Source organism: Oscillospiraceae bacterium, assembly GCA_031265355.1.
Taxonomy (GTDB): Bacteria; Bacillota; Clostridia; order Oscillospirales; family UBA929; genus JAIRTA01.
This window is the reverse complement of sequence record JAISCT010000016.1, coordinates 1-47,193: the sequence shown is the minus strand read 5'-3', so window position 1 is coordinate 47,193 and position 47,193 is coordinate 1. Positions and strand designations below refer to the sequence as shown.

Here is a 47,193-nt window from a genome sequence, read left to right as displayed (position 1 = left end):
AATCTTTGAAGCGTATCGTTCGGTCAAGTTCAACATGTTCCCTCATCCTCACTTATCCACTTTTCCCTTGCTACTGACAGTATATCACATCTTTTTGGTTCCGGCTACGCCGGGTTAGGAGAATAGAAAAATATGTCTAAAAAAACATTTTCAACCGTAGAAGAAATTGTTAAATTCGTGAAACCCTTGGTTGAAGACTATCGACACTTTGATTCTCATAAGAATATAAATGCCGCTAAACTAAGACCTCTTTTTGAAATTGATGCAGAACCCTGGAAAAGAGTTGTTGACAGTGGCAAATTCAAAATAACTTTTTCGAAGGCACTTGGTAAAAAGAGTATGAAGGCATTGAAGAAGTTGCTTTATGTGGTAGATGAAGAACATTACCAAACCATCAAATTTGTTGATGACGATGACGAAAAATAGGTGGGGTTATGTCAAATACGAATGAGATTTTAGTTTCGCCGCGATATGCCCAGGATACGTCTGCTCCACACGACGCACAACCAGATGGCTCGATGGGTCGCAGCAATCGTGGCGGCATTCTGGCGCCCTTGATGCTTTGGTATTTTGCTTTGATTTTGTCGGTTGCGCAGCTGATTGTTGTTCCTATTGTGAAAATTCGTTCTGGCATTCAATCTGAAGGCATTGTAGTAGAATTTTTGGGGGATACTGAAATCATTGTTGTTTGTGTCACGGTCATTATAGCAGCGGCTTTTGAGCTTTTTTCTGCCGAGAAAAAGAATAATGCATCCACAGTTTTGGGGCCTTTTCTTATTGTGCTTGCCGTCATCGGAGCGTTGCTTTATTGTGCGTTGTCTATCCCTGCAATCGAACATCCGGAACTCAGCCGTCCGCAGGACAATCTTGTGTTCGATTGTTGCGCATTAGGTGTTGCTGTTGTGATGGGTACTCTTGCATTTTTAATAAGGAAACTTAATAAGGAAACTTAATAAGGAAACGGAGAAGTCGTTGTGAATGAATTTTCAATAGTCTTGTTGGTTGCGCTGATTGCAGTCTCATTGGCCGCCGTAGTGGTTTTTGCTGTATACTCAAAGAAAAATTTTGGCAGCCTCAAAGGCCGAAAAGTGATTCCTTCTGATATGCCACATGAAATTGAGAAGAAAATTGATACCAAGTTGTTATCTTTTCGTAGCCATAAAGACTGTTTTCGCGGAGAGGATTATGTCGATTTGATTGATCTGGGCTATTTTTCGACTTTGAAAACGGGCAATCACGGTGAAGAATTTGATGACAGACGGCAATTACAAACTTCAAGAGATTTTTCGACGCCCTCGATTGTTGCTGCTTTAAAAAAAGTAGGTGAAACATTTGAAAGATATTACATTTGATTATGTCAAATGCGGCGATTTGATTGAGGAGTTCGGCAGAGATAAAATTATCACAAGAGGCGAGACTTTATATGAAGAAATGACAAAATTTATTGCCGATAGTGGATTGCTTGATGTTGCTGTAGTCAATAAATTTTTGTTGTCGGATGCACTAATAGACTATTTTCAAGATATTAAGCGTCTCAAAGATTTTCATCGGATTAACAAGGTGAATAGTCAAAAGATTATTGCTTATACAGCGTATTGGTTGTTGCATCGCAAACCAATCCAAATTTGCGGCGGCGAAGAGAAACAAGGCAAAGAGTTGACGACGCTAAATGAACGTTTTGTATTGCAGTATATTTTGGACTATTTAAGTGTGCGAATCCGCAAGACGCACATACTGGAGAGAGAAAATAAGGGGTTGAATTCTTTTGCAAACTGCCTACTATATTATCTCGTGTATCGTTCCCATGACAGACAAAGCCTGGAGATGATTATTACAGCTTTTCTTGCGGGACAAATATACGAAAGAATTGATGAAGATATTAGCAATGAACTGCACCCTTTTGATCACAAAAGGTGATTATAACCGTATAAAACCGATGCCGGAGATCTGAACCGCCAGACCTCCGGCATCGGTTTTATATCCGCTTACCGCGGCTTGGCAAGACAGATACAAAGAACCCTCAATAGCGGTTGTCAAAGATACGGGTGGATTTCTTCTCGCTGCGGGGGAGTTCGCCCAGGCCGACGGCTTTGGCCTTGGGGACGATGCCGATCACCTTCTTAAAGTCGGTCTCCACGGCCTTTTCCAGCGCCTTGCGGGCGTCCCGGTTTTCCAGCGGGGTCTCGAAAAACAGCGTTAAGATGTCCTTGCCGTTCAAATGGTCGATCATGATCTGGTACTCGCTGCTGACGCCGTCTACCTGGGCCAGCAGCATGTCCACCGTACTGGGGTAGATCAGCGCGCCCTTCACTTTGACCATGTCGTCCGAGCGCCCGATCAGCGTGTCGATCCGCGGAAAATCGAGACCGCAGGCGCACGGGCCGGGCAGATCCCGGGTCAGGTCGTGGGTGCGGTAACGGATCAGCGGCGCGCCCTCTTTTTGGAGCGTCGTGATCACGATCTCCCCAATCTCACCATCCGGCACCGTCAGACCGGTCTTCGGGTCGATGATCTCGTAGTACAAGAAGTCGGTCCACATGTGCATACCGCATTCGTGCCGGCAGCTCATCCCGATGCCGGGCCCATAGATTTCGGTGAGGCCGTAGATGTCGTAGAGTTCGACGCCCAGCTCGCTCGCGATGCGCCGGCGCATCTTTTCGCCCCAGCGTTCCGATCCGATGACGCCTTTTTTCAAATGGATCCGATCCCGCACGCCGCGCCGCTCGATCTCTTCGGCGATCAGCAGCGCATAGGAGGATGTCGCGCCAAGCACGGTGGATTTCAGATCCATCATCATCTGGATCTGCTTGTCCGTGTTGCCGGGGCCCATCGGAATCGTCATCGCGCCCAGCAGTTCCGCGCCGAGCTGGAAGCCGATGCCAGCGGTCCACAGCCCGTACCCCGGGGTGATGTGGATGCGGTCTCTGTTTGTGATGCCCGCGGTCTCATAACAGCGCCGGAACATGACGGCCCAGTCGTCCACGTCCTTTTGCGTGTAAGGGATGATGACGGGCGTGCCCGTGGTGCCGGAGGAGGAGTGGATGCGGACAATCTCCTCCTCCGGCACCGCCAGCAGGCCAAGCGGATAGGCCGCCCGCAGATCCTCCTTCTCCGTGAACGGGAGCTTCTCAAAGTCCGCCCGGGTGCGGATGTCCTCCGGGGCGATGTCTCGGAAGCGGGTCTGGTAAAAGTCCCCCTCCAGAGCGTGCGCGAGTGAGGCGCGGATCCTGGCCAGCATCTCCGGCGTCATGTCCATTGGTACTTCCCCCTCTTGTCAGTCTTTCTCTCATCGTATGGATCTCTCGTGATAGGTCTCTCGCCTTATGGAGCGTTTGCGCCTGTGTGTCCTCGCTGTGCCTCGGCCGCCAGCGCCGCGCCAAAGTCCAGAGCGCGGAGATTCATCGCGAGCAGCCGCGCCGGAATCCGCGCCCGAAGCGCCTGCTCGGCGTCTGCGAGGTCAAATGGGAGCAGGCCGCCGGCCGCCGCCACGCCGAGCAGCGCCACATTGATTGCCTTCGCGCCGCCGCACGCCGCCAGCGCACGGTCGCCGTCCACAACCGTCAGCCGCTTCACCCGCGCGCGCAGGTGTGTGTGCATGGCCGCCGTGTCGTAGAGGCCGCCGCCCAGCGCAGCGGTCACGGCGTTCACCGGCCGGTCGAAGACCACCATCGCGCCGTCCGCCGCCAGGAACGGAAGCGTGCGCATCGCCTCTCCCGGCTCGAAAGCGATGATGAGTCCGGCGCCCTTCGGGGGGATCAGCGGCGCATGGATGTCCGTGCCGATGCGAACATGACTCACCACGCTGCCACCGCGCTGCGCCATGCCGATGGTCTCGCTGCCGCGGATGTCGAAGCCCTTGTCCAGGGCCGCCTGCCCGATCAGCCTGGACAGCAACACGGTCCCCTGGCCGCCCACGCCTGTGATGATGAGGTTCAGCACGGGCGGTCACCCCCTCCGATCGCGGACGCCGGACAGAGCGACGCGCAGAGGCGGCACCCGGTGCAAAGGACAGGATCGATCCGCGCCCGGCGCCCCTCCGGCGCCCAAGCCAGTGCTGGGCAGCCGAGCTGCCGCAGGCAGCGTCCGCAGCCTGTGCAGGCGCCGTCGTCTACCGCGCAGGGCGCACCGCCCCGGTCCACGGCGATGCACGGACCCTCGAAGAGGAGAACGCGCACGCCCCGCGTGTCCAGCATCTCTGTCACCGCCCGCTTGGCGGCGGCCAGATCAAAGGCGTCCACGCGCGTGAGCGCCGAGACGCCGAGGGCGGAGACCAGGGCGTGGATGTCGATCTTCGGCGCCGCCGCGCCCGAGGCCGTCCGGCCAATGCCCGGATGGGGCTGGTGGCCGGTCATCGCGGTCGTGCCGTTGTCGAGGATACAGAGGATCACATCCGCCCCGTTGTAAACGGCGTTCACGAGACCCGGCAGGCCAGTATGGAAAAATGTGGAATCTCCGATGAACGCAAAGTGCAGGGTGTCCGGCTCCACACGGCCCAGGCCCTGGGCCATCGTGAGCCCCGCCCCCATGCACAGGCAGGTGTCCACCATGTCGAGCGGCGGGGCGTTGCCGAGGGTGTAGCAGCCGATGTCTCCGGAATAGACGGCCTTCCGGCGCCCGACCGCCTCCTTCACCGCGAAGAAGGCGCCCCGGTGCGGACAGCCCGCGCAGAGCACCGGCGGGCGGGCGGCGATGGCGTCTCTCCGTCCGCCTCCTCCGTCCCGTCGTCCCCGGGGGCGGGGAGATTCAAAAAGCGCCGCACGGCGAGACGCACACCGGCGACGGTGTTTTCTCCGGCGTTTGGCATGTCGCCGGTGCCCTTGCCGTGGATCGCCGCGCGCAGGCCGTGCCGTCCGCAGAGATGCAAAAGCGCGTCTTCGATGACGGGGTCCAGTTCCTCCGCCACCAGCACCTCGTCGAGGCCCTTGAGAAACGACAGCCCCAGTGTCTCCGGGAAGGGGACGGTGGAGACCTTCAGCAATTTGCAGTCGGCCTCTATGTCCGCCAGCGCCTCGCGGACATAGAGATAGCTGACGCCCCCCGCCGCGATGCCCAGACGGCCGCGGCCCGTGAGGAGGTTGTGCGGATAGGCGGAGAATGTGTCGCGCAGGGCGCGCAGCTCCGATTCGATTTTGAGATGGTTCTGGTACGAGAGGCGAGGAAAGATCACCCACCGGCCGCCGTCCTTATGAAACCCCGCCGGCGCGCGGCGGGGCAATTCGTCCAGCAGCGTCACGGAGGCGTAGCTGTGGCAGACGCGCGTGGTCGGACGTAGCAGCACCGGCCGGCCCTGGGCCTCGGAGCAGGCGAATGCGTCCGCCGCCATCAGATAGGCTTCCTCCGGTGTGGAAGGGTCAAACACCGCGAGTTTGGCAAAGAGGCCGAAGTGCCGGGTGTCCTGCTCCGTCTGCGACGAAATCGGCCCCGGGTCGTCCGCGACGACAACGACGAGAGCCCCCCGGACCCCCACGTAGTTCAGGCTCATGAGCGGATCGGCGGCGACGTTCAAGCCCACCTGCTTCATCGTGACCATCGCCCGCGCGCCCGCGCAGGCGGCGCCCGCGGCCACCTCCAAAGCGGACTTCTCGTTGACAGACCACTCCACATAAATCCGCTCGTCCTTCTGTCGCGCCACAGTCTCCAAAATCTCGGTGGAGGGCGTGCCCGGATAACCCGTCACACAGGCGACCCCCGCGCGCACGGCCCCCAGAGCAATCGCCTCATTGCCCATCAGCAGTCGTCTTTCCATCGGTTCCTCTCCCATCGCGGCCATATGCGCGCCCGCACCGGCGGGCAGCAAAAGCGCCCGCCCTCAACGGTCTCGTTAAGGGCGGGCGGTCGAACCCCCGTGGCGCCACCGTAAAGAACTGTCAAACAATCACTTGCGGATACGCCTTAGTACCTTGTTGCCGCGAAGCGGCAACAAAAAAGAAGAATTTGGGTTGTGGGTTGCAGGTGCAACCCACGCTATAGTATAATACGGGGCTGTTTCTTTGTCAAGAGCCCCTGCCTCTGTGTGAAAGCTCGTTTTGGGAGCGGGAGAATTTTTCACAAAATAAACTCGGAATTTTTTGGAGAAGCCTTGACAAACGGTCGGTTTTCATATAAGGGTATAGTATCTGGCCGCGGGTACGGCCGGAGAGGGCCGTCAGAGCGGCCGTCCGCGCCCCGAAGGCATTGGGGCGCACCGAGGGCGCGGAAGAGAGTATAAAGAAGAAGATACAAAAAATCGTTGTCAGGAGGAAGGGTTATGCGTATTTCCACACGGGGACGCTACGGCTTGCGCTTCATGTTGGTGCTGGCCGCGGAGTACGAACAGGGTGTTATCTCCCTGCGGGAAGTGGCGGAGCGGGAGTCTCTGCCGGAAAAATATCTGGAACAGATCGTCTCCTGTTTCATCAAGGCTGGATTGGTGGACAGCCTGCGGGGCGTGCGGGGCGGGTACCGTCTGGCCCGGCACCCCGGCGGCATCACGGTGGGTGACGTGCTGCGGCTGACGGAGAAGGTGTTCCCGACGGCGGCCTGCGGCCGGGCGGACGCCCACTGCGGTCATCTGGAGAGCTGCGTGCTCGTCGGGGTCGTTGAGGACATCCGCGACGCCGTCGACCGTGTGATGGACCGCCTCACGCTGGAGGCGCTCCTCGGGCGGTTCCAGCAGTGCTCTGCCTCCCTCGCGGTGTAAAAGCGGTGTGAAAAGATCCCGATGCGGGCTGTGTCGCGCCGCAGAGCGGGATCGCGTTTTTCAAGCGCCTCCCCCGTCTGCGTGCGGTCTGCCGCCCCCGGGCTGCTCCGCGCCGTCGCCGCGGAGCAGCCGGAGGATGCGCCGCATGTCCGCCTGGCTCTCCGGGATCGGCGACACATAGGGCCACACATGGATCATATCTTCATGGTATCGGTAGTCGTGCGCGAGACCCTCCGCCAGGAGGCGGCGGTGCAGCCGCTCTGTGTCGGGGTAGAGGATGTCCCGTCCGCCGATGAAGATCGTGAGACGCGCGCCGGAGCGCCGGAGATTTTCGTAGGAGAAAAGCAGGGGGCTGACGTCGTCGAGCTTCACCGGAAGCAGCATCCGCTGCGCCGTGGCCTTCATCTCATCCCACGGCAGGAGAGGGTCCAGGTCGCGCCGCGCCTCGGCGTCCGGGTTTGTAAACGAGAGGTCCGCGCAGGGCGACAGGGCGATGAAATGTGCCGGCTGGACGTCGGGCGCAAGGCGGGCGGCGAGGGCGAGGACCAAGGTCGCGCCGGCGCTGTCGCCCAGAGCGGCCCACAGCCGGCCGCCGAAATCCCGGCGCGCCGCCTCAAAAGCGGCCGTCACATGGTCGTAGATCTGCGCGAGGCCGGCCGTGGGGAACAAAGGGTAGCGCACGAAGTAGACGGCGGCGCCCGTGCGCCGCGCCACGGTTCTGGCGGCGCGCCAGTGCAGCAGGAGCGGGGGCATGATGAACCCGCCGCCGTGGATGAAAAAGACGGCTTTGTCCGCTCCCGCCGTCCCGGCGGACAGGCGGTAGAGTGGAAAACCGTTCACGTCCAGACGCACGGCGCGCAGGCCGTGCATCTTGGTGGAGGTGGGCCTCAAACCTGCCCCTGCGGAGCTTGCCCCCGCGGCGGCCGGCCGCGCGGTCTTCTCGTAGAACCGCGCCTGTCTGGAGATCCAATATTTAACATTTATCGCGCGCATCAGGAAAAAGACGGCCAGAGCGCGTCGGCTCGTCCGGGGTTGTGAGTCCATGGGGCAGCATCTCCTTCAAAACGGTGCAAAGAACGGTTCATAGGACGCTTTCCATTATAACAATGCCTGTGCGCAGCCGTCAAGGTTTGCTCGGTCGAGTCGAAATGAGCGAGACCTGGCGGTAAAAATGACAAAGGGAGAGGCCCTTTACAGCATTTTGACCTAAAAATACCATTCGTATTTAGATATGATATATTTTTTTGGCATTTAATCGATCCAACACTGGACAAAGGGGATGACTTGTGGTAATATTACACTAAGGATTGGTGGCGTAAGAGGCGCCCCGTCAGACGGGGCCGGGCGACCGCCGGAATTGTTTGGGAGATATCGTTTGGCAGAGATATCCTCCTGGGTGGGAAGGACGAGAAAAATGAATGCGAGAAGGATCGCATGGGCGCTCTGCGTGCTCATGGCATTGGCCCTGTGCCTTCCTGTGGGTGCGGGCGCATATGATCTCCCCGAACCGAGAGAACAGTACGCACCTACAGATCTGAACCAGATGGGCAGCCAGGCGCCGCTCATCGACATGAGGGCGGAGGAGTATACCGACGCCACCCTGGGGGACATCATGGTCTTCCAGGCGATCGACGCCAGCAAAAATACTCTGCGGCTGGACGACATCCAGCCGGGTGAATCTTTTGTGGTCACATTCCGTTACGAAAACACGGCGCAGGTGGCGGGCCAGCCGGTGATCCTGACGCCGTACCTCTCCGCCTCGTCCCCAGACGAGGGAGACCGCCGCGGGGTGGACAAGTTCACCTTCCGGGTCTATACCCAGCTGTTTGACAAGGCCTACCTAGATACGCCGGGGAACGCGGAGGCCGATTACTTCCGGACAAGTGAGGGCGCCGCCAAAAGGGTGCGGGAGCTTGAGACCGCGCTGCCGGCCGGCGTGCCGCCGATCCAGCGGCGGCAGACGGAGCTCGATTGGGTGAGCAGTCTGTCGCGGGACCGCACCGTGTCGCTGAACACGGTGCAGCCGGGGGACGTGCTCTACGTCCACTATTGGTTCTACTGGGACGGTTCCCTCAACGCGATCGCGCCCGCCCAGCCGGGCGGCGATCCGATTCAAAACGTCAACATCAATCCGATCACCGGCCGGCATCCAAACAACTGCGACTTTCAGGACTGCACGCACGACAACCACTACATGGGGCTCACGTGCCGGCTTGAGTGGCGGCTCTACGCAACGAGGCAGACGGTTCCGCCGCCTCCGCCGTCCCCGGTGGGGTACACGCTGAAGTATCAGACGGAGAATGGCGAGCAGCTGAAAGAGGACGATATCGTGCTGACGGCGGCCTCGACACTGAAAGTGGGAGACACCTGGACGGTGCAGACCCCCATAGCGGACATCACGAAAGATTCAGATCGCTACGAGTATGTGGGGTACAAAAAAGAGGAGTCATCTTCTACACCGCTCACGGACACGCCCACCCGTACGCTGGTCGCCAATGAGGCAGACAATGTCTTGATATTGGTCTATCGGCTGGTTGATGACTCCTCGTCGTCGACAACGCCGACAAGGGCGCCGTCGACCGTTACGACCGTCGCGCCCGTCATCCGCTATCAGGACGAATCGGGTCGTACCATCAGGCCGGACAGAACGCTGGCAGCCCGTAGTGTGGGCGCTTGGTTTGAATATGCCTTCGATGCGGCTGTCGACGCCGTCGACGGGTATGCTTTCATCGAATACAGGCCATACCCGCCGCGCATCCGGCTGCAAAGTGGCGGCGCCAACATCATTACGCTGGTCTACCGCGTGGTGCCGGAGCAGCCGGGTGACGACGTGCCCGACGATGTGCCGCCGCTGGAACCGCCGAGCGTGCCCGACGGCGGATCCGGCGAGGACGTCCCCGATACGTCGCCGCCGTTGGGGCCGCCGGCCAAGCCGGATGTGCCCTACACGGGAGGCTTTGACCTCACCGATCTGTTCTTTGTCGGCGTGTTCCTGCTGGTGTTGGGGCTCCTCTATTACCGGGGAGAGAAAAAGCGGAGACAGTCCGAGACCCCCGCGCCGTGAGGTTTGCGCGCCCTGGCCCCGCGTCTTATGATCGATTACATGCTTTTGCGGCATCTCGTTTTGTGTATGGAAGAAAGAAGAAAGAGACAAAAAACCACGACGGGTTCCGCCGTGGTTTTTTGTGAGGAAGAGGGATCCTGTGGAGTGGCTGTCGGTGGAAGTCGATACGGCGCACGAGGGTGTGGACACAGTGTGCGCCAGGCTGTCCGTGCTGGGGGTCGAGACCCTCGCGATTCAGGACGAAGCTGAATTTCGCGCTTTTTTGGAGTCGGACCGCCGATCGTGGGAACTGGTGGATGACGCACTGTGCCGCCGCCTGGCGGGCGTCTGCCGCATCGAATTCTACCTGCCGGCGGACGGGGCGGGGCGACGTGCGCTGGCGCGCGTGCGCGCGGGTCTGGAGGCGCTGCGGGCGGACGCGCCCGGGGCGGTCTTGGGCACCTTGGCGGTACGGGTGGAAACCGTGTGCGACGACGACTGGGCCGAGAGCTGGAAACAATTTTATAAACCCGTGCCCGTCGGCCGCCGCCTGCTGATCCAGCCGGCGTGGGAGCCCGTCAGCCGCCCGGAGGGCCGAGCGGTGTTCCTCAATAACCCCGGCATGAGCTTCGGCACGGGCGAACACGAGACCACGTTTTTGTGTCTGGAGGCGTTGGAGCGGCGGGTGCGGGGCGGCGAGCGTCTGTTGGATCTCGGCTGCGGCAGCGGCATTTTGGCCATTTGCGCGCTTCTGCTGGGGGCCGCGCAGGCCGACGCGATTGACATCGACCCCCACGCGGTGCAGACAGCGCGCGAAAACGCCGCGCGCAACGGCTTAGCGGAGCCCCGGTTTCGGGCCGCGACCGGCGACCCGCTGGCGGGGACGGCGCCGCTCGCGCCGCCCTATGACTTGGTGACGGCCAACATCGTGGCGGATGTGGTGAAAGCGCTGTGCCCCCTTGCGTCCGCGTGGCTCCGCGTCGGCGGCCTGTTTGTGGTTTCGGGGGTCGTCGGAGCGCGGCTGGCGGAGGTGCGCGCGGCGATCCAAAACGCCGGCTTTGTCTCGGAGGAGGCGCACGCACTGCGCGACTGGCACTGCCTGACTGTCCGCAAACCCTGACCCGCGCCGCAAGCAGAGGCCGCGAGAGCACGATTATACATGATTCAGGTGTCAGCAGACGCGCTTCTGACACTTGAATCATACATAGAATTTGGAGGAAGAAAGACCATGACGGTGGAAAGAGCGAAGAAGATATATATGCCGATGACGGAGACGATGTACTACATCTTGCTGTCTCTGATCGAACCGCAGCACGGCTATGGAATCATGCGGCATGTAGAGCGCATCACAAACGGGCGTATCCGTTTGGGAGCCGGTACGGTGTACAACAGCCTGAGTAAGCTCCAGGCCGACGACCTGATTGAATTGATCGCCGAGTCGGACCGGCGGAAGATCTATCTCATCACCGAGGCGGGGCAGGGGCTGATTGAGGCCGAATTGAAGCGCCTCGAGGAACTGAGCGCCAACGGCCGGCAGGCGATGTAACGGCGCCCTCGCCGCCCGATTGATTTTATCCGCAGTCTGTGCCATAATACAAACAGAGGCGCGGCGCGAGCGGACCGGCGCCGATCTTGAGTGCCTTGTTGCCGCGAAGCGGCAACAAAAAACAAGAATTTGGGTTGTGGGTTGCAGGTGCAACCCACGTTAGAAAGGGGGATGGGACAGCTATGGCGGAATTTCCTCTGTCCACATTGCGGCACAGCGCATCTCATATTTTGGCGCAGGCGGTGCTCCGCCTGCACCCGGACGCGAAACTTGCCATTGGCCCCTCCATCGAACAGGGGTTTTATTACGATTTTGATGTGGAAAAGCCTTTTACCGCCGAGGAGTTGGAGGCGCTGGAGAAAGAGATGAAGCGTATCGTCCGCGAGCGGTACCGCATCGAGAGCTTCACGCTGCCGCGCGCCGAGGCCTTAGCGTGCATGGCAAGCCAGCCCTACAAACAGGAGATGATCCGTGAGCTGCCGCCGGAGGAGCCCATTCGCTTTTATAAACAGGGAGAATTCACCGACCTGTGCGCCGGCCCCCATGTCGACCACACCGGGCGGGTGAAGGCCTTCAAACTCCTCTCCGCGACCGGAGCCTACTGGCGGGGCGACAGCAGCCGGAAGATGCTCTGCCGCATCTACGGCACGGCCTTTGACGACAAGGAGAAACTGGAGCGCCATCTGACGGCGCTGGAGGAGGCCAAAAAGCGGGACCACAACCGTCTTGGGCGCGAGCTTGAGTTCTTTACCACTGTCGATTACATCGGGCAGGGTCTGCCGATTCTTATGCCGAAGGGGGCGCGCGTCATCCAGTTGCTGCAGCGTTTTGTCGAGGATGAAGAGCAGCGGCGCGGTTATCTGCTGACCAAGACGCCCCTGCTCGCGAAACGTGAGCTCTATAAGATCTCCGGCCACTGGGACCACTACCGGGACGGTATGTTCGTCATCGGTCCGGAGGACGACGAGGAGGCCGAGGTCTTTGCGCTGCGGCCGATGACCTGTCCGTTTCAGTTCATGGTCTATCTCTCCCGCACGCGATCGTACCGCGATTTGCCGATGCGTCTGAACGAGACCTCGACGTTGTTTCGCAACGAGGCCTCCGGTGAGATGCACGGGCTTATCCGGGTGCGGCAGTTCACGATCTCGGAGGGCCACATCGCCTGTACGCCGGAACAGCTCGAGGGGGAGTTCAAAGATTGTCTCGACCTCGCCGCCTTCATGCTGAAAGCCGTGGGGCTGGACGACGACGTCTCCTACCGCTTCTCCAAGTGGGACGAGAACAACCGGGAGAAGTACATCGGTTCGTCCGAGCAGTGGAACGATGTGCAGGACCGCATGCGCGGCATCTTAAACCACATGGGGCTCGTCTACGAGGAGGTCGACGGTGAGGCGGCGTTTTACGGCCCGAAGCTGGACATCCAGATCCGCAACGTTCACGGCAAGGAGGACACGCTGATCACCGTCCAGATAGACTTTCAGCTCGCGGAGCGTTTCGGCATGGAGTATATCGACCGAGACGGCGTGAAGCGGCATCCCTATGTGCTGCACCGCACCTCCATCGGCTGCTACGAGCGGACGCTGGCGCTGTTGATTGAAAAGTACGCGGGGGCGCTGCCGCTGTGGATCGCGCCGACGCAGGTGGCCATCCTGCCCATCACCGAGCGGCAGCATGAGTACGCGCGCGGGCTGTATGACAGGTTCCGCGCAGTCGGATACCGCGCGGAACTGGACGAGCGCAACGAGAAGATCGGCTTTAAGATTCGCGAGGCGCAGGTGCAGAAAGTACCCTATATGCTGATTGTGGGCGACAAAGAGGTCGAGGCCGGGCAGGTGTCGGTGCGCGACCGCCGCCAGGGCGACCTCGGCGCCATGACGCCGGACGACTTCGAGGCGCGGCTGGCCGACGAGGTGGCCCGCCGGGTACTGTGATGCCCGCCCCCCAAAAGAAGCGGCCGCCCGAAAGGGCGGCCAAGTGGGTTATGGGATAAAGACAGGCGGCCATGCAACCGCCGGGGCCGAACGTCACCAGACAGGACGCCCTGCACCGGCTATTCACAGTGTATCATAATTTCCTAAATTTGTAAATTGGAAGTTTTGTCGTTTCCTGCAAAGGGGCGGGCCAAGACATCACAAGGAGTGAGAGGCGCGTGAGAGATCTGATCATTGTGGGCGGCGGCCCGGCGGGGCTGACCGCCGCCATCTATGCCGCGCGCGCCGGCCTGTCCGTCGCCGTGGTGGAGCGGGGTTTTGCGGGCGGGCAGATGACCGCCACGGCCGACATTGTCAACTACCCCGGCTTCGAGACGATCGACGGCGCAGAGCTTGCCCGGCGCATGGAGGTCCATGCGTGCGGGTTGGGCGCCGAGGTGCTGACGGGAGAGGTGCGGGCGTTGTGGCTGAAGCCGGGCGCGCTGACTGTGGTGACAGAGTCGGAGCTCCCGGCCCGCGCGCTGCTCCTTGCAATGGGTACGCGGCGGCGCAAGCTGGCGATTCCCGGGGAGGAGCGGCTGACCGGGCGGGGCGTCTCCTACTGCGCGGTCTGCGACGGCGCCTTCTTCAAGGACCGGGATGTGGCGGTGGTTGGCGGCGGCGACACGGCGCTGGAGGACGCCGCCTATCTGGCCGGCGTCTGCCGGCGGGTGACGCTGGTGCATCGGCGCGACGCCTTCCGCGGCGGCCGGCACCTCGAAGAGGTGCTGCGCCGGCTGCCGAATGTGACGCTCCGGCTTGAGCACGTGGCCGAGGAGATTTTGGGGGACAAGGCCGTGCAAGCGCTCCGGATACGGGATCTGAAGACACAGGCGGCGGCGGCGCTGCCGGTGTCGGCCGTCTTTGTCGCGGTGGGCGTCGTGCCGGACACCGCGCTGCTGCGCGGCTCGCTGCCGTTGGACGCGGAGGGGCGGGTGGAGGCGCCCGAGGACGGGCACACGCAGATCCCCGGCGTATTTGTGGCCGGCGACCTGCGCCAAAAACCCATCTACCAAATCGTAACCGCCTGTGCCGACGGCGCCATGGCCGCCACTGCGGCGGCGCGGTTTTTGCAGGGATAGGGAGGATTTTTAATAGCGGGCTTCGCCCGCCATGCTGTAGCGGCGCCATGGCCGCCACCGCGGCGGCGCGGTATTTGCAGAGATAGGAAGGATTTTCAATAGCGGGCTTCGCCCGCCATGCCGCGGCGGCGTCATGGCCGCCACCGCGGCGGTGCGGTTTTTGCGAGATTGTTATGGGGACGTGTGAGAGATGCTGATTTACAATGCCGAGCTGCATACGATGGACGGCGCTGTTTTGGCGGGGGGATGGGTGCGCACGGAGGGCGCGCGTATCCATTCGGCGGGCCCCCCGGAGACGTGCCCAGCGGCGGGGCCGGACGACGTGGACGCCGCCGGCGCGGCGGTGACGCCCGGTCTCATCGACGCCCACTGTCACATCGGTGTCTTCGAGGACGCCGTGGGCGAGATGGGCGAAGATGGAAACGAGGCTTCCGACCCCGTCACGCCGCATATGCGGGGACTCGACGCCGTCAACCCGCAGGACCGCTGTTTTGCCGACGCGCGCCGCGCCGGTGTCACCACCGTGGTCACCGGGCCGGGCAGCGCCAACCCGGTGGGCGGACAGATGGCGGCGCTGAGGACGGACGGCCGCCGTGTGGACGACATGGTCCTGCGCGCGCCCGCGGCCATGAAGTTTGCGATGGGGGAGAACCCGAAGCGCGTGTACGCCGGTCGGAAGGCCGCCCCCTTCACGCGTATGGGGACGGCGGCGCTCATCCGTGAGGCGCTGTTTCAGGCCCGTGCCTACGGGGCGCGCAAAGAGAGAGCGGCGCGCCACGGCGGCGACCTGCCGGACTACGATATGAAATGGGAGAGCCTGCTGCCCGTGCTCGCGGGCGCGATGCCGGCCCATATCCACGCCCACCGCGCCGACGACATCTTCACGGCCCTGCGCATCGCGCGGGAGTTTACGTTAGACGCCGTCATCATCCACGGCACGGACGCGGCCTCGGTGGCTGACCTGCTGGCGGCGGAGCGTGTGCCCGTCGTCGCCGGGCCGCTGCTCACCGACCGTTCGAAGCCGGAGCTCAGGAGTCTGTCGTTTGCGCTGCCGGCCGCGCTGCACCGGGCCGGCGTCCCGGCCGCGCTGTGTACCGACGCGCCGGTCGTGCCCCCGGAGTACCTCCCGCTGTGCGCGGGCCTCGCGGCCAAGGCGGGGCTGCCGGCGGAGGAGGCGCTGCGCGCCGTCACCGCCGCCGCCGCCGACATCACCCGGCTCGATCGCCGCGTGGGCCGGCTGCGCCCAGGTTTAGATGCGGACATTGTCGTCTGGCGCGGTCCTTTGCTGTCGCTGGAGACCGCCCCCGCGGCTGTGTTCCTTCTGGGCCGGCGGGCACAGTGACGAAAAGGGTGGCGAAACCCCGCCGCATGTGGTATACTGGGGGTGGAAAAACCGAGCTGGGCGCCGGTGATCCCCCGGGTCCGCGGCGTATCCCGGTTGGAAGGAGATGTTCGAATTGAAAGTGCAATTTACCGACAAAAAAGTGGAAGTGTCCGATGCGCTGCGTGAGTACGCCGAGAAGAAGCTGACCAAGCTGGACCGCTACTTCAAGCACGATGCCGAGGCGCGTGTGGTGTTTGCTGTGGAACGGAGCCGCCACCAGGTGGAGATCACCGTCTCCCACAGCGGGACGGTGTACAGAGCCTCCGAGTGCACAAACGATATGTACGCGTCCATCGACAGCGCCGTGGCCTACATCGAGCGGCAGATCCACAAGTTCAAGACAAAACTTGAAAAGCGGCTGCGTCAAGGCGCGTTTGAGCGCGAAGTGCCCACCGCCATGGCCGACCCGGTGGTGGACGAGGAGCAGGAGTTCAACATCATCCGCGTGAAGAAATTCGCGCTCAAGCCGATGACGCCGGAGGAGGCGATCCTCCAGATGAATCTCTTAAACCACGAGTTTTTCGCGTTTCGCAACTTCGAAAACGGGGGCGTTTTCGCCGTGGTATACAGGCGCAACGACGGCGGCTACGGCCTGATCGAGGAACACTGACGGGAGTACACAGCACGGGGCGCCGGCCGGTTTGGCCGCGCCCTGTTTTTTGTAAATCATAATATTGCAGGCCATTTTATAAGATAATGTGGTGAATTCGCCCATGATGAATGTTATAATATGTACAAGCAACCTCCGAACCCCTCCTGCCGGATGGTAGTATCGAGAGGTTTTTTGGCAGATGGAACAAAAAATGCGGCGAATGTCGGGTGCACTCACGGGGATTTTTGTGAAATATGCCAAGAGAAGATCCGGCGCCATGCCGAACGCGGCGTTTTCGGAGGTTGACTACAATGGTTAGCATCGAGAGGAGAAAGGAAGTGCGGTACTCATGATTACCAAAAGACGGGCACTGTCATTGTTTGTCACCCTTGTCATGGCGCTGGGGATTTTACCGTCGTTGCCTGTGGCGGCTGTCGGACCTCTTGCAGAAAACAACAATACACACTGGTTGTTGTATTCTCCGAAAGCCCAGTCGTATGTGCAGCATCTCACAGCCGCCGGGTATGGCGCCAATCCCGGTGGGATCGTCGCTACGCAGGACGATCCGACTGCCCCGGCCGCCCAATGGACGCTTACCAATTACAACTCCGGTTCGATCCCGACCGCCGCCGGCATGTTCCGTATGACAACCGCGGAAACCGCCAACGGACACAACGCCGGCTTGGCGTTTAAAATGTATGACGGCGCCGTCTATGTCGAAGGCGGAACAAACGGCGATGCCGACGGATTCTATCCGATTCCCGGCTCCGCAGCCGATACGGTCATCATTCGCGGCGGAGGCAACGGAGGTATCGTGTACCCGATGAACGCCAACGCGCAAGGATTGACTGTGAACGACGCGAACATTCTTCGCCGCTCGGCCAGCAATCCCGACGCCTTCATCATCATTCCGCCGCAGGGATACGTTCCGGTTCCGCCGGTTCCGTCGTCCCTTACCACACCGGACGGCAACTCCGTTACGGTCGTGTGGCCGAATCCCACCACATATTCATCGAAGCTGATTCTTCAGCGGGCCACCGACGCGGCGTTTTCGGACGCGGTCGCCGTGGATCTCAGCGGCGCGGCGCAGCAAACCGGATATGTTACGCAGCTTGTTGATCCGTCGTCAAAAATATATGGAACTACCTATTACTACAGGTTTATCGCCGAGGATTACTGGCACAAAGGTGAAAACGGCGTAGTCGGCGCGAGCGGAAGCATCACGATGCCTTCGACCTTGCCGCCGACAGTTCAGACGACGGCACTGACATTTTTCAAATACCCCGCCCCGAAAGATCAAATCATCGGCTTTGACCCTGGCTTCGGCACGCCGGAAGGCGCGACGGGTGTCGCGTCCGTCAGTCTTGACGAGGGAGAGAGTCTCGCCGCTGGCAGCGATTACACGGTGGATTGGGCCGGCAAGACGGTCACTGTCAAAGCGGCCGCGTTGAGCCGTTTGACGCAGGGCGAGCACGCAATTCATGTCAGATTTGACCGGGAAGCCGGCACGGCGTCGTTTGCTGTCAGTCTCAGTGTGTTTGACAAGATTGTACACCCGTCTAACTGGCTGATTCTCTCGCCGGACGCGGGGGCGCTTGTCGGCGTCAGGCAAAACAATCCCTGGCAGGCGAATCCGCAAGGCGCGCTGTCGGTGACGTATATTTCGGCTGATAGCGTGAACGCGCAATGGTCTATCGACCGTAACGTGGCGGCCGCCTATACCAATACGTATCCGTTCCGCATCCAATCTATGCTGACTACGCCCACGCCGGCGCAGAGAAATATGTCTATGTACGGGGACTCTTGGGGCGCCTGGGAACAGGCCGGAACGATCAACCAAGCCACCGCCATGGCGATCGTTCCGCAAGGCGACGGTACGGCCAAGATTCACGGCGCGTGGAGTAACCCGGGCTGGGCGGCGGTAAACGCCGACGGCACGACGCGCACTTTGGCGCAAGCCGCCTCGTCGAATTTCATTGTCATTCCGCCGGACAGCTATACGCCTGGCGACGCCGTCGGCGGGGCGGTCATCAGTGAAACCGCCGCGGACGTCACTTTCACGTGGCAAGCCCCAACAGGGCCTGCGCCGAACTATTTCGCGGGATTCCGCGTGTTCAGACAGGACGGCGAACAGTGGATTGAGCTGACGGACGACGGCAATCTTGTCATCAGAGAAAACGGCGGCGTATACGCGTTTACCGACGACGCGCCTGTGGACAACGTCAGCGTGTACAAAATCGTGACGGACACCGCCAACAATGATTCGGACGGACTTTTGATTGCCGCCAACATCCCCGGAGGGGAACCCCCGAGTGTGGGTACGTCCATCGCGACGTTCAACAAAAAGATCCCGGAGAGCGTGAGTTTCGGCGTTAAGCTGGGCTTCGGTTCGCTCAGGGCATCCGATATTGCCTCTCTGCTTCTCGACGGCGGCCCTGTCGCCTATACGCTGAGCGGCGGCAAGTCGCCCGCCGTCACCATTGACGCCGCCGCGCTCTCCGCTTTGGCTTTGGCGAACGGCGACGCGCACAGCATCGCGGTTGCGTTCAACGACGCTGCGCAAACGGTAAAAACCGTGACACTCAACGTCATTAACGCCGAGAGCGCTTTGCCCGCCCCCGCGAACGTCAAAGTAACGGGCGACGGCAACGGCGCGGCTATCTCATGGGACGCCGTGCCGAACGCAACCGGCTACAAGATCTACCGCGGACTCGGCAGGTACGCGCCCGCCACATTCACGACGCTCGTTTACGCCACCGACGCGACGCAGTACAGTCTCGGAACCGACCATGTATGGGATTGGTACAAGGTAATCGCATACAACGGCAACGGCGATTATATCGACAGCCCGCCGTCGGACGTGGCCTCGCTCGAAATTACGGCGTTCCCGAATACCGAGATCTTCACCGAGAATGACGCTCAGAATACAGTGTCAACAGTCGCCGACAGCTATTCCAGAGCGTTCTTCTGGGGGGGAGGTATCGGTGCGAATTCCCCGGCCGGCGCGGATGCCAACAACCAATTCACCGACGACCGTGTTGCGCTCCTGTTCAGGCCCGCCAAGGGTCATACGGCTGACTTCACGTATTTGGGGATGTATCTTAACTTCTACATGCATATTGCCGGGCTGGGCAAATTGCCGACGGACGTGCAGGCGCAATCGGTTCAGGTATTCTCTTGGGAGGGCGGCAGTTACAATGGCGGCGGCAACGTCACGCAGAATTTCTGGCGCACGTTTGAGAACATGGAGACCGCAGCCGGAGGAAACGTATTTGCCGTTTCACAGGCATCCCCTGTTCGCAGAATTAAGACGGTGGGTTCGCTCACGTTCCAGCTCGGCGGTTCGGCAAGCGGCGGTTACCTTGCCGACAGTTATATAGGCGGCTGGCAATCCTATCAGGGACAGCAGCAGTTCTATACCCGCAACAACGCGATGGCGGGTACGGACGGCCTTATCTGGAACGGTGTCATGCAAGGGAACACGACCCTGGACGGAACCCAGTGGAACCAGTCCTATTCATGGATTGTCGTTGATGTGGAGCATACACCGCTCATAGCGGAGAAACCCTTCCTCTACTTTGACGTAGACGCAAACGGCGGCACCGGCGACTATAAGGTGTTTGTACCCGGGTACCGCAAAGACGCTGTCGGCCCCTCATGGGGCGCCGGTAAGGAAAATGGAGGAATGGGCGCAGGCGAAAGCAGGTCGCTGAGCGACTTCTTCGTAGCGAACGAAGCTATGGACGCCGATCAAATTATCGCCGGTATGCAAACGAAGAACGGCAATATTTTCTTCACCCCCGGCGTATATAAACTCGACAAAGAAATCCGCGTTACCGAGCCAAACGCCGTGCTGCTCGGGATTGGCGAGGCTTCGCTCCGTCCGCTGAGCGGAAATGTCTGCGTAAAAGTCGCGGACGTGCCCGGCGTACGTGTTGCCGGCCTTCTGTTCGATGCCGGTCCCGCTTCCGGGAATGACTTCGCCAATGCCAGCGAGGCGCTGCTTGTAGTCGGTGAAGGCGGCTTCACATCCACGCCGGAGATGGAAGCGAGCCCAATTGTGCTTTCCGACGCCATCGTGCGCATTGGCGGTCTTCCGACAAACGTACCTTACAAGGCAAAGAACGGCATCGTCATCAACGCCGACTACACGATTCTCGATCACGCTTGGATATGGCGCGCCGACCACGGCGACCAGGTCGGATGGACGCTTAATCAGACGGACAACGGTCTTGTCGTGAACGGCGATCATGTGATTACTTACGGGTTGCACTCTGAACATTTCCAGAAATATGACGTCCTCTGGAACGGCGACGACGGGCGGTGCTTCTATCTGCAAAATGAGCGCCCGTATGACACGCCGGAAACCGACGACGTACCCGGCGCCTGGCGCGATACGTCGCTTGCGGATTCCAAGTATGATTACATCGGACCGCTGGCCGACAGACAGCAAGGGTATGCCGCGTTCCGCATTGGCGACGATGTGAAGAACTTCGAGGGTTGGGGTCTTGTGTCTTATGACGTGTTCGTACAGAATATGGGGGTCCAATTCCGTACGATTTGGACAGGATTCATAGCGCCGGAAGAGAACACCAACATCAAGATTCATCAAGTCGGGACACTCTCAATCTCGCAAAACAGAGGCGAGATCGCCCACATCATCAATGGCGAGGGTCCAAGCAATCGTGGCCCCGTTGGGCCGACAAAGTTTCTTGAGGCAAACGAGTTCCACCCTGACAATGAATACTGGTCGAAACTGCTGCCTTCCGCCGATGCGCTTGTTATCGGAGACGCTGACGTCTATGGCGATACCATTGGCCTGCGTGTGCTTAATTTGCGTGAGGCCGAGCAGAAGGCGAATGCCATTCTCGGCGGATACGAAACCGGCGGAAGGCTGACCGAGGCAAAGGTCGATCAGATAACCGTCAAGGGTTCGGTCCTTGTCGGCGGCGGCATTGGCGGCAATTCGGAGATTGTCGGCGGAGAAGACCGTGGCCCACAGCCCTTTGTACCCAAAAGCACCACTGTCGGTTCGTGGCTGTCTAACGCGAAGTATGTTTTGCGCAAGCCCGACAGCGGAAGTAAAGTCGTCGCGTATGTCTGGGACAGTGAGACCGATGCGCCACTTGCGGAGAGCTTCACCATTTTGTCTGATTAACGAGAAATAACATTTCGTAAAACTGCGATAAACGCCGCCGCCGGGTTAGCTGGCGGCGGCGTTTATCGCTGCCAGGCTCTTCTCAGCTTGTGTTTGGCAGGGGAGTGACGCCGCCAAAGGCGTTGCGGCGTTTAATCCGCAAAGAAACCCGGGTCATTCTTCTGGGGGTCGAACCATCTGAAAATTTCCATAAAATACCATACTTTAAATCCAGATCTTGTCGAACCCTACTGAGATTAGGCGATTGTTTTACATGGTGCTATATTTTTTCTTCTGCGGTGTCATGAAATTTGGGGAGAATTATGTGGTGCGTGTAGAATTGACCACTTTTTTCAAAAATAGTATGATGTAATTGTCTGAAAATCGTACTATAATAGACAAAGATGGATCTTCCGCGCAGTTGTTATCATTCATAATTGTGGAAAGGGGCATTGTTGATGAAAAAGGTTCTTGTTTCATTATTGGCAGCCGTCATGGTTTTCGGAGTGACGGCGTGTTCGCCGAACGGTCAGCAGACGAACGGCGGCAAGACTGTTATCAAGGTGTTCAGCAATTTGCCAGACAGAACAACGGGGCAGGGGCTTGTGGAGCAGAAGATTTTTGACCAGTATGTGGCCGAAAATCAGAACATCGAAATTCAGGTGGAGGCGCTGGACGACGAAGCGTACAAAATCAAAATGAAGGCATATGCCTCGGGGACGAGTTTGCCTGACCTTATCAGCGTTTGGGGGCAGCCGTCTTTCTTAGACGGGTATATTGACGCCGGACTGATTGCTGAGCTGAATCCCGACGATTATAGCGGATATGGCTTTGTCGAGGGCTCGCTCGCCGGATTCTCCAAAGACGGCAAGTTGTACGGCCTGCCAAGAAACACAGATATGATAGCGTTCTATTACAATCAAAAGTTGTTTAACGACAACAACTGGTTGGTTCCGGCCACGTATGATGAACTGCTCGCGCTGGCCCCAAAAATCGCGGCGACCGGAATATCACCCGTCGCGATGGACGGCAATGACAAGTGGCCCATTTCTATATTTATAACAGATTTGCTTGTTAAAATCGCGGGGACGTCCTATCAGGCGGAAACTCTGAAAGCCATATCCAGCGGCGACTTTTCGAATCCGGCGTACGCCGAAGCGGCTCGCCTCCTGCAGGACGCTTTCGATGCCGGTCTGTTCCAGCCCGGGTTCGAACAGCAGGATTATGGCACGGCGCAGAATCTGTTCATCAACGGCCAAGCCGCCATGTTTTACATGGGCAGCTGGGAGATGAGCATGGCCAACAATCAGGAAATCGCTCCGGAGATCCGTGACAATATTCGTGCCTTTACGATGCCTGTCGTATCCGGCGGTGTCGGTGTTTCTACGGATATCGCGGCTTGGAACGGCGGCGGTCATTCTGTGATAGCGAAAAGCCCCGTGAAAGACGAAGCCGTGAAACTTCTTAATTATATCTACAAACCGGAAAATTGGACGAAAATTGCCTGGGAGAACAATGTCTGCATGTCAGCGCAGGATTTCTCTCAGTACAAAACCGGCAGCGAAACCCCTGTCCAGCTTCAGCTGATTGACATTTTCTCTCGCGCTACGTCCATCAGCGGCACGACAATCAACGATCTCGGCTCGTCCGATTTCAAGACGAAATTTGAGGATTTATCGCAACAAATCTCTATTAAATCTATCACCCCGGAAGATGCGGTCAGTGCTTTGGCGAATTAACCGTACAAAGGGAGGGCGGGTGCCGGGGAATCTCGGCACCCGCCGGTTTATAACGCGGCTTGCAGCCCGCCGATAGGGGTGAGTGATGTGGAAAAGATGCTTAGGGATAAACGCGTCATAGCTATTCTTATCGCGCCGAGTTTGACCGCTTTCCTTTTTGCTGTACTCGCGCCGATTGTCCTCAGCTTTATTTATAGCTTCACCAATAGTTCCGGTATTGGCCGCTTCACATTTGTGGGATTTGAGAACTACTCTGCCCTGATAAAGGACGGAGCGTTTTGGAACGCTTTGCTCAATTCGGTGCTGCTTGCGGCGGGCTTTGTTCTTATTCAGCACCCGATAGCAATTTTAACGGCATGGTTGTTGGATCGGATTGGCGGCCGCCTAGAGACATTTTTTAAGACCGCTTATTTCATCCCCAATATTATATCCTCAGCCGTGATTGCCACTTTGTGGAAATATATCTACAATACAAATTCTGGACTTTTTAATGTTATCGCGCGATTTTTCGGCGGAGAGGGCGTCAATTGGCTCGGCACAGGGAAGGCCATCTGGTCGGTTCTTATTGTACTTGTATGGCATGGATTTGGTTGGGGTATGCTTATATATTACACAGGCATAAAGAATATCGATCCCGTTTTGTATGAAGCCGCCGCTATCGACGGGTGCGACGACAAAAAGATGTTCTTTGCGATCACCTTGCCGCTCATGCGTCCTGTGATTCAAGTGAACGTGACGCTTGCCCTTATTTCGGCCCTGAAACAGATGGAAACAGTGTATCTCCTGACAAAAGGCGGGCCTGGAAACGAAACGCAATTTGTGGCGACATATTTGTATAAGCAGGCTTTCCAGTCGGGCAATTACGGTTACGGCAATACAATAAGTGTCGTATTTATCGTTATCTGTCTTATCACGACAGTATTCCTCAACCGACTCTTTCGCGAAAGGGGTATTTGAGCCATGGCAGATAAGATAAAAACAAGAGTTTCCTTAGGCAGAGGCATCATTTTAGGCGTGCTTATATTGTTCTCGGCGATTCAGCTTTTCCCGCTGATATGGCTTATTGATTTCTCTTTTGCCAGCAACACTGAGTTCTTTACATCGAGTCTGCTTATCATTCCTCGGGAAATTCAATGGGGAAACTACCCAAGGGCTTTCATTGACGGGCATTTTCTGCTATACTTAAAAAACAGTGTGCTTGTGAATACACTCGCGGTCGTTATAGTGCTGGTGCTCTCAATCTGTTCGGCATACGCAGTCACAAGAATGCGCTGGCGGTTTTCGCAAACCGCCAAAAGCATTATACTGCTTGGTATGATGATTCCGATTCACGCGACGCTTATCCCCAATTACATGATATATGACTTTCTCGGAATCCGCGATACGCTGTGGTCGCTTCTTCTGCCTTATGTGGCGTTTTCGCTGCCGCAGGGACTTTTCCTCGCGGCGAGTTACATGGAATCCGTGTCAAAAGAAATAGAAGAAGCCGCCATAATCGACGGGTGCGGAACTTTTCGCCTTCTTGGCAGTGTTATCACACCGATGATGAAATCGTCGCTTATAACTGTCATTATCATGACTTATTTGAACAACTGGAACGAATTTATGATGGCCAGTACATATCTGAGCACATCGAGATGGAAAACATTGCCTTTTTCCATCTTGGAGTTCACGGGGCAGTACCGTGCGAATGCGGCGGTACAATTTGCCGTTATGACGCTCACCGCCGCGCCGGCTATCGTAATCTATATTATATTAAGCAAACATATAACAAAAGGCGTGGCCATGGGCGCCGTAAAGGGATAAATGATATCAGTCGGGGCGGTTTTCTATGTGCGGCATGAAGAGGAACAACCATTCAGGGATGCGGATTGGGCATAAGATAGTCTTGAGTATCTATGCCGTTCTTCTGCCGGCGTTTCTTATCGTGGAAAGCATTATTTACTGGAACAGCCATTCCACTGTCATAAGTGAGCGCACGCGGCAGTATAAGCGCGCCGTTTTGTCAATCGACGAAAATATTGGATATCTGGAGCAAGATATGTTGGAAATAGCGACCTATCTCTCCATCAATTATGAAATACAGCGGGTTTTGATGTCCGACCCGGCAGAGACCGCCGAAGATCCCCTCTTTTGGTCAAACAAAACGCCGATTAACGTCATAAAAGACATATTGGCGGTTAAAACGAAAATTGTGACAGCTGCGCTCTACCCGGAGAACGGACTCAGGCCGTTCTCAGTGAGCCGCGACAGGAGCGTTTTTGCTCCAGACATTGCCGATCTTCGGGCGCTGGACATTTACAAACGGGCCGCAGCGGGGAACGGTGTTATCGTTTGGAGCCGAGTAAACGATGATGATATTGGGCTTTTTATCAACAATCGTTCGGACAAAATTGTCGCCTGCAGCGAACTGTACGATTTGTCCAAGAGACGCAAGCTGGGTTTCCTGTCACTCGGCATTAATTTAGACGGATACGAAAGCATATGCGCAAATGCCATGCCCCAGAATAACGAGGGTGTCCTTATTTTTGACGCCGATGGCAACGAAATGTTCCGATACGGCGACGTGCCGGACGAAACTGCTGAATGGCTTAGGGAGAATGATCCAAAAGCCGCGGATGAGCCGCTGGAATATGAAAAATATTACATCTTTTCTCAGCGCCGCGAAACGTCGGGTCAAACGATATTTTATCTGTCCAAGAAAAGCGATTGGGATGCGTGGAAAAGGAGCGGTTTTCTTATCACGTGCCTGTCGGCACTCGCCCTTTTGGCAAGTGTTTGGCCCTTGTCCTTGTTCGCCTCGCGAATTGTTACCCGGCCGATTATGCTGCTCTATGCCTCCATGAATAAGTTTAAGAACGGTGATTTCAATCAGCAGGTGCGCATCGAGGGGAATGATGAGATTTCCGAGCTGGCCGAAACCTTCAACACGATGGTGAGCGATATCCGCGAGCAGATTGATAAAAATTATGTCTTGGCTTTGAGAGAAAAGCAGAGCGAACTGAATGCGCTCCAGGCCCAGATGAACCCACATTTCCTCTACAATGCGCTGGATGCCCTTTACTGGCAAGCGACGGAATGTTGCCAAGAACGGCTTGCGGATGATATATTGGCGATGTCGGAATTGTTTCGTATGCTGCTGTCCAACGGCAACAGCGAGGTCACAGTGGAACAGGAGCTGAAAATCGTACGCCATTATCTGCAAATTCAAAAGCTGCGCTTTGATAAAAAATTGGACTACAGCATTGAAGTGGAAGACGAACTGCTTTTATATCAAATTCCAAAGTTGATCATCCAGCCCTTTGTAGAGAACGCCATTGTCCACGGAATGGAAAAAAACGGAACGTGGGGCCGTGTCCGGATAACCGGCCGCATAGACCGCGATTTCCTTTTGTTCACCATCGAGGACAGCGGCATTGGCATGCCCAGTGAGAAAGTTCAAGAGATTTTACATTCGAAGGACGACAGCCGGTACGCGTACCAGAGGGTGGGGCATTACGCCGTCAGGAATGTGAAAGAGCGCATGAATTTGCGTTACGGCGCTGCAGCCGAGCTTGCGATTGAGAGTGAGCCGAATATCGGCACTAAAGTTCATATCAAATTACCATTGATAGGGCGAAATGAGGCGGGGCTATGAGTGATTCAGGAATAAGCCTGCTGATTGCCGAGGACGAGGAGCGGGTGCGAGGGAGTCTGAAGTCCTTCATCAGCAAAAATGCTGATTATGTTTCTGAGATTTTCTGCGCGGCCAACGGGCAGGAGGCTATCGACATCATTATTCAGCACAATCCCGATGTTATGCTGCTGGACATCAAAATGCCGGTTAAGAGCGGCATCGATGTAATGAAAGAGGCGTCCGCGATTGGCATACTGCCCAAAACCATTGTTATATCAAGTTACGACGAATTTGAATATGCGCAGCTGGCGCTGCGCTACGGCGCGGTGGATTATTTACTTAAACCTACGGGGACATCCGACATTCTTCGTGCCATTTGGACGGCTTGCAAAAAAGAGCCGTTTCGCAGCAATAAGCAAAAAGAATCGGCTGCATTGAACAGTTTTATCAGCAATGCTCTCGATTATATGAACCGCCATTACCCCGATGAACTGACGCTGACGATTGTCGCGGAATATGTCGGGATAACGCCAAATTATTTTTCGACGCTGTTCAAACGCACTGTCGGATGCGGATTTATAGATTATCTTAACCAAATCCGGGTAGAACGCGCCTGTGACTACTTTGTGGACAACAAGATGAAAACTTACGAAGTGGCGTACAAGGTCGGTTATCGCGATGAAAAATATTTTTCCAGCATCTTCAAGAAAATAAAAGGCATGAGCCCGTCCGAGTACCGCAAAAATCATGAGAGGTGACAAATTATGGAGAACACGGCGACATTCACTCCGGCGACATTTACGCCAAGGACGCTGCATCTGTTTACCACGGCTTTCGACGGCGGCCAAAAGACTGAAATAGCATCTGTCCATGTTTTTTCCGACGACAACGGTATTGAGAACAGTGTCGTCAACATTCACCCCGAAGTGGAATACCAGACATTCGAGGGATTCGGAGGGGCTTTCACGGACTCGGCGGGTTACGTTTTTTCACTGATGCCGAAAAAAGAGCGTAAACGTCTGCTCAAGGCGTATTTTGGTGAAAACGGCGCGGGCTATACGGCGGGGAGAATTCATTTAGACAGCTGCGATTTTTCCGTTGGGCATTACGAGGCCATTGAGCCAAACGATGAAAAGCTTGCCACGTTCAGCCTTGGTAGGGCTGTAAAATATATAGGGCCGCTTCTGGACGCGGCGCAGGACGAATATGGGAAACAAATACCGCTTATGGCGTCTTTGTGGAGTCCGCCTGCCTTTATGAAATCGAACGGCGCGCGCAACGGCGGCGGCAAACTGCTCAAGAAGCGCTATCCGCTGTTTGCGGAATATATATGCCGGTACCTGGAGGAACTAAAAAAAATCGGCTTTCACATAGTCCGGCTCACCGCACAAAACGAGCCGAAAGCTGTTCAAACATGGGATTCGTGTGTATATACGGCAGAAGAGGAACGGGATTTTCTTGTCAACTATCTTCGGCCCGCTCTTGATAAGAACGGCCACGGCGATGTAAAACTGCTTTTTTGGGATCATAACAAGGAGCGATTGTACGAACGCGCCGCCAAGGTGGCGGACTCGCAGACGTCAGGCGTCTTTGAGGGCGTCGCGTTCCATTGGTACAGCGGCGACCATTTTGAGGCTGTTGATCTTGTCCGTGATCGCTTCCCCCATCTCAAATTGGTGCAATCCGAGGCAAGCGTGGAGTTTCTCAAGTTTGACAGAAATGATATCGGTGCGGCGGCTAAATATGCCCATGAACTGATAGGGAATATCAACGCCGGTATGCATGCCTTTTATGACTGGAATGTTGTTCTTGACCAGGACGGCGGCCCAAATCACGTCAAAAATTTCTGTGACGCTCCCTTCTTGTTCAACGTCGACACATCAGAATTGGAAGAGCGCCCTGTGTATTCGTATATTTCCCACTTCTCTAAGCATATCAAACCAGGCGCTCTCAGGGTCGCTTTCTCCCGCTACACGACAGATCTGGGCGTAACCGCGCTGAAAAATCCGGATGGCGCAGTCGTCTCCGTCATTCTCAACCGCAACGCGGACGAAAAAAACGTTGTCCTGCGCATCGGCGGTAAAACTGTGGAAATTCATACACCCGGCATGTCGGTATCTACTGCGGTTATTGATTCTTAGCCGTTTGGGGGGAAGGAGGCACATAATGGCGGGTATTACTTTCAAGAATGTGAGCAAAACCTATAAAAACAATGTAACAGTCGTGCCATGTTTAAACTTTGAGATCAAAGACAAGGAATTTATTGTACTCGTGGGCCCTTCCGGATGCGGCAAATCGACCACGCTTCGTATGATTGCGGGCTTGGAAGCGGTGACTTCCGGCGAAATTCTCATAGGGGAAAGAGCGGTGAACGATGTAGCGCCGAAAGACAGGGACATTGCGATGGTCTTTCAGAACTATGCGCTTTACCCTCATATGACGGTATATAAGAACATGGCTTTTGCCCTAAAAATACGTAAAACACCGAAGGATGTCATCGACAAAAAGGTGCGCGAAACGGCCGCTATACTCGATATATCTGAATATTTAAACCGAAAACCGAAAGAGCTGTCGGGCGGACAGCGTCAACGTGTGGCGCTTGGACGGGCGATGGTGCGCGACCCCGCCGTATTCTTGCTCGACGAGCCGCTCTCCAATTTAGACGCGAAATTGCGAACCGAGATGCGCGGCCAGATTATTGAACTTCAGCGCAAACTGGGGACGACGTTCGTTTATGTCACGCATGACCAGACAGAAGCTATGACAATGGCCGACCGCATAGTTGTCATGAAAAGCGGTGAGATTCAACAGATCGATACGCCGCAGATGCTGTATGATGCCCCGGACAATAAATTTGTGGCAGGATTTATTGGTTCGCCAGAGATGAATTTTTTGGATGCCTCCGTTGCTGTCGAAGGCGTCGACGTATTCTTGCAATTCTGCGGAGTGCGTATGCGCTTACCGGAAAAACGCATGGCCGCATTGGAAGGGTATTTGGGCAAAACTGTCATTGTTGGCATAAGACCGGAAGATATTCATTGGTGCGACAGCGAAAAAGTCGACGGCGTTTTCTCATCTAACGTGGCCATTGTCGAGATGATGGGGTCCGAATTGTTCCTCTATCTTGACTTCAACGGCCATCGTGTCCGCGCGCGGGTTCCGGCGAGATCTGGGATTCGTTCGGGGGATGAAATCAATCTATATTTCGACATGAATAAATTTCATATATTCGACGGACAAACAGAGAAGGTGGTTAAGTAAAGAACTGTTAAGCTGTCCCTAAAGGTTGCGGCCCAATGATTTTGCGTAGAGAAAATGCTGCGTCCGGAAGCGGAGCGGCTGCCTTCGTGTGCAGGGGAGGCGGCGGCTGAGAGGGCTGTTTGTGCAGACGGTCTTTGCCTAGGGGTTCTTGCCCGCCATGGGCGCAACAGACTGTGGCCGGGCCTCTTGTTGTCTCACAAAGGAAAGGGATGATGACTGATAAACGTGAGAGGCGTATTGGCATAGAGAACACAAAACGGTCACGGTTTTGCACCGAATTTTAAACATAGGAGGCGATGCCCACATGTTTTTGCAAACATCAAAGTTCTCTGTAAGGGGAGCGGGCCGCGTTGTTGCCGCGATGTTGGTCGTCTCACTCTGCTTGTCGGCCCCCGCCGTCACTGCGTACGGGGCCGGTTCCTCAGTGGATGTCTATTATATGGGCGCGACAGGCAATCCGGTCGGATCCTATTTTGACGGCTCTCTTACGAACGGCGCGTACGTTGCGACGTTCTATGGCGCGGCTGACACGCCGTTAGACGGAGTCACATTGGTCAATAAAATGCCAATGCCAGACGTCTATATGACAAACCAATTGCCCGGGGTCGAGTATGGGTACGCATTTGACGCCGATACCGTCGACGCGTATTATACCGGCGCCTCCGACGCCCCGGTTGGTTCGTACCTCCCCGGCCCGCAAATGAGCGGGGCGTTTGTGGGGACATATGTCAGCGCGACGGGGTGGACCCGATTGGGCATTGATGGCAGGATTGTCATACCGGCTCTGGTGGAAGGGGTCAACCCAATCGAGCGCAAACTGACCGTAGCGACTTTAGAAAACGGCTTCGCGGCAGAGGTTTACACGCATACATTCAGATGGGGCTTCATACTTGACGCCGCTTTCGACGATTCGGCTTTTGTGTTGATAGCCAACAACGCAGGAAACGCGCTTGGAGGTGCTGCCATACTGGCAGCATATAACAGCAATGGCACCCTTGCTTATATAGAACGAAAGCCGGTGGAGATCGATGCCAACACAGCCTTTGCATTGACGTTTGACGTCGATCTGGCTGAATATCCGATGGGTGAATTCAGCTATGCTGTGTTCTGCTGGGGCAGCGATCATACGCCCATTTTCCCCGCCGTTAAGAATTGACGCGCAGCGACTCGCTGATTGAATTTTGTGTTGTTTTTGGAGGTTAAAATGTATGAAAAGACAGTTCCGCAGGGTATTTTCCCTGATGATGGCGGCCATGATCGTTTTGTCTACGGTGGTGTTGTCGCCAATGGTGGTTTTGGCTGAGACGTACCCTGAGCAGGAGAGCGTCGATCCTGCGTTGTCGGCCGCCGCGTTGGCCGTGACGGGCTACCCCACACCCGACGCGATGTACATCGTTTCGGCGCTCAACGGGAAAGTTCTCCAGTCCCCGGGCTTGCAGGCGAACGGTACGGCCGCGGGCGACACAAAAGTTTACGCGACAGCCGACGCCCCGACCGGCATGGTGCCCGTCGCGTCAAGCTTTCAGTTCCAATATTCGGGCCGGGCCCAGAACAAGACCTCGGCTATCCGCATACTCAGCGCCGTAAAATCGGCGACCGTTGCGGCGCTTCAGTCGTCGGGCGGCAACGCCTCCAACAGCAGCCTGAATTTCGGCGCGACCTCAAACGGTTCCGCTACGCCCGCTACGGACGCCGCCATGGACTCCGGCGCGTCTTCGGTCTTCCTCGTCAGGCCGAATGGCGACGGCACCGTCTCCATCATCGTATGCATGGGCGGCGGCATCACTTACACCGGGATAGACGCGGAAGATGGTAATATTTGGAAGACAACGACGGTTGGCGACGCCAGTGAGCGTCCGCCGACAGACGCTGAGAAATTCATCGTCGTGCCCGCCGGAACACTCCTCGCGCCAACGAACCTTGAGGCCACGCAGCAGCGCCCGGCCGGCGTCTCGCTCAGATGGGGGGGCGGCGTGGACGCGGCGGGCGTTTACACCTATAACGCCGGTTATGTCGTATACAGAGACGGCCTCGCGCTAAACAGCGAAGTTACCCCCGTCGTCGCCAAAGACGACAGCGGATACTTTACCTATCTCGACACCGCCGCCATGCCGGGCCAGACATATACCTACACGGTACGAGCCCTTGGCGCGGCCGGCAGCTCCCCGGACAGCAATGCCGTCACGGCGGTACTTCCGGCAGCCGCAGGGCCGTCCGTCAACACGGCCGGTGTGTATTACACTCCCCTTGTTGCGGGCGGGGCGGTCATAGAGACTTACTTCGGTTATGGGGCGGACGCCGCGGCTGGCGTCGCTGCGGTCAAGGTCGGCGATGCGGTGCTCGACGCCGGTCAATTTGCCGTGGACACGGCGGCGGGAACGGTTACGATTCTGCCCTCGGCTTTGAATTCTCTCGCCGACGGAGCGTATGACATTGAGATTGCGTTCAACGACGGCGCCAATACGATAGGCGCCTCGCAGATTACAGTCGCAGCGCTGCCGACAGTTGGCAGCGCCTGGTTTCTCATATCGAGGGACAACGGCAAGCTCGTTAAATTGCCGAACGCCGACCCGTCCGGATACCCGCTGACGGCTTCCGGCGCGGATCCGCTGAACACCGCGGCGCAGTGGCGGCTCGACGTAAATAGGAGCAACACCGCCGCCTACATTTCGTGCGTCGGCCTTACGAACCTTGGCAACAACGCCATGCTCACCGTCGAAGGCGGGTCTGAGGCCGGAGCCGTAGATGCGGCCCGTGCAAGGACGCTCCCGACGACGACGTTCGACGGCTACGACTATGAAGATCTGCAGTACGCCCTCGCGGGAGACGGATATGTCACGATAAACCGCTACGGGCGCGGCACTGTGGTGAGGTACCTGACGCTTTCCGGAAGCAGCGTTTACACAACGACCGTGAAAGCCGACGCGAGCCAGTTCTTGATCGTGCCGCCGGCCGTCCCCGCAAACGCCGCGACGATCACAAGGACGCTTTCGGCGACCTCGGCGCTTATATCGTGGACGCTGCCCACAAGGACATTCTATACAACGGTTCAGCTTTCCGTCGCCCACAGGGGTGAAACCTCGCTGATTGACGTGACAGACCGCGTCATCGCGGGCGCTAACAACTATACGTACCAGGGCCTCGTAGACGGCGACGCTTATTCGTTCCAGCTTCTGCTGACGAACGCGCGCGGCTCAAGACCCTCGAACACGTTGAGCCTCAGCGGCGGCGACGTCGATCCGCCGCTCGCGCCGCTTAACCTCAGTTACCAGCTCAACGCCGACGGCACAGGAACCCTCACCTGGTCCCCGAACACCGACGACGCCGACATTACCGGGTACAAGATCCGCTGCGCCGACGGCGCGTACGCCTCTGTGTGGAACGACATCCCGGTTACCTTGCCGAGGGGTACAAATACGTATACCGTCCCGGCGGGCGTAAGCGGCAACAAATGGGGTTATTACCAAGTGTTCGCCTATAACAAGGGTGGCGAAACGCCGGCCGCGAAGGCGGTTGGGCGCGAGAGCGCCGTCTTTGGCGCGAACACGTATATTTTCAACGCCGCGGCTGACGACATCACGAAAGTCAACGGCGCGATCGGAGGCGCCACAGGTGCGGGCGAATTCGCGACAAACCGCTATGCGCTGTTCTTCAAGCCCGGGACGTACGATTCCACAATCAGCATCGGGTTCTACGATCACGTGGCTGGCCTTGGGTATCTGCCGACAGACGTTGTGGTCAACAAGGTTGAGAAGGTTACGCCGGCCAACGCGACCACTACCTTCTGGCGCGCGACTGAAAACCTGACGATGTCGGCGGCCGGCGTTATACAGTACGCCGTCTCCCAGGCCGCGCCGATTCGTAGGGTCAACCTCCCGAACGCGTCTGAATTCAGGTTCGACGGCGCCGCCAACGAGAGCAACAGCAACAGCGCCTGGGCTTCCGGCGGATACCTTTCAGACAGCTACATCCCGAATGGGCGCGTCGGGTCTTTCACCCAGCAGCAGTGGTATTTCCGCAACAACGACGCCACCAGTTATTTCTTCAATGCCCGCTGCCACTCGACTTTCTACCAGGGTGTCACGGGCGATATGACAGACGTAAATTCCCATGAGAAGACGGTGATTGAGAATACGCCCATCATCGCCGAGAAGCCCTACCTTTATTTCAAGGACGACGAGTACTATGTGTTTGTGCCGGGTTTGCGGTACGACGCCGTCGGCCGTTCATGGACGGACACGTCGCCCGGAGTCGGGACGAGTGTACCGTTCGAGGACAACTTCTTCGTGGCTCGCGCGAACGAGACGACCGTAACGCAGATAAACGACGCGATCGCTTCCGGCAAGGACATATTCTTCACGCCCGGCATATACAATTACGACCAAGCGATCATCGTCAACCGTCCCAATACCATCATGCTCGGCTACGGACTGGTTACGATAATGCCTACGGCCGGCAACAACGTGATTAACGTCGGCGATGTCGCGGGCGTCCGCTTGGCCGGTTTGATGCTTGAAGCGGGCGGCGGCTTCAACCCCGACACCAATTACAACGGTTCTTATGCGCTGCTCCAAGTCGGTGAGAACGGCACCGACTTTGACGCCGGGGACAACCCCGTCATACTTCAGGACGTCTTCGCGCGCATCGGCGGGCCGAGCGGTTCGTCCGCGCCGAAGGTTGACAACGCGTTCGTCATCAACACCGCCCATACCATTATCGACCACACCTGGTTGTGGCGCGCCGACCATGGGAGCAACCAAGGCTGGTATGTGAACGAAGTCGACAACGGGCTTGTCGTGAGCGGTGATTACGTCACGTCTTACGGCGCGATGTCGGAGCACTTCAACAAATACGACGTGCTTTGGAAAGGCGATTACGGCAGGCTGTACTTCCTTCAGAATGAATTGGTGTACAGACCCGTTTCTCAGGCCAACTACCAAGGTCCTGAGGAGGACAAGCGCGGCGAAAACTGCACAACGAACGGCTGGGCCGCCCTGCGCGTGGCCGACGATGTGCTCTACTTTGACGGGTATGGCCTCGGATGCTATGACGTGTATCAGGTGAGCAACACGTCGATTTCGCTCGCAAACGCGGTCGTCACGCCGCTTTACGGCCACATTAACATTGTCCACTTCGTCGAGCTTTACCTCTCGATGCAGGCGGGCGGCGGGACTGGCAGCGGTTTCGAGCACATGGTGAACGGCATCGGAAAAGGCGCGCAGGTCGGCGACTCCAGCTTCACAAGCGGCGCGAGCTTCCTGTTGCCGCCCAATCCATATGACAACGGCAACCCGAACGAATGGCATTCGCTCCCTGCCGACGACGGCAAGATCATCTACTTTGAGCCTGTCGAGGTGACGACGCCCATCAACACCGCGCCTGTTCTTCCGGTGACGGCGCGGGTACGCTACGGCAGCGGCGAGTGGGGAACGGTCAGCGTCTCCTGGCCGGAAATCGACCCGGCCGATTATGACAAGGCCGGCGAGTATCACAAATATACGGGTACGATTCAGGGCGGCCAGATTCAAGACGGCTCGCTTGGTCCGGCGACCTCAGCCGCCCTTACGCTCAAGGTGGAGGGCGACGCGATTCACATTACCGCCGTTCCAACGCTCGTTCAGGGATACAATTACAGACTGCCCGTCAGCGTTTCCATAGACGGTTTGTTGGATTCCGTCAGCAACCCAAATCCAAGCAAGAACGTCGACTATTACCTTTACAACGCTGACACCAGGGCGACGCTCGGCAGCAAAACGAACTTCGACCCGTCGAATGACCCGCAGTTTCCGATCACTTACACGAACCAACAGTTCAACCAGAGCGCGGACAGCATCCCGCGGATGTACATTCTGGTCAGGTGGTACGGCGACACGGAGTACAGAGCTTCTTACGCCATCGACGTTGTTCCTGGCGACCTCTGGAACATAGACGCAGAGAAGGCCGACGGCCGGCTAACACTGACGTTTAAGCAGCCGCTCGGCAGCATCGGGGCCGTCGCCGTCGCGGGCGCCGCGTATGCGGCTTCGATCAGCGAGGCGGATCCGGCCAAGGTCATCGTGCAAGGTGTCGTGCCAAAAACGGGAGACCTTATCGTCGTCAACCAGGTTAAGTTCCGCGATGTTTTCCAGAGCTATGACTTTAAGTTCACCAAAGTCTATTGACCTATAACGCCAATTTCACATCCCAATGGTTTAGACGACCCAGCGCGGGACGCGGCCGGTTTGGCCGCGTCCCAATTTTTTGCTTGACAAGCGCGGAGAGATGTGTTTTAATGATACATATCATTCATATATATTTAATATGTAATTGGCCGACTGCGAGAACAGAGGCGTACGCAAACAAGGGAACGTTAGTACCTTGTTGCCGCGAAGCGGCAACAAAAAACAAGGATTTGGGTTGTGGGTTGCAGGTGCAACTCACGTTAGAGAAGCGAGGGAACGCATATGCCGAGGATCGCGCGCAAACTCACCGACCTGATCGGCAACACGCCGCTGCTGAGGCTGGAAAATTACAGCGCCTCGGTGGGGCTGGGGAGCGCCATCGTGGCCAAGCTGGAGTATTTCAACCCCGGCGGCAGCGTGAAGGACCGCATCGGCTTCGCGATGATCAAGGACGCGGAGGACCGCGGGCTCATCGACGGCAGCACCGTCATCATCGAGCCGACGAGCGGTAACACCGGCATTGCGCTGGCCTATGTGGCGGCGGCCAAGCGGTATCGCATCATCCTCATCATGCCGGACACGATGAGCCGCGAGCGGCAGAACCTGCTCAGCGCGCTCGGCGCGGAGCTCGTGCTGACGCCGGGGGCCGAGGGCATGCGGGGCGCGATCCTGAAGGCCGAGGCGCTGGCCCGTGAGATTCCGAATTCGTTCATCCCCCAGCAGTTCAAAAATCCCGCCAACCCGCGCATCCACCGGGAGACGACCGCCGTGGAGATCTGGAACGACACGGCCGGCACCGTGGACATCGTGGTTGGCGGCGTGGGCACGGGGGGCACCGTCAGCGGCGTGGGAGAGGCGCTGAAGGCGCGCAAATCCTCGTTGTACGTGGTGGCGGTGGAGCCGGACGCGTCCCCGGTGCTCTCCGGCGGCCGGGCCGGGCCGCACCAGATCCAGGGCATCGGCGCGGGCTTTGCGCCCGACACCTACAACAGCGCGGTCGTCGACGAGGTGTTCCGTGTCAAAAACGAGGAGGCCTTCTCTGTGGCCCGCCTGCTCGCGCGTACCGAGGGGCTGCTGGTCGGCATTTCCTCCGGCGCGGCGGCCTGTGCGGCGGCGGCAGTGGCGCGGCGGCCTGAAAATGCGGGCAAATTGGTGGTGGCGGTGTTCCCCGACACCGGGGAACGCTATCTGTCGACCGCGCTGTACACAGACCCGGCGCGTGAGGCGCCGGACGCTGGCGACGCGGGGAGGGATACGGCATGACGGAGAAACTGTCCGCGGCCATGGCGCCGGCGTCCGGCCGGTCGGCGTGGACCGAGGAGACCGCCGAGACGGCCAGTCGGGGCGGCAAGATCGTTTTACAGTCGTTACGGCAGGTCTACTACATCCGCAATGAAAAGAAAAAACTGGAAGAATTCGTTGCGCTGGAGGACTTCAGCCTCTCGATTGGCGAGGGGGAGCTCGTCTCGATCGTCGGGCCCTCCGGCTGTGGGAAATCCACGCTGCTGGACATCTTGGCGGGGCTTGCCCAGCCCCAGTCGGGCGAGGTCCACATCGACGGCAAACAGGTCGGCGGCCCGGCGCTCGACAGGGGTTTCATCATGCAGGGGTACGCCCTGCTCCCGTGGCGCACCGTGGCCCAGAACGTGGCGTATGGTCTGGAGGTCAAGCGCGTGCCGCGGCGGCAACGCGCCGAGATCTGCCGGAAATACATCGACCTCGTGGGGCTCGGCGGGTTTGAGGACCGCTACCCGAACGAGCTCTCGGGCGGGATGCGTCAGCGGGTGGCCATCGCCCGATCTCTCGCCTACGATCCGGAGGTGCTGCTGATGGATGAACCTTTCGCCGCCGTGGACGCGCAAACCCGGGAGACTCTCCAAGACGAGCTGCTGCGGATCTGGGAGAAAACCCGCAAGACCATCGTCTTTGTCACCCACAGCATCGAGGAGGCAGTGCTGCTCGCCGACCGCGTGGTCGTGATGACCAGCCGGCCCGGCCGGATCAAACGGGTCCTGAAGATTGACCTGCCGCGCCCGCGCACCGCGGCGGGCATGCGCGTCTCGGCGGACTACAGTTGGCTCAACCACCGCGTGTGGGAGCTGCTGCAAAATGGCGACGGCCCGTCCGGCCGTGCGGAAGCCGTGCCCGCCGGGCGCAGCGTCGCCGACGAGATTGCCCCGTCCACGCTGCTGTAAATGCAAACACACGACACAACAAGAAAGGAGTGGCATTGTATGGCTTTCAAACTTGACGCCACCACCATCGGCACCCGGGAGGAGCGCCTGGGGTCCGTCGTCGGCTATGTGGGCACGATCAAAGATTTGGCCGAACGCTCGCGCTGCGGGAACCTGAAAAACAGAGGCCGCTGTTTTTCACAGTCCAGCTCGTGCGACGCCGGCTGCGTACTCGGGTATCTGTCTCATATACGGGACATTGCGATCATCAACCACGCGCCCTCCGGCTGCACGGCCGCGGCGTCGCCGACCCTGACGACGCAGACGCAGCTGGCCGCCAAACGCAACCTGTCGTACGACACGGTGATCCTTGGCACCGACATGAAGGAGCCGGACACGATCTTCGGCGCCGCGGCGGGGCTGCGTGAAACGATTTTTGAGACATACCGGCGCTATACGCCGGCGGCGATCTTTGTCGCCACATCCTGCGTCTCCGGCATCATCGGGGAGGATGTGGACGCCACCGTCGCCGAGGCGCGGGAGACGCTGCCCATCCCCGTCGTGCCCATCCACTGCGAGGGGTTTCGGTCTCAGGTTTGGGCCACGGGCTTCGACGCGGTGGACCACGCGATCCTCACGGGCGTCGTGAAGCCGCCGCGCGAGAAGCGGAATTTCGTCGTCTTCAAAAACTTCAACGAGAGCGCGCGGGACGACATTGTCGAGATGTTCGCCGCCATCGGCGTCGACACGATGATGGTCTACTCCAACACGACGCTGGAGGAACTGTCCCACGTGTCGGAGGCGCTGGCCACGGTCTCCATTTGCGGGACACTGGCGTCCTACCTCGGCAACGGGTTGGAACAGACGTACGGCGTGCCCTACATCAAGACGATCAACCCGCTCGGCGTCGCCGGGTTCGAGGTTTGGTTCCGCGAAGTCGGCCGGGTGATCGGCCGGGAGGCCGAGGTGGAGGCGTACATCGAGCGCGAGCGCGCCGTCTACATCCCGCAGATCGAGGCGATCAAAGAGAAGCTGAAGGGGTTGCGGGTCGTGCTGGGCATGGGGTCCAGCTTCGCGTTCCAGGTGGCGCGCGTCGTCCAGGAGCTCGGCATGACGGTCGCCTATGTGGCGTCATGGCATTATGACTCGCGTTACGACGACGGCAGCCCGCCGCCGCATGTGCAGCATCTCGCGGAGAACACGCCGGAGGATTTCCGCGTGAGCGTTGCGGACCAGCAAAATTTCGAGCTGCTCAACATCTTAAACACCTACAAGCCGGATCTATACCTCGCGCGGCACGGCGGGACCAGCGTGTGGGCCATCAAGCAGGGCGTCCCGGCCATCTTCATGGCCGACGAGTTTTTGACGTTCGGCTACAAGCGCACGCTGAGCTTCGCACAGCTCATCCTCGACAGGATCACAAACCGCAGCTTCGAGAAGAACCTCTCCGCCCGCATCAAACTGCCGTACACCGACTGGTGGTACAAGCAGGAAAACACCCTCCTCTACAAGGCGGAGTGAACGCCGTTTGAGAGGCGCAGATAAGCGACAGGAGTGGATTGCCCATGGCAAGAACCTTGGACCAGGTGCGATACAAGTGCGCGCTGGGCGCGCTGCAGACCGTGCAGGCCATCGAGCGGGTGCTGCCCGTCCTCCACGCGGGGCCGGGCTGCGCGGACAAATTGACGGCCGGAAACGGCACCTCCGGCCATTTTGCCCCGCGAATCTTTCCGTGTACGAACATCGCGGAGACAGAGATCGTCTTCGGCGGCGAACAGCGCCTGCGGGAGGTGGTCGAAAACGCCCTCCGCGTCATCGACGCGGACCTCTACGTCGTGCTCACCGGCTGCTCCTCCGAGATCATCGGGGACGACGCCGGAGAGGTCGTGCGCGGATTTCGCACGGCGGGCCAGCCGGTGATCCACGCTTCCACGGCGGGGTTCAAGGGGAGCAACTACCAGGGGTACGAGTGGGTGCTGGAGGCGCTGTTTACGCAGTATTTGAGCGAGGCGGCGGCCGGCGAGACGGAGAAGGGGCTTGTCAACGTGTTCGCGAGCCTCCCGTTCCACGACCCCTTCTGGGAGGGCAACCTCACGGCGCTGGAGGGGCTGCTCGCCGACGTCGGGCTCACGGCCAACATCATCTTCGGGTACGGCCGCGGGCTGAAACATGTGGACCGCATCCCCCGCGCGCAGTGCAATCTCGTCGTAAATCCCTGGCTGGGGCTCTCGAGTGCGCAGCTGCTTGAGGAGAGATTCGGCACGCCGTACTTACACTACCCAAATCTGCCCGTCGGCGCCTGCGAGACGAGCAAATTCCTGCGCGCGGTGGGTGCCTTCGCGGGGCTCCCGAGCGGCGCGGTCGAGCGCGTCGTCGCGGAGAAGGAGAACCAGTATTACCACTACATCGAGCGCTACGCCGACATCTTCCTCGAAAACCGCATCATGTCCAAGCGCTTCACCGTCGCCGCGGACACCCAATACGCCCTCGCGCTGACCCGTTTCCTCGTCAACGACATGGGGCTGTTCCCGCAGCGGCAGTACGCGATGGAGGACGTGCCGGAGAAGTATCGAGCGGACATCGAGGGGTATTTTCGCGACATGAATTACGACATCAAGGCGGAGGTGTCCTTCGAGACGGACGGCTACCTCGTACAAAACGAGATCCGCGAAGCCGACTACCACGGCTACCCGTTGATCATCGGCAGCGCGTGGGAGAAGAAGGTGGCGCGCGACACAAACGCGCACTTTTTATCCATCGCCTGGCCGCTGAACGAGCGGCTCGTCATCAACAGCTCCTATGTGGGCTACGAGGGCGGCCTCAAGTTCTTAGAAGACGTCTACTCCGTGGTGCTCACCCGGTTCACGTGAGCCGCGGCGCGGGCTGTTGTGTTTAAACGGCAGAAAATTTTTGGCCTATGCCCGAAAGAACAAAAATATGGAAAAGCAGAAAATACAGGGGGCAAACAAAATGAAGCGGCGTATGACGAGCCTTTTCCTGGCGTTTTCCGTACTATTCGTGACCACCGTGGCCGCCGTAGCGGCGCTGCTTCCGGCGCAGGCGCAGGACGCGCAAGTACAATGGGAGGCAGACAGCCCCTTCAGATACATGGTAGATGAACAACGACTGGAAAGCCCACAGCCGTCACAGGAAATACCCGGTACACCGGGCAGTTTCCGGGTAGCGGGTTTTTTTGCGTCCGAACTGACGACGCCCGTTTTGTCTCCAGAGACCGATCTGCGGGAGATGCTGGCGCGGCGGCCTCAGGAAGTCGCTGTGCCGGAGGACCGCTACATCGTCAAGTACAAAGAAGGACGGGAGGCGGACTTCAAGGAGGCCGTCACACCGCTTGCGTTGGAATCGGACGCCGTGGCGCGGAAAACGCTGCCCGCGGAACTGCGGGCCGTACCGAATCTCTCCGCGGCACTGCCCGCGGGCGACTTTGCGGAGCTGGACCGGCTGGAGACGCTGACACTGGCGGAGCCTATTTTGCCGAGCGAACTGGCGGAACAACTGGCGGAGCTGGGCGTGGCGGAGTATGTCGAATACATTTGCCCGGACTACAAACTGTCGCTGGACAGCCTATCGTTGGAACTGACGGAGGGCAATACGGAGGGTACAGAGGCGTTGTCGGATACAGGGACAACGGAAACGGGAGCTTCGTCCACGAGTACAGAGACGGAGACAGAGACGACGTCGGAGACTACGTCCAACGTAACCACTCCCCCGCCGTCGACCGGCGGTCCGCTGGCGCAGGCGGTGCCCGTGTTGGTGGCGGTGCTGGATACCGGCGTGGATGTAGGGCACACGTCGTTGGCCGGCTATTTGACGGAGGGCTTCAACGTGATCACCGGTGGGAATGATGTATACGACGAGACCCGACCGTTGGCACATGCACACAACACGCACGTGACGGGGCTCATCGTCGGCGCGGCGGCGGAGACAGGCGCGGCGGTGGAGATCCTCCCAATACAGGTGTTTGAGAACGGATATGCGCGAACCAGTGATGTATTGGCAGGAATTGCAATAGCGAAGGAGCAGGGAGCCGCAATTGTGAACTGCAGCTTTGGGACGACGGCGGAGAACCCGGCGCTGTACGAGGCGATACAAAACAGCAGCATGCTGTTCGTCTGTGCGGCGGGCAACAACCGACGCGACATGGCGGAAACACCGTCATACCCGGCGGCCTACGACCTGCCCAATGTGCTGAGTGTGACATCTGTGAACGACGACGGCGGGTTCAGCTATTTTTCAAACTACGGCGAAACGGTCATAGACATCGCCGCGCCGGGGCGGTCCGTTGTGTCAACATTGCCCGAAAATCGTACGGGCCCGATGACGGGGACGTCCATGGCGGCGGGCGTGGTGACAGGTGCGGCGGCGGCGGTGCTGTCGCTAACCGCGCCGGACAGCGGTGCGGACTACGACGCGGAGACGTTGCGCCGGCAGTTGCTGGCGACGGCGGACCGGCTGGAGAATCTGCAAAACAAGGTGAAAGAAGGCCGGCGGCTCAATCTGGAACAGGCCCTGCAGGGAGAGACCAACGACGAGATCCTGATGTTGAATCCGGAGGACGACTTCGACGTACACGGATACCAACCGACACCCTCCGAACAGTTCGAATTGTACACGGGCGCCGGCGCCGTTGTACAGGCCTCAGCTGGAACAGGGCACACGCTTATATTGAAGGAAAATGGGACCGTGTGGGCCTGGGGGGACAACACGTATGGGCAGCTTGGGGACGGAACAACGACAGACCGACTGACACCGGTACAGGTAGTAGGGCTGACAAACATCGCGGCCATCTCCGCAGGGGATTACCATAATTTGGTAGCCGATCTCGGTGGGAGTGTATGGGCGTGGGGGCGTAACGACCACGGGCAGTTGGGAGACGACAGTATTGTGGGTGGAAGTGTTGTCGTACAAGTCATGGGGGTTTACGCCGACATCATCGCGGCAGGCGGTGCTCACAGTCTGGCGCTCACATGGGACAGCGATTTATACGGATGGGGTTCGAACATGTACGCTCAGGTAGGGACGGAAGACTCATTTAGAATAGGATGGGGCCAAGAGGACATCCCTTATCCAAGCTGGATTTATGACATGAATGTCGGTATTATTGCTGCGGATCACTGGCAGAGTGCCGGGACCCAAAGCGACTGTCTGTATCTTTGGGGATATGACGAAAATGCTTACGATGGCGTGGGGGAACTGCGTGAGGTGACCTATCTATCGAACGCGCAAGCCATAGAGATGGGAGAGGGTGGACATTTGGTGTTGTCAAGCGACGGCCTAGTCACAGTGTTTGACGACAACGGCAGTGAAGAGATAGATGATCTGGACAATGTGACAGCCATCGCCAAAGGGGACGAGTTTGGAATGGCGTTGAAATCAGACGGAACGGTGTGGTCATGGGGTATAAATGACGCCGGCCAGCTGGGACACGGAAACACAACGGACACAGACACACCGACACAGATCACCGGACTGACAGGGGTAGTGGCCATCGCGGCGGGCGACGCGCACAGCGTATTTGTCCTATCAGACGGCACGGTGAAAACGTGCGGGAATAATACATACGGGCAATTGGGTGACGACACGACGACGACCAGACTGTCGCCGGTTTCGGTGACAGTTCCGGACGGCGCACCCGATGAACCCGTTGCCCTCGCGGTGACACTTACCCCAAGCAGCGTGACAGTCCCGGCGAGCGGAACCGTCACATCCACAGCGACGGCAACGGTATGGGACGGCGACGGTAATATTCTCACCGGGCAGACAGTGACGTATTCGTTACTGATGTCGAGAACGGGTGTGAGCATCGACAGCAGTACTGGTGTGGTGACAGTGTCGTCCACGGCAACAGCTGGGACAGTGACGGTACGGGGAACCCATGGGAACGTGACAGGCACGGCGACACTGACGTTGACAACCTCAACCTTCACTATGACATTGCAGGCAACGGCAAATGAGGTTTACAACATTTCCGTCAAAGGGAACAACATAGGCTCGTTTGGCGGCGTAACCTATACGGTCACCTATGATCCGTCCAAACTGGAACTGCAGGACTTTGCCGCGCAGGCAAAGCGAGCAATAACAACACCGGGTACGGTGGCAGGCACGGGGCTGACGATTGTGTCGCACAGCAACGGCGTGCTCACCTTTACGGTGCAGAAAACAATTCCAAGCGGACGCAAGTGGTCTGGTGTATTGACAGTGTTAAAATTCAGAGCCCTGTCAACTGGCAGCAGCAGTTTGCAGATTTCTTGACAAAAAATCACTTGACAAACTACTAAAAACTAAAAACTATAGCCACTATCAACTATAGAGGAGGCCGTCTGTCATGTTGCGGAATCGAAAGGGTAAAGTAGTTGTTTCTCTGAGTCTCAGCATCATCACTGTGTTGTCCTTGCTTGTGCCCATGGCGCAGGCATTGCAAGCCAATACAGCCCTAGAGACAACCATACAGGGGAAGTGGCAGGCGATCTTGGATGCGGATCTGACTGTGGGAGATGCGACGGAGCAGGCAGATGATCTGCTGTCGGAAGAAACCGTCACAGACATTTCTCCGGGCCCTGATCTCAAAGCGGAGCTGCCAGAAGAGGAGGACCTTGCGGGAGCCCGCTACATTGTCGTCTACAAAACGGTGGCAGAGAAACAGAACGTGCTGGGGAAACTGGCCCATTCCAGCAAACAGGACAAGGTTCTCAAGCGCCTGGACAATCAGAAGGTCGATCTGCTTGTGTACAATAGGGATGTGGAAAAGCAGCAAGTGGTGGAGGATCTGCAAGAGGACGGCGTCGTGGTGGATTATGTGCAACTGGACTACGAGGTGTTCATGTCCTCCTGGCAGGACGGCGGAGATGGAACGGAAGAGACGCCCCAGGACGACGACTGGACGGCTTTCTACGGGAACCTGGCAGAGGCGCACGAGGAGATCACAGGCGCCAGTGTCACGGTGGCACTGCTGGACGGCGGAATCGAGACCACACACAGCGCGCTGACGGGTGCCTTCTACACCAACACGGCTGAAATCGCCGGCAACGGCGTGGACGACGACGGAAACGGATACATAGACGACGTATCCGGCTGGGACTTTGTAAACAAGGATAATACGGTCAATGACGCGGCCTGGGCATATGAGCAGGGGCACAGCACACACCTCGCCGGCATTCTGGCGGGGCAGGGAGACGTGCCAGGGATCGCCCCGGCGGCAGGTGTGCTGCCGCTGAAGGTTTTCCAAAACGGCGTGGCGTATACCAGCGACATCCTCGAAGCAATTTCCTATGCGGAGGCCATGGGCGCGCAGATTGCGAACTGCAGCTGGGGCGGCGGCTATTACAACCGCGCGCTGTACGAGGCCATGGAGAACAGTGAGATGCTGTTCGTTACGGCAGCGGGCAACAGCGTGCAGAATCTGAACACCTACCCGGTGTACCCGGCGTGCTTCGACCTGCCGAATGTACTGACGGTGAGCTCCGTCGGTTCAGATGAGAAGCACAGTTATTTTTCAAACTATGGCAATCAGGTCGTCGACGTGGCTGCGCCTGGCTATGAGATAGAGGGCGCTTGGACGCAGGACCGGGTGGTCAAGACCAGCGGGACGTCGCAGGCGGCGGCCGTGGTGTCCGGTCAGGCGGCGCTGGTGCTGTCACAGGGCGGAAACTTGAGCGCTGAACAGGTAAAAGAACACATCGTCTCCACGGCGGATGAGGTAACGGGACTTGGGAACAAGGTGCGTGACGGAAAGCGCGTTAACATCGCGTTTTCTCTGTCGGGGCAGGCAGTGAATGCGAATGTCATCGATGTGCCGGACGACACGGAGCTGCCGGATTTTGCGCCGGGGATGATTCCGGAACCGGAGGAGGACGGATACGAACAATACGGGGCGGAAGACCACGTGTCTATAAGGGCGAACATGGAGACCGCGCGTCATGGTTTGGGCGTGGCGGCGGTGGACGGCCTGATCTACGCCATCGGGGGCCGGGGCGGCGACTCTGACGACCTGTTTTTCAACACTGTAGAGGTCTACAATCCGAAGACAGATATGTGGACGACCAAGCAAGGCACAATGAGTGTAGCACGCGCCTATTTCGGCACAGCGGTGGCGGGCGGGAAGATCTATGTGTTCGGCGGGCAGACGTCGTCCAGCGGAACGGCTACGAACACTGTAGAGATGTATAACCCGGGGACGGACACATGGACAACCAGAACCTCACTGGGGACGGCGTTGATTTCCCCGACGGCGACGGAGTGCAATGGAAACATCTATGTGATTGGCGGGAACAATGGGAATTCGGTGCAGATAGCGATACACAGATACAATCCGACCAACAATTCATGGTCGTCTGGCTACGGTGCGCTCAATCAGGGAAAGACAGATCATGTGGCGTTTGCGTTTGAGGGGAAAATCTACATAGAAGGCGGGCGGTCTTCTACCGCCGCGAATACATTTATCAACTACACGGAAGAAGTATTCGACATATCGACGGGCGTTTCTACACCGACGGGATCTGCTTCCGTATCCGGAATGAACGCCGCCTGTGTCGTGGATGGGGCCAGAGTGTTTTCCGCCGGCGGCAGTTTGTATAAAGAGCACAGCTTTGTGGACTTTATCGAACAGCGCATGCCTCCGGGACTTGGGAAGTGGAAATCCGGGATCATGGCTCAGGCGCGCGGCGGACTCGGGGGCGCGGTTGTGGACGGAGTTCTTTACATGATCGGTGGCATCAATCGGGATAAAAATAGTATTTTCAAGACGGTGGAGGCGCTGGAGGCCGGGTATGCTTCCAAGGCGCCTCTCCCCAAA

General features: G+C 58.1%; 31 protein-coding genes and 1 pseudogene. 28 read left to right on the top strand and 4 right to left on the bottom strand.

The annotated features are described in order from the left end of the window. Positions 1 to 132 precede the first annotated feature (132 nt). The 4 genes from LBK75_02165 to LBK75_02150 are packed head-to-tail and all read left to right on the top strand — an operon-like array spanning position 133 to position 1,917. On the top strand, positions 133 to 426 hold the full coding sequence (locus LBK75_02165) for a hypothetical protein (GenBank protein MDR1157101.1): 294 nt from the start codon (positions 133 to 135) through the stop codon (positions 424 to 426). Between the two features lie 8 nt (positions 427 to 434). Next, positions 435 to 953, top strand: a complete 519-nt coding sequence (locus LBK75_02160) for a hypothetical protein (GenBank protein ID MDR1157100.1) — start codon at positions 435 to 437, stop codon at positions 951 to 953. A gap of 21 nt (positions 954 to 974) precedes the next feature. Continuing rightward, positions 975 to 1,352 carry a hypothetical protein gene (locus tag LBK75_02155; GenBank protein ID MDR1157099.1) on the top strand — a complete coding sequence of 126 codons (378 nt, stop codon included), beginning with the start codon at positions 975 to 977 and terminating at the stop codon, positions 1,350 to 1,352. After that, entirely contained in the window at positions 1,333 to 1,917 is a 585-nt protein-coding gene (locus LBK75_02150) for a hypothetical protein (protein MDR1157098.1), read from the top strand. Before LBK75_02155 ends, LBK75_02150 begins: the two co-directional genes overlap by 20 nt. Positions 1,918 to 2,020: 103 nt before the next feature. Here the strand turns inward: LBK75_02150 and LBK75_02145 are convergent, their stop codons facing one another. The 3 genes and pseudogenes from LBK75_02145 to iorA all read right to left on the bottom strand — a co-directional run bounded on the left by LBK75_02145 (position 2,021) and on the right by iorA (position 5,746). Beyond that, positions 2,021 to 3,250 carry a phenylacetate--CoA ligase gene (locus LBK75_02145; protein ID MDR1157097.1) on the bottom strand — a complete coding sequence of 410 codons (1,230 nt, stop codon included), beginning with the start codon at positions 3,248 to 3,250 and terminating at the stop codon, positions 2,021 to 2,023. Between the two features lie 71 nt (positions 3,251 to 3,321). Then, positions 3,322 to 3,936 carry an indolepyruvate oxidoreductase subunit beta gene (locus LBK75_02140; GenBank protein ID MDR1157096.1) on the bottom strand — a complete coding sequence of 205 codons (615 nt, stop codon included), beginning with the start codon at positions 3,934 to 3,936 and terminating at the stop codon, positions 3,322 to 3,324. Then, a pseudogene (gene iorA, locus LBK75_02135) lies at positions 3,933 to 5,746 on the bottom strand (indolepyruvate ferredoxin oxidoreductase subunit alpha). The gene LBK75_02140 and the pseudogene iorA overlap by 4 nt, the downstream one beginning before the upstream one ends. Before the next feature lie 501 nt (positions 5,747 to 6,247). On the opposite strand from iorA, the gene LBK75_02130 reads away from it, so the two are divergent. Then, positions 6,248 to 6,679, top strand: coding sequence for an Rrf2 family transcriptional regulator (locus tag LBK75_02130; protein ID MDR1157095.1), 432 nt, complete (start codon positions 6,248 to 6,250; stop codon positions 6,677 to 6,679). 60 nt (positions 6,680 to 6,739) lie between these two features. Here LBK75_02130 and LBK75_02125 read toward each other — a convergent pair whose 3' ends face one another. After that, on the bottom strand, positions 6,740 to 7,723 hold the full coding sequence (locus tag LBK75_02125; GenBank protein MDR1157094.1) for an alpha/beta hydrolase: 984 nt from the start codon (positions 7,721 to 7,723) through the stop codon (positions 6,740 to 6,742). 370 nt (positions 7,724 to 8,093) lie between these two features. Here LBK75_02125 and LBK75_02120 point away from each other — a divergent pair, with 370 nt between their 5' ends. The 23 genes from LBK75_02120 to LBK75_02010 all read left to right on the top strand — a co-directional run. After that, entirely contained in the window at positions 8,094 to 9,743 is a 1,650-nt protein-coding gene (locus tag LBK75_02120; protein ID MDR1157093.1) for a MucBP domain-containing protein, read from the top strand. 139 nt (positions 9,744 to 9,882) lie between these two features. Beyond that, positions 9,883 to 10,842 (top strand): 50S ribosomal protein L11 methyltransferase, encoded by a 960-nt coding sequence (gene prmA / locus LBK75_02115; GenBank protein ID MDR1157092.1) that lies wholly within the window; start codon positions 9,883 to 9,885, stop codon positions 10,840 to 10,842. A gap of 108 nt (positions 10,843 to 10,950) precedes the next feature. After that, entirely contained in the window at positions 10,951 to 11,268 is a 318-nt protein-coding gene (locus LBK75_02110; GenBank protein ID MDR1157091.1) for a PadR family transcriptional regulator, read from the top strand. A gap of 182 nt (positions 11,269 to 11,450) precedes the next feature. Then, on the top strand, positions 11,451 to 13,199 hold the full coding sequence (thrS, locus tag LBK75_02105; protein ID MDR1157090.1) for a threonine--tRNA ligase: 1,749 nt from the start codon (positions 11,451 to 11,453) through the stop codon (positions 13,197 to 13,199). Positions 13,200 to 13,417: 218 nt separating this feature from the next. Beyond that, a complete protein-coding gene (locus tag LBK75_02100) occupies positions 13,418 to 14,320 on the top strand; it encodes an FAD-dependent oxidoreductase (protein ID MDR1157089.1) in 903 nt (300 codons plus the stop codon). Between the two features lie 190 nt (positions 14,321 to 14,510). After that, the gene (locus tag LBK75_02095) at positions 14,511 to 15,662 is read left to right on the top strand and encodes an amidohydrolase family protein (protein ID MDR1157088.1); all 1,152 of its coding nucleotides are present in this window, start codon (positions 14,511 to 14,513) and stop codon (positions 15,660 to 15,662) included. 115 nt (positions 15,663 to 15,777) lie between these two features. Further along, positions 15,778 to 16,314 (top strand): ribosome-associated translation inhibitor RaiA, encoded by a 537-nt coding sequence (gene raiA / locus LBK75_02090; GenBank protein MDR1157087.1) that lies wholly within the window; start codon positions 15,778 to 15,780, stop codon positions 16,312 to 16,314. A 331-nt stretch (positions 16,315 to 16,645) separates the two neighbouring features. After that, the gene (locus LBK75_02085; GenBank protein ID MDR1157086.1) at positions 16,646 to 21,454 is read left to right on the top strand and encodes a hypothetical protein; all 4,809 of its coding nucleotides are present in this window, start codon (positions 16,646 to 16,648) and stop codon (positions 21,452 to 21,454) included. 437 nt (positions 21,455 to 21,891) lie between these two features. Further along, the gene (locus LBK75_02080) at positions 21,892 to 23,172 is read left to right on the top strand and encodes an extracellular solute-binding protein (protein ID MDR1157085.1); all 1,281 of its coding nucleotides are present in this window, start codon (positions 21,892 to 21,894) and stop codon (positions 23,170 to 23,172) included. Between the two features lie 87 nt (positions 23,173 to 23,259). Then, positions 23,260 to 24,129 (top strand): sugar ABC transporter permease, encoded by an 870-nt coding sequence (locus tag LBK75_02075; protein ID MDR1157084.1) that lies wholly within the window; start codon positions 23,260 to 23,262, stop codon positions 24,127 to 24,129. A gap of 3 nt (positions 24,130 to 24,132) precedes the next feature. Continuing rightward, a complete protein-coding gene (locus LBK75_02070; GenBank protein ID MDR1157083.1) occupies positions 24,133 to 24,978 on the top strand; it encodes a carbohydrate ABC transporter permease in 846 nt (281 codons plus the stop codon). Between the two features lie 25 nt (positions 24,979 to 25,003). Further along, a complete protein-coding gene (locus LBK75_02065) occupies positions 25,004 to 26,809 on the top strand; it encodes a sensor histidine kinase (protein ID MDR1157082.1) in 1,806 nt (601 codons plus the stop codon). Beyond that, positions 26,806 to 27,546, top strand: coding sequence for a response regulator (locus tag LBK75_02060; protein ID MDR1157081.1), 741 nt, complete (start codon positions 26,806 to 26,808; stop codon positions 27,544 to 27,546). Before LBK75_02065 ends, LBK75_02060 begins: the two co-directional genes overlap by 4 nt. Positions 27,547 to 27,552: 6 nt before the next feature. After that, a complete protein-coding gene (locus tag LBK75_02055; GenBank protein ID MDR1157080.1) occupies positions 27,553 to 28,929 on the top strand; it encodes a glucosylceramidase in 1,377 nt (458 codons plus the stop codon). Positions 28,930 to 28,954: 25 nt separating this feature from the next. Next, positions 28,955 to 30,049, top strand: coding sequence for a sn-glycerol-3-phosphate ABC transporter ATP-binding protein UgpC (gene ugpC / locus LBK75_02050; GenBank protein MDR1157079.1), 1,095 nt, complete (start codon positions 28,955 to 28,957; stop codon positions 30,047 to 30,049). A gap of 304 nt (positions 30,050 to 30,353) precedes the next feature. After that, entirely contained in the window at positions 30,354 to 31,205 is an 852-nt protein-coding gene (locus LBK75_02045; GenBank protein MDR1157078.1) for a hypothetical protein, read from the top strand. A 52-nt stretch (positions 31,206 to 31,257) separates the two neighbouring features. Further along, entirely contained in the window at positions 31,258 to 36,210 is a 4,953-nt protein-coding gene (locus tag LBK75_02040; protein ID MDR1157077.1) for an Ig-like domain-containing protein, read from the top strand. Positions 36,211 to 36,492: 282 nt separating this feature from the next. Next, positions 36,493 to 37,473, top strand: a complete 981-nt coding sequence (cysK, locus tag LBK75_02035; GenBank protein MDR1157076.1) for a cysteine synthase A — start codon at positions 36,493 to 36,495, stop codon at positions 37,471 to 37,473. After that, positions 37,470 to 38,405: an ABC transporter ATP-binding protein gene (locus LBK75_02030; GenBank protein MDR1157075.1), complete on the top strand. Its 936-nt coding sequence runs from the start codon at positions 37,470 to 37,472 to the stop codon at positions 38,403 to 38,405. Before cysK ends, LBK75_02030 begins: the two co-directional genes overlap by 4 nt. A 39-nt stretch (positions 38,406 to 38,444) precedes the next feature. Further along, the gene (locus tag LBK75_02025) at positions 38,445 to 39,905 is read left to right on the top strand and encodes a nitrogenase (GenBank protein MDR1157074.1); all 1,461 of its coding nucleotides are present in this window, start codon (positions 38,445 to 38,447) and stop codon (positions 39,903 to 39,905) included. 44 nt (positions 39,906 to 39,949) lie between these two features. Further along, positions 39,950 to 41,254, top strand: coding sequence for a hydrogenase (locus LBK75_02020; GenBank protein ID MDR1157073.1), 1,305 nt, complete (start codon positions 39,950 to 39,952; stop codon positions 41,252 to 41,254). 100 nt (positions 41,255 to 41,354) lie between these two features. Further along, positions 41,355 to 44,654 (top strand): S8 family serine peptidase, encoded by a 3,300-nt coding sequence (locus LBK75_02015; GenBank protein ID MDR1157072.1) that lies wholly within the window; start codon positions 41,355 to 41,357, stop codon positions 44,652 to 44,654. A gap of 73 nt (positions 44,655 to 44,727) precedes the next feature. Further along, the coding region (locus LBK75_02010; protein MDR1157071.1) for a S8 family serine peptidase at positions 44,728 to 47,193 on the top strand (2,466 nt) is incomplete at its 3' end.

What these genes read in the sequence shown, in the direction of transcription:
- LBK75_02120 (MDR1157093.1), top strand. Translation starts at nt 8,094, where the DNA reads ATGAATGCGAGAAGGATCGCATGGGCGCTCTGCGTGCTCATGGCATTG.
- LBK75_02015 (MDR1157072.1), top strand. Translation starts at nt 41,355, where the DNA reads ATGAAGCGGCGTATGACGAGCCTTTTCCTGGCGTTTTCCGTACTATTC.
- LBK75_02055 (MDR1157080.1), top strand. Translation starts at nt 27,553, where the DNA reads ATGGAGAACACGGCGACATTCACTCCGGCGACATTTACGCCAAGGACG.
- LBK75_02060 (MDR1157081.1), top strand. Translation starts at nt 26,806, where the DNA reads ATGAGTGATTCAGGAATAAGCCTGCTGATTGCCGAGGACGAGGAGCGG.
- LBK75_02095 (MDR1157088.1), top strand. Translation starts at nt 14,511, where the DNA reads ATGCTGATTTACAATGCCGAGCTGCATACGATGGACGGCGCTGTTTTG.
- LBK75_02020 (MDR1157073.1), top strand. Translation starts at nt 39,950, where the DNA reads ATGGCAAGAACCTTGGACCAGGTGCGATACAAGTGCGCGCTGGGCGCG.
- LBK75_02080 (MDR1157085.1), top strand. Translation starts at nt 21,892, where the DNA reads ATGAAAAAGGTTCTTGTTTCATTATTGGCAGCCGTCATGGTTTTCGGA.
- LBK75_02065 (MDR1157082.1), top strand. Translation starts at nt 25,004, where the DNA reads ATGTGCGGCATGAAGAGGAACAACCATTCAGGGATGCGGATTGGGCAT.
- LBK75_02045 (MDR1157078.1), top strand. Translation starts at nt 30,354, where the DNA reads ATGTTTTTGCAAACATCAAAGTTCTCTGTAAGGGGAGCGGGCCGCGTT.
- LBK75_02040 (MDR1157077.1), top strand. Translation starts at nt 31,258, where the DNA reads ATGAAAAGACAGTTCCGCAGGGTATTTTCCCTGATGATGGCGGCCATG.
- LBK75_02125 (MDR1157094.1), bottom strand. Translation starts at nt 7,723, where the DNA reads ATGGACTCACAACCCCGGACGAGCCGACGCGCTCTGGCCGTCTTTTTC.
- thrS (MDR1157090.1), top strand. Translation starts at nt 11,451, where the DNA reads ATGGCGGAATTTCCTCTGTCCACATTGCGGCACAGCGCATCTCATATT.
- LBK75_02070 (MDR1157083.1), top strand. Translation starts at nt 24,133, where the DNA reads ATGGCAGATAAGATAAAAACAAGAGTTTCCTTAGGCAGAGGCATCATT.
- LBK75_02130 (MDR1157095.1), top strand. Translation starts at nt 6,248, where the DNA reads ATGCGTATTTCCACACGGGGACGCTACGGCTTGCGCTTCATGTTGGTG.
- LBK75_02165 (MDR1157101.1), top strand. Translation starts at nt 133, where the DNA reads ATGTCTAAAAAAACATTTTCAACCGTAGAAGAAATTGTTAAATTCGTG.
- LBK75_02145 (MDR1157097.1), bottom strand. Translation starts at nt 3,250, where the DNA reads ATGACGCCGGAGATGCTGGCCAGGATCCGCGCCTCACTCGCGCACGCT.
- LBK75_02085 (MDR1157086.1), top strand. Translation starts at nt 16,646, where the DNA reads ATGATTACCAAAAGACGGGCACTGTCATTGTTTGTCACCCTTGTCATG.
- LBK75_02025 (MDR1157074.1), top strand. Translation starts at nt 38,445, where the DNA reads ATGGCTTTCAAACTTGACGCCACCACCATCGGCACCCGGGAGGAGCGC.
- LBK75_02160 (MDR1157100.1), top strand. Translation starts at nt 435, where the DNA reads ATGTCAAATACGAATGAGATTTTAGTTTCGCCGCGATATGCCCAGGAT.
- ugpC (MDR1157079.1), top strand. Translation starts at nt 28,955, where the DNA reads ATGGCGGGTATTACTTTCAAGAATGTGAGCAAAACCTATAAAAACAAT.
- LBK75_02030 (MDR1157075.1), top strand. Translation starts at nt 37,470, where the DNA reads ATGACGGAGAAACTGTCCGCGGCCATGGCGCCGGCGTCCGGCCGGTCG.
- cysK (MDR1157076.1), top strand. Translation starts at nt 36,493, where the DNA reads ATGCCGAGGATCGCGCGCAAACTCACCGACCTGATCGGCAACACGCCG.
- LBK75_02110 (MDR1157091.1), top strand. Translation starts at nt 10,951, where the DNA reads ATGACGGTGGAAAGAGCGAAGAAGATATATATGCCGATGACGGAGACG.